48 protein-coding genes and 4 pseudogenes (2 of these 52 cut by a window edge) are annotated in these 57,119 nt (G+C 63.5%); 25 read left to right on the top strand and 27 right to left on the bottom strand.

What is annotated here, in order from left to right; translation table 11 throughout:
- Positions 1–499: the 3' portion of a histidinol-phosphatase gene (gene hisN / locus P3R82_RS28600; protein ID WP_283196206.1), read on the top strand. It extends 275 nt beyond the left edge of the window; the window shows 499 of its 774 coding nt (coding positions 276–774); its start codon lies beyond the left edge, outside the window; its stop codon occupies positions 497–499.
- Between the two features lie 268 nt (positions 500–767).
- Entirely contained in the window at positions 768–2,459 is a 1,692-nt protein-coding gene (locus tag P3R82_RS28605; protein ID WP_283196207.1) for a PAS domain-containing methyl-accepting chemotaxis protein, read from the top strand.
- 183 nt (positions 2,460–2,642) lie between these two features.
- Here P3R82_RS28605 and P3R82_RS28610 read toward each other — a convergent pair whose 3' ends face one another.
- Both P3R82_RS28610 and P3R82_RS28615 read right to left on the bottom strand, forming a co-directional pair.
- A complete protein-coding gene (locus P3R82_RS28610; RefSeq protein ID WP_283196208.1) occupies positions 2,643–3,572 on the bottom strand; it encodes a cell wall hydrolase in 930 nt (309 codons plus the stop codon).
- Between the two features lie 227 nt (positions 3,573–3,799).
- Entirely contained in the window at positions 3,800–4,774 is a 975-nt protein-coding gene (locus tag P3R82_RS28615) for an alpha/beta hydrolase (protein WP_283196209.1), read from the bottom strand.
- Positions 4,775–5,244: 470 nt separating this feature from the next.
- Between P3R82_RS28615 and P3R82_RS28620 the strand changes: the two genes are divergently transcribed.
- Positions 5,245–5,712: an Hsp20 family protein gene (locus P3R82_RS28620; RefSeq protein WP_283196210.1), complete on the top strand. Its 468-nt coding sequence runs from the start codon at positions 5,245–5,247 to the stop codon at positions 5,710–5,712.
- A gap of 87 nt (positions 5,713–5,799) precedes the next feature.
- Here the strand turns inward: P3R82_RS28620 and P3R82_RS28625 are convergent, their stop codons facing one another.
- Positions 5,800–6,804: a bile acid:sodium symporter family protein gene (locus P3R82_RS28625; RefSeq protein WP_183900373.1), complete on the bottom strand. Its 1,005-nt coding sequence runs from the start codon at positions 6,802–6,804 to the stop codon at positions 5,800–5,802.
- 112 nt (positions 6,805–6,916) lie between these two features.
- Here P3R82_RS28625 and P3R82_RS28630 point away from each other — a divergent pair, with 112 nt between their 5' ends.
- A complete protein-coding gene (locus tag P3R82_RS28630; RefSeq protein ID WP_283196211.1) occupies positions 6,917–7,771 on the top strand; it encodes a LysR family transcriptional regulator in 855 nt (284 codons plus the stop codon).
- A 168-nt stretch (positions 7,772–7,939) separates the two neighbouring features.
- On the top strand, positions 7,940–8,068 hold the full coding sequence (locus P3R82_RS28635) for a hypothetical protein (protein ID WP_281393579.1): 129 nt from the start codon (positions 7,940–7,942) through the stop codon (positions 8,066–8,068).
- Positions 8,069–8,191: 123 nt separating this feature from the next.
- On the opposite strand, the gene P3R82_RS28640 is transcribed toward P3R82_RS28635, so the two are convergent.
- The gene (locus tag P3R82_RS28640) at positions 8,192–9,241 is read right to left on the bottom strand and encodes a low specificity L-threonine aldolase (protein WP_283196212.1); all 1,050 of its coding nucleotides are present in this window, start codon (positions 9,239–9,241) and stop codon (positions 8,192–8,194) included.
- Between the two features lie 559 nt (positions 9,242–9,800).
- Here P3R82_RS28640 and gltB point away from each other — a divergent pair.
- From gltB to P3R82_RS28670, 6 genes and pseudogenes are all read left to right on the top strand, one after another.
- Positions 9,801–14,526 (top strand): annotated as a pseudogene (gene gltB, locus P3R82_RS28645) (glutamate synthase large subunit).
- Between the two features lie 57 nt (positions 14,527–14,583).
- Positions 14,584–14,724 carry an AbrB/MazE/SpoVT family DNA-binding domain-containing protein gene (locus P3R82_RS28650; RefSeq protein ID WP_283196213.1) on the top strand — a complete coding sequence of 47 codons (141 nt, stop codon included), beginning with the start codon at positions 14,584–14,586 and terminating at the stop codon, positions 14,722–14,724.
- Positions 14,711–14,857, top strand: coding sequence for a hypothetical protein (locus tag P3R82_RS28655; protein WP_283196214.1), 147 nt, complete (start codon positions 14,711–14,713; stop codon positions 14,855–14,857). The genes P3R82_RS28650 and P3R82_RS28655 overlap by 14 nt, the downstream gene beginning before the upstream one ends.
- Positions 14,858–14,865: 8 nt before the next feature.
- Positions 14,866–15,252, top strand: a complete 387-nt coding sequence (locus P3R82_RS28660; RefSeq protein WP_037182868.1) for a type II toxin-antitoxin system VapC family toxin — start codon at positions 14,866–14,868, stop codon at positions 15,250–15,252.
- A gap of 39 nt (positions 15,253–15,291) precedes the next feature.
- Positions 15,292–16,746 (top strand): glutamate synthase subunit beta, encoded by a 1,455-nt coding sequence (locus tag P3R82_RS28665; RefSeq protein WP_283196442.1) that lies wholly within the window; start codon positions 15,292–15,294, stop codon positions 16,744–16,746.
- 180 nt (positions 16,747–16,926) lie between these two features.
- Positions 16,927–17,559 (top strand): LysE family translocator, encoded by a 633-nt coding sequence (locus P3R82_RS28670; RefSeq protein WP_183900517.1) that lies wholly within the window; start codon positions 16,927–16,929, stop codon positions 17,557–17,559.
- Positions 17,560–17,622: 63 nt separating this feature from the next.
- On the opposite strand, the gene P3R82_RS28675 is transcribed toward P3R82_RS28670, so the two are convergent.
- Positions 17,623–18,375, bottom strand: a complete 753-nt coding sequence (locus tag P3R82_RS28675) for an SDR family oxidoreductase (protein WP_283196215.1) — start codon at positions 18,373–18,375, stop codon at positions 17,623–17,625.
- A gap of 98 nt (positions 18,376–18,473) precedes the next feature.
- On the opposite strand from P3R82_RS28675, the pseudogene P3R82_RS28680 reads away from it, so the two are divergent.
- Positions 18,474–19,398: pseudogene (locus P3R82_RS28680) on the top strand (AraC family transcriptional regulator).
- A gap of 30 nt (positions 19,399–19,428) precedes the next feature.
- Here the strand turns inward: P3R82_RS28680 and P3R82_RS28685 are convergent.
- Positions 19,429–20,616: a DUF459 domain-containing protein gene (locus P3R82_RS28685; RefSeq protein WP_283196443.1), complete on the bottom strand. Its 1,188-nt coding sequence runs from the start codon at positions 20,614–20,616 to the stop codon at positions 19,429–19,431.
- A gap of 146 nt (positions 20,617–20,762) precedes the next feature.
- The gene (locus tag P3R82_RS28690; protein ID WP_183900382.1) at positions 20,763–21,986 is read right to left on the bottom strand and encodes a lytic murein transglycosylase; all 1,224 of its coding nucleotides are present in this window, start codon (positions 21,984–21,986) and stop codon (positions 20,763–20,765) included.
- A 201-nt stretch (positions 21,987–22,187) separates the two neighbouring features.
- Between P3R82_RS28690 and galU the strand changes: the two genes are divergently transcribed.
- Entirely contained in the window at positions 22,188–23,075 is an 888-nt protein-coding gene (gene galU / locus P3R82_RS28695; protein ID WP_183900383.1) for a UTP--glucose-1-phosphate uridylyltransferase GalU, read from the top strand.
- A gap of 48 nt (positions 23,076–23,123) precedes the next feature.
- On the opposite strand, the gene P3R82_RS28700 is transcribed toward galU, so the two are convergent.
- The gene (locus P3R82_RS28700; protein ID WP_283196216.1) at positions 23,124–24,677 is read right to left on the bottom strand and encodes an outer membrane beta-barrel protein; all 1,554 of its coding nucleotides are present in this window, start codon (positions 24,675–24,677) and stop codon (positions 23,124–23,126) included.
- A 140-nt stretch (positions 24,678–24,817) separates the two neighbouring features.
- On the opposite strand from P3R82_RS28700, the gene P3R82_RS28705 reads away from it, so the two are divergent.
- Positions 24,818–25,813 (top strand): KpsF/GutQ family sugar-phosphate isomerase, encoded by a 996-nt coding sequence (locus P3R82_RS28705; RefSeq protein ID WP_283196217.1) that lies wholly within the window; start codon positions 24,818–24,820, stop codon positions 25,811–25,813.
- A 47-nt stretch (positions 25,814–25,860) separates the two neighbouring features.
- On the opposite strand, the gene P3R82_RS28710 is transcribed toward P3R82_RS28705, so the two are convergent.
- Both P3R82_RS28710 and P3R82_RS28715 read right to left on the bottom strand, forming a co-directional pair.
- The gene (locus tag P3R82_RS28710; protein ID WP_283196218.1) at positions 25,861–26,316 is read right to left on the bottom strand and encodes an NfeD family protein; all 456 of its coding nucleotides are present in this window, start codon (positions 26,314–26,316) and stop codon (positions 25,861–25,863) included.
- A 3-nt stretch (positions 26,317–26,319) separates the two neighbouring features.
- Positions 26,320–27,333, bottom strand: coding sequence for an SPFH domain-containing protein (locus P3R82_RS28715; RefSeq protein ID WP_183900387.1), 1,014 nt, complete (start codon positions 27,331–27,333; stop codon positions 26,320–26,322).
- 196 nt (positions 27,334–27,529) lie between these two features.
- Here P3R82_RS28715 and queC point away from each other — a divergent pair, with 196 nt between their 5' ends.
- The 3 genes from queC to queE are packed head-to-tail and all read left to right on the top strand — an operon-like array spanning position 27,530 to position 29,326.
- Positions 27,530–28,237 carry a 7-cyano-7-deazaguanine synthase QueC gene (queC, locus tag P3R82_RS28720; RefSeq protein WP_283196219.1) on the top strand — a complete coding sequence of 236 codons (708 nt, stop codon included), beginning with the start codon at positions 27,530–27,532 and terminating at the stop codon, positions 28,235–28,237.
- 4 nt (positions 28,238–28,241) lie between these two features.
- Positions 28,242–28,598, top strand: coding sequence for a 6-carboxytetrahydropterin synthase QueD (queD, locus tag P3R82_RS28725; protein WP_283196220.1), 357 nt, complete (start codon positions 28,242–28,244; stop codon positions 28,596–28,598).
- A complete protein-coding gene (gene queE, locus P3R82_RS28730; protein WP_283196221.1) occupies positions 28,595–29,326 on the top strand; it encodes a 7-carboxy-7-deazaguanine synthase QueE in 732 nt (243 codons plus the stop codon). Before queD ends, queE begins: the two co-directional genes overlap by 4 nt.
- Before the next feature lie 256 nt (positions 29,327–29,582).
- Here the strand turns inward: queE and hemH are convergent, their stop codons facing one another.
- The 6 genes from hemH to P3R82_RS28760 all read right to left on the bottom strand — a co-directional run bounded on the left by hemH (position 29,583) and on the right by P3R82_RS28760 (position 36,277).
- Positions 29,583–30,620 (bottom strand): ferrochelatase, encoded by a 1,038-nt coding sequence (gene hemH / locus P3R82_RS28735; protein WP_283196222.1) that lies wholly within the window; start codon positions 30,618–30,620, stop codon positions 29,583–29,585.
- 148 nt (positions 30,621–30,768) lie between these two features.
- Positions 30,769–32,682: a 5'-nucleotidase C-terminal domain-containing protein gene (locus P3R82_RS28740; protein ID WP_283196223.1), complete on the bottom strand. Its 1,914-nt coding sequence runs from the start codon at positions 32,680–32,682 to the stop codon at positions 30,769–30,771.
- 212 nt (positions 32,683–32,894) lie between these two features.
- Complete coding sequence (gene omp10 / locus P3R82_RS28745; protein WP_283196224.1) at positions 32,895–33,263, bottom strand: outer membrane lipoprotein Omp10; 369 nt, start codon at positions 33,261–33,263, stop codon at positions 32,895–32,897.
- A 171-nt stretch (positions 33,264–33,434) separates the two neighbouring features.
- The gene (locus P3R82_RS28750; RefSeq protein WP_283196225.1) at positions 33,435–34,886 is read right to left on the bottom strand and encodes a homospermidine synthase; all 1,452 of its coding nucleotides are present in this window, start codon (positions 34,884–34,886) and stop codon (positions 33,435–33,437) included.
- Between the two features lie 137 nt (positions 34,887–35,023).
- Positions 35,024–35,896, bottom strand: coding sequence for a DUF3445 domain-containing protein (locus tag P3R82_RS28755; RefSeq protein WP_283196226.1), 873 nt, complete (start codon positions 35,894–35,896; stop codon positions 35,024–35,026).
- 9 nt (positions 35,897–35,905) lie between these two features.
- The gene (locus P3R82_RS28760) at positions 35,906–36,277 is read right to left on the bottom strand and encodes a DUF4440 domain-containing protein (RefSeq protein ID WP_283196227.1); all 372 of its coding nucleotides are present in this window, start codon (positions 36,275–36,277) and stop codon (positions 35,906–35,908) included.
- A 166-nt stretch (positions 36,278–36,443) separates the two neighbouring features.
- Here P3R82_RS28760 and P3R82_RS28765 point away from each other — a divergent pair, with 166 nt between their 5' ends.
- Positions 36,444–37,349, top strand: a complete 906-nt coding sequence (locus tag P3R82_RS28765) for a sensor domain-containing diguanylate cyclase (protein WP_283196228.1) — start codon at positions 36,444–36,446, stop codon at positions 37,347–37,349.
- On the opposite strand, the gene P3R82_RS28770 is transcribed toward P3R82_RS28765, so the two are convergent.
- From P3R82_RS28770 to P3R82_RS28780, 3 genes are all read right to left on the bottom strand, one after another.
- Positions 37,346–37,972 carry an aminotransferase class IV family protein gene (locus tag P3R82_RS28770; protein ID WP_283196229.1) on the bottom strand — a complete coding sequence of 209 codons (627 nt, stop codon included), beginning with the start codon at positions 37,970–37,972 and terminating at the stop codon, positions 37,346–37,348. The two genes, P3R82_RS28765 and P3R82_RS28770, sit on opposite strands and share 4 nt — an antisense overlap.
- A 2-nt stretch (positions 37,973–37,974) precedes the next feature.
- Complete coding sequence (locus P3R82_RS28775) at positions 37,975–39,147, bottom strand: aminodeoxychorismate synthase component I (protein ID WP_283196230.1); 1,173 nt, start codon at positions 39,145–39,147, stop codon at positions 37,975–37,977.
- Between the two features lie 263 nt (positions 39,148–39,410).
- The gene (locus tag P3R82_RS28780; RefSeq protein WP_283196231.1) at positions 39,411–41,264 is read right to left on the bottom strand and encodes a M3 family oligoendopeptidase; all 1,854 of its coding nucleotides are present in this window, start codon (positions 41,262–41,264) and stop codon (positions 39,411–39,413) included.
- 209 nt (positions 41,265–41,473) lie between these two features.
- On the opposite strand from P3R82_RS28780, the gene P3R82_RS28785 reads away from it, so the two are divergent.
- The 3 genes and pseudogenes from P3R82_RS28785 to P3R82_RS28795 all read left to right on the top strand — a co-directional run bounded on the left by P3R82_RS28785 (position 41,474) and on the right by P3R82_RS28795 (position 46,008).
- Positions 41,474–43,027, top strand: a complete 1,554-nt coding sequence (locus P3R82_RS28785) for a sigma-54 dependent transcriptional regulator (RefSeq protein WP_183900402.1) — start codon at positions 41,474–41,476, stop codon at positions 43,025–43,027.
- Positions 43,028–43,207: 180 nt separating this feature from the next.
- Positions 43,208–45,114 (top strand): annotated as a pseudogene (locus P3R82_RS28790) (DUF882 domain-containing protein).
- 126 nt (positions 45,115–45,240) lie between these two features.
- Positions 45,241–46,008 carry a pyrroline-5-carboxylate reductase gene (locus tag P3R82_RS28795; RefSeq protein WP_283196232.1) on the top strand — a complete coding sequence of 256 codons (768 nt, stop codon included), beginning with the start codon at positions 45,241–45,243 and terminating at the stop codon, positions 46,006–46,008.
- Between the two features lie 14 nt (positions 46,009–46,022).
- Here P3R82_RS28795 and P3R82_RS28800 read toward each other — a convergent pair whose 3' ends face one another.
- Together P3R82_RS28800 and P3R82_RS28805 are read right to left on the bottom strand one after the other, a co-directional pair.
- Positions 46,023–46,217 (bottom strand): hypothetical protein, encoded by a 195-nt coding sequence (locus tag P3R82_RS28800; RefSeq protein WP_183900405.1) that lies wholly within the window; start codon positions 46,215–46,217, stop codon positions 46,023–46,025.
- Between the two features lie 102 nt (positions 46,218–46,319).
- Positions 46,320–47,432: an NAD(P)/FAD-dependent oxidoreductase gene (locus P3R82_RS28805; protein ID WP_283196233.1), complete on the bottom strand. Its 1,113-nt coding sequence runs from the start codon at positions 47,430–47,432 to the stop codon at positions 46,320–46,322.
- Positions 47,433–47,683: 251 nt separating this feature from the next.
- Here P3R82_RS28805 and P3R82_RS28810 point away from each other — a divergent pair, with 251 nt between their 5' ends.
- Positions 47,684–49,120, top strand: a complete 1,437-nt coding sequence (locus P3R82_RS28810; protein WP_283196234.1) for an NAD-dependent succinate-semialdehyde dehydrogenase — start codon at positions 47,684–47,686, stop codon at positions 49,118–49,120.
- 97 nt (positions 49,121–49,217) lie between these two features.
- Here P3R82_RS28810 and P3R82_RS28815 read toward each other — a convergent pair whose 3' ends face one another.
- The 3 genes from P3R82_RS28815 to P3R82_RS28825 all read right to left on the bottom strand — a co-directional run bounded on the left by P3R82_RS28815 (position 49,218) and on the right by P3R82_RS28825 (position 50,681).
- On the bottom strand, positions 49,218–49,481 hold the full coding sequence (locus tag P3R82_RS28815; RefSeq protein WP_018899724.1) for a DUF2312 domain-containing protein: 264 nt from the start codon (positions 49,479–49,481) through the stop codon (positions 49,218–49,220).
- Positions 49,482–49,571: 90 nt separating this feature from the next.
- Positions 49,572–49,877, bottom strand: coding sequence for a DUF1244 domain-containing protein (locus P3R82_RS28820; RefSeq protein WP_283196235.1), 306 nt, complete (start codon positions 49,875–49,877; stop codon positions 49,572–49,574).
- A gap of 15 nt (positions 49,878–49,892) precedes the next feature.
- Complete coding sequence (locus tag P3R82_RS28825; protein ID WP_283196236.1) at positions 49,893–50,681, bottom strand: N-formylglutamate amidohydrolase; 789 nt, start codon at positions 50,679–50,681, stop codon at positions 49,893–49,895.
- A gap of 233 nt (positions 50,682–50,914) precedes the next feature.
- Here P3R82_RS28825 and P3R82_RS28830 point away from each other — a divergent pair, with 233 nt between their 5' ends.
- Together P3R82_RS28830 and pyk are read left to right on the top strand one after the other, a co-directional pair.
- Complete coding sequence (locus tag P3R82_RS28830) at positions 50,915–51,400, top strand: DUF1036 domain-containing protein (protein WP_183900410.1); 486 nt, start codon at positions 50,915–50,917, stop codon at positions 51,398–51,400.
- Positions 51,400–52,839 (top strand): pyruvate kinase, encoded by a 1,440-nt coding sequence (pyk, locus tag P3R82_RS28835; RefSeq protein WP_283196237.1) that lies wholly within the window; start codon positions 51,400–51,402, stop codon positions 52,837–52,839. Before P3R82_RS28830 ends, pyk begins: the two co-directional genes overlap by 1 nt.
- Before the next feature lie 134 nt (positions 52,840–52,973).
- Here the strand turns inward: pyk and P3R82_RS28840 are convergent, their stop codons facing one another.
- Positions 52,974–53,948: a threonine/serine dehydratase gene (locus tag P3R82_RS28840; RefSeq protein WP_283196238.1), complete on the bottom strand. Its 975-nt coding sequence runs from the start codon at positions 53,946–53,948 to the stop codon at positions 52,974–52,976.
- A gap of 70 nt (positions 53,949–54,018) precedes the next feature.
- A complete protein-coding gene (locus P3R82_RS28845) occupies positions 54,019–55,128 on the bottom strand; it encodes a helix-turn-helix domain-containing protein (RefSeq protein ID WP_283196239.1) in 1,110 nt (369 codons plus the stop codon).
- 262 nt (positions 55,129–55,390) lie between these two features.
- Here P3R82_RS28845 and P3R82_RS28850 point away from each other — a divergent pair, with 262 nt between their 5' ends.
- Entirely contained in the window at positions 55,391–56,098 is a 708-nt protein-coding gene (locus P3R82_RS28850; protein ID WP_283196240.1) for a hypothetical protein, read from the top strand.
- 26 nt (positions 56,099–56,124) lie between these two features.
- On the opposite strand, the pseudogene ggt reads toward P3R82_RS28850, so the two are convergent.
- Positions 56,125–57,119 (bottom strand): annotated as a pseudogene (ggt, locus tag P3R82_RS28855) (gamma-glutamyltransferase); it runs 750 nt beyond the window's last position.

Below are 57,119 nucleotides of genomic sequence, written 5' to 3' on the forward strand. Positions count from 1 at the left end.
CTCGGGAGTTCCCGTCTGGGGGACGCTGATCGGCCTCTACAGGAATGGCCAGGCGGTCATGGGGATGATCGAGCAGCCGTTTACCGGCGAGCGCTATTTCGCCGACGAGAGCGGCTCCTACTATACCGGTCCAGAGGGCGAGCGGCGGCTCAAGGTGCGCGATTGCGCCGGGCTTTCCGATGCGATCCTGTTCACGACCTCGCCGCATCTGTTTGCCGGTACCGAGATGGACCGGTATCGCGAGATCGAAGGCCAGGTGCGGCTCTTCCGCTACGGCACCGACTGCTACGCCTATGCGCTTCTGGCCGCCGGGCACATCGATCTCGTCATCGAGAACAGCCTCAAGCCCTACGACGTCGGCGGCATCATTCCAGTCATCGAGAAGGCTGGCGGCATCATCACCACCTGGGACGGCGGGCGGCCGGAGAATGGCGGCTCGATCATCGCCGCAGGTAGCCAGGCGGTCTATGACGCGGCGGTGGCGATCCTGCGGCGTTAAACCGGTGGTTGCTTTCATTCCGGCAAAATGAAGCCCAGTTTTGTCAGATTCGCACAGTGTTCAGCATCAAAAGTTGCTTTCACATATCCGTATCTCTCCTTGGTTGTTTTCTTCACGAAAACGTGCCTCTACTTGCGCGATAAGATGCGCGCACTGGGCGAACATTAATCAAACAGAAAGAGTTCGCTGCAAATCTTGCTGATGAAGTGAATATTTCTACGGAATTTTGCCTTCCGGTGATCCGTATTTCAGTTTTGAGGCAAATATAATGCAGCTTTTTTCTTTCGGGTCCGCCGCCGGCGCCAAGGCCGTTCTTGATGCGGTCAGCCGCTCGCAGGCGGTGATCGAGTTCGACATGGCTGGCAATATCCTGTCCGCCAACGAGAACTTCTGTCAGGCGATGGGATATCGTCTCGACGAGATCGTCGGACGGCCGCACAGCATGTTCGTGGAACCGGAAGAAGCGAAGAGCGCGGACTATGCCGCTTTCTGGAAGCAGCTGAACAAGGGCGAATTCGACCGCCGGCAATACAAGCGGATTGGCAAGGGCGGGCGTGAAGTGTGGATCGAAGCCTCCTACAATCCCGTCTTCAAGGGCGGCGCGCCCTACAAGGTCGTGAAGTTCGCGACCGTGATCACCGACACGAAGCTGAAGAGCGCCGAAGACGCGGGCAAGCTCGACGCGCTGTCACGCGCGCAGGCGACGATTGAGTTCACGCCCGACGGTCATATCCTGACGGCCAACGAGAATTTCCTGACGACGCTCGGTTATACGCTGGAGGAAATTCGCGGACGGCATCACTCGATGTTCTGCGACCCCGCCTATGCAGACAGCGGCGAGTACAAGGAATTCTGGCGCAAACTCGCGGCCGGGCAGTTCGCCGCCGACGAGTTCGCGCGCATCGGCAATGGCGGCCGGAAGGTGTTCATCCAGGCCTCCTATAATCCGATTTTTGACATGAACGGCAAGGTGTTCAAGGTCGTCAAGTTCGCAAGCGACGTCAGCGAGCGGGTCAGGGCCGTCAACGAGCTCGCCGTCGGCCTGCAGGCGATGGCCGAGGGCGATCTGGACCAGACGATCGAAAAGCCGTTCATCGCCTCGCTGGAAACGCTGCGCACCGACTACAACTCCTCGATCGGCCGGCTGCGGGCGGCGATGCAGGCGATCGCCAGGAACGCGACGCAGATCGCATCGGGAACGCGCGAGATCAGTGCCGCGTCCGACGACCTTGCCCGCCGCTCCGAATCGCAGGCCTCTTCCGTCGAGGAGACCGCCGCGGCCGTCACCGAGATTTCCACGACCGTGTCGGATTCGGCGCGCCGCGCGGCCGATGCCGGACGGCTGGTCGACGACACGACGAAGAGCGCGCAGGATTCCGCCGATGTCGTGCGGCAGACCGTCGAGGCGATGGCGCGGATCGAGCGCTCGTCGACACAGATCGCCGGCATCGTCAGCGTCATCGACGATATCGCCTTCCAGACCAACCTCTTGGCGCTGAACGCCGGCGTCGAGGCCGCGCGCGCCGGTGAAGCCGGCAAGGGTTTCGCGGTCGTGGCACAGGAGGTGCGCCAGCTGGCGCAGCGCTCCGCCGATGCGGCAAAGGAGATCAAGGCGCTGATCCGCGATTCGGAAGCGTCGGTTCGCGACGGGGTCACGCTCGTCGACAAGACGGGTTCCGCGCTCGAGGCGATCGCGGCGCGGGTGCTGCAGGTGCACGACAACGTCTCCGGCATCGTGGTGGCGGCGCGCGAGCAATCGCAGGCGCTTGGCCAGATCAACGAGGCGGTGATGTCGATGGATCAGGACACGCAGCGCAACGCGGCGATGGTCGAGCAGACCGCGACGGCGAGCCGCAAGCTGGCGACGGAGGCGAGCGCGCTGTTCGACCTCATCGGCCAGTTCAAGGTTGGCGACGAGCGACGCGAACGCGTGACGGCGCCGTTGTCGAGAGTGGCCTGACAATCGTCCGACAACTGTCCGGCGGGCGCCGGACAGTTGCGAGATCGCGTGTCGGTGATGACACGCCATCGCTCCGAGGACTGGCAGGGCGAACAGCCTGACAAGATGAAGACATGAAAAAAGGGTTCCGCCGACAGGCTGGAACCCTTTTTCGTTCGATGGCACTGCTTGCGGCGGCGGCGATCAGCCGCCGATGCCGCCACGCATGCGGGCCATATCAAAGGCCGCCGGGCGCGGCGTGGGGACGGCGACCGCCGTCGGGATGGTGTAGGCAACGGCCTCGAAGGCGGCCGGCTCGGGCACCGACGGCACGTAAGCCTGCTGAACCGGAACCTGCAGCACCTGCTTCTGCTGGATCTGAGGCTGCTTAGACTGGGTCTGTTGCAGCTGGGGCTGCTGCATCCGCACCTGATCGGCGGTCGTCTGCATCGGCGCTGCCTGCGGCACGGGCACGTTATCAGGCGCTTCGTAGGCGGTATCGACAACGCCGTCCGCCATCGGGATCGGCGCGCGGGCCGGCGAGGCGGCGGGCGTGAGCAGTTCGAACTGCGCCGCCATCTGATTGTGTTCCGGCACGAAATTCATCGCGACTTCATAGGCGGGCAGCGGTGCAGGGGTCTGCAGCTCGCCGTCGGCGCCGCGCTTCTCGTAGAACGAATTGCCGCCGGCAACCGTCACGTAATACATGTTGTCGTAGGGGAACTTCAGGCCGCTTGTGTGGAAGAACATGGCCTTCTTGACGGCGGGGTTGCGTTCACCCTTCAAAAGCGCGTCGGCGGCCTCGTTCAGATCGGGCTCCGCCTGGGGCTTGACCTCGCGGGTCATGACGCCGGGAGCGAACTGTCTGGCCTGCGAAACGACGCCGCAAATGGACTTGGGGTAGGCCGGCGATGTCAGCCGGTTCAGCACGACGCTGCCGACCGCCATATAGCCGTCGCGATCCGACTGCCGCGATTCGAAATACATTGCCCGCTTGAGACAGGTGCGGTCTTCCGTCGTGTAATTGTAGGTGACCTTGCCGGGTGTGCTGGTCTGCAGCGGCTTTGTGGTCTGGATGCTGCCGGTCGTCTTCGGCGTGCTCGTGCACCCCGTGGTCGCCAAGCCCACAATCATGATCCCGAAAAGAGATCGTCCCAATACGTAATGCGCCCTCAACGCCAGGTGCCCCCTATGTGATTAGTTCAGCCCTTATCGAAAAAGTGAGTAACTATTATCTTACAATCGTAAAAATTCAAACACCGCGTTACATTTTTGTCTCAAAATGTGATCGGGCTCGGGTCGAGCCATGCGATATTGGGCGCGCGAGGCGAGGGAACGGCCCGACCGGGGACGCATCGCGTTCAGGTGCCGAAGCCCTCGAACTCCTCGGAAACCTCGGCATCGGCGCCCGGAATGAAGGCGTGGAAGGCGGCGAGCGCCGCCTGCCGGTAGACATCGCGTTCCTGCAACACTTCGTGACGGGCGCCGTTGATCGGCACCAGCTGGCCGGCCCGGAAATAGCGCGAAAGGCGCTCCTGGGCGATGTAGGGCACGATCGTATCGCGCGTCGGCGCGATGACCACCGTGGGAATGGTGATCGAAAACAGATGGTTCGGCGCGGTGACGCGTTCTATGGTCTTGAAGGATTCCAAAAGCCAGCGGGCCGTGGGCGGTCCGAGCGTCAGGTCGGGCTGGGCCTCGCCGATCGCGACATTGCGTTCGAAGCGCACCTCGTCCGATGTCAGCGGATTGTCGCGGAACGGCTTTTCCTTGAGCCTGCGCGCCAGCGGGTACGAGCCGAGGCCGAGCACGCAGGCCATGGTGGCGAGCCGCCGGATGGTGCCGGCCGAGGCGGGCTGGCCGGCGAGGCCGATAAAGGGCGCCGTCAGCACCATGCGCTCGATGCGGGTCGTGAGATAGGGGGCAGCCGACAGCGCGATCAGCGCGCCGGTCGAATGCGCCAGTATATAGAAGGGCAGGCGGGTATCGGGCAGCACGACCTTCTCGAGGAAGGTGTCGAGGTCGTGCTCGTAATCGATGAAGCGGCGGACATGGCCGTAATGCCGCTTCTTCAGCATGCGGTCGGAATTGCCCTGGCCACGCAGATCGAAGGTGGCGACCCAGAGGCCCTTGTCGGTGAGGTCGCGGATCGTCTCGTAATATTTCTCGATGAATTCGTTGCGCCCGTGGAGCAGCACGACGGTGCCCTTGGCGACGGAGGCCGAGGAGCGGAAGACGGCGTAGCGCAGCTTCAGGCCGTCATGCGTCTCGAAGAAGCCTTCGGTACGGTTTTCCGGAACCGGATTGCCGGGTGTCGAATAGAGAACCTGGTCCATGGCCGTGCGCGCGCGTCCTTCGAAAGGATTCGGGATTGAAGTAAAGCGGATAGGCGATCGGCCTGTCAAATCAAAGAAAAAAGCGTCGCCCCGAGACTGTGCCGCCATCATGCAAAAAAAGTGGCCGGCATGCGGGACCTGAGGGGAGCGCAATGCCGGCCGGAGATCGGGCTGGAGACGAAGGGACGATACACTCCAGCCATCGAGCCAGTGTAACCCGATGACGCAATCTGTAGGCCCACACGTCTGAACGGATGCCGAACCGGGTGTTCATGCGCGGTTCACGGTGGCTGGCCGCGGATTTCCGGTGGTTGTGGGCGGCTCTTCGAAAGGGTCTTGAAGTCCGAAAAAGCCATCCCCATCTCATGGTAGCGGACGCCAGAACGGGTCCGCGGAACCGTCCCGAAGCTGCCGATCAAGGGGTTTCAGGGGCAACTTATCGCAACCAGTCGCTTCCTCAGGAGGACATCATGCGTCACGTAGACTTCTCTCCCCTCTATCGTTCCACCGTCGGTTTCGACCGTCTCTTCACCATGCTCGACAGCCTGGGCCAGCCCGACCAGGGCCAGACTTATCCGCCCTACAATATCGAGCGCACCGGTGAAAACACCTACCGCATCACCATGGCCGTCGCCGGTTTCGACGAAACCGAAATTTCGATCGAAGCGCAGGCCCATGCTCTCACCGTCAAGGGCGAGAAGAGCGAGGACAATGCGGAAGGCTCCGAATTCCTCTATCGCGGCATCGCCAAGCGCACTTTCGAGCGTCGCTTCCAGCTTGCCGACCATGTCGAGGTGACAGCCGCTTCTCTGAAGAACGGCCTGCTTCACATCGACCTTCTGCGCAGCATTCCCGAAGCGATGAAGCCGCGCAAGATCGCGATCGCCGCCGAGCCGGTGAGCGCGCCGAAGGCGATCGAGGCTCAGGTCACCAACTAACCAATCCCTCCCAGGATATGGCAAAGAGGCGGCGCTCCGGACGGGGCGCCGCTTTTTCGTTGTCCGGCGTTCGATCACGCCGACCGGTCACGCCGGGTTGGCGGCTTGCTCGATCTCGGCGGCGGTGGCGCGGCGGTGGTGGGCGGCGGCGTATTTCTGGGCGATGACGGCGCAGACCATCAGCTGGATCTGGTGGAAGAGCATCAGCGGCAGGACGATGGCGCCGATCGGCTGGCCGGCGAAGATGACGTTGGCCATGGGAACGCCGCTCGCCAGGCTCTTCTTCGAGCCGCAGAAGGTGATGGTGATCTGGTCGGCCTCGTTGAAGCCGAGCAGGCGGCTGCCGAAGGTGGTGGCGCAGAGAACGATGGCCAGCAGAACGATGTCGGCGACGATGACGACGGCGATGTCCGTCAGCGAGAAGGTCCGCCACAGGCCCTCGACCACGGCGGTCGAGAAGGCGAGGTAGACGACCATCAGGATCGAGCCGCGGTCGACGGGCATCAGGAGCTTCTTCTTGGCGCGGATCCAGTCGCCGATCCAGGGCTGCAGCGCCTGGCCGAGGATGAAGGGGAGCAGCAGCTGCGTGAAGATCTGCAACAGGGCGTTCCAGGAGAAGCCGCCGTGGCCGCCAACCGAGAAAAGCAGGCCGACGAGAAGCGGCGTCAGGAACATGCCGAAGATATTGGAGGCCGAGGCCGAGCAGATCGCGGCGGGCACATTGCCGCCGGCCATCGAGGTGAAGGCGATCGACGACTGCACCGTCGACGGCAGAACGCAGAGAAAGAGAATGCCAAGATAGAGCGGGCGCGGCAGGATCGAATCCGGCACGAGGCCGAGCGTCATGCCGAGCAGCGGGAAGATGGCGAAGGTGGTGAGCAGGATCACCAGATGCAGCCGCCAGTGCAGCAGGCCGGCGATGACGACATCGCGCGCCAGGCGCGCGCCATGCAGGAAGAAGAGGAGCGCGATGGCAAGCGTCGTCGCCGTGCCGAAATAGCCCGCGAAGGCGCCGCTGGCCGGAAGGATCGAGGCCAGGATGACGGTGCAGACCAGAAGGATGGTGAAGGTATCGGGCAGGAAACGGCGCATGGGCTGAACTCGGCTTATCCGGCGGGTCGACCGGCTTGGGATGGATCAATCCTGTTTCTTCCATTATGATATGCGATGCAAGAAATAACAGTTATCGCGAAATGAGATAAGCATGCTTGATCTTACGCAATTGCGCAGCTTCGTCGCCGTCGAGCAGATGGGGAGCTTCACGCTGGCGGCCGAGCGGCTTGGGCTCGGGCAATCCACGGTCAGCCAGCACATCCAGCGGCTGGAGACGTCGATCGGGCGGCGGCTGCTGGCCCGTGACACGCATAAGGTGGTGCTGACGACGGATGGGGAGGCCTTGCTGTCGCATGCGCGCGCCATGCTCTCGATCGAGGGGCAGGTGCAATCGCTGTTCGGCGGGCCAAGCCTGCGCGGCAAGCTGCGGCTCGGAGTGTCGGAGGATTTCGTCACCAGCCAGCTGCCCGGCGTGCTCGAGGATTTCGTGCGCTCGCACCCCTCGGTCGATCTGGAGCTGACGGTGGCGCTGTCGGGCACGCTTTACGAGATGCAGGACAATGGCGAGATCGATCTGGTGCTGGCCAAGCGGCGGCTCGGCGACGCGCGCGGGCGGCTGGTCTATCGCGAGCCGCTGGTCTGGCTGGCGCGCGATCCCGATCATATCATGAGCGCCGCGCCACTGCCGCTGATCGCCTTTCCGCCGCCGAGCGTGACGCGGGCGATTTCGCTGGAGGCGCTGGGGCGGCACCGGATTCCCTGGCGGATCGTCTGCACCTGCGGCAGCCTCAGCGGGCTGACGGCGGCGGCGCGCGCCGGCATGGGCGTACTCGTGCAGCCGCGCAGCATGGCGCCGTCGGGGCTGAAGGTGATCGCGAAGGGCAAGCTTCCCGTGCTCGAGGATGTAGAGTTCGTGCTGGTGCCGCGCAAGGGTGCGGACCAGGCGCTGGTTTCGGCGCTGTCGGACGATATTCTCGCCAAGGTCAGGAGCCTGCGGTCGGGGTGACGTTGCTCTGGCCCGGATGCCCGGTCTTGCGGGCGCGCGTCGTGGTTAATCCGTTGTCTCGAATTTTAAGTATCCTTCAACCCTGTCGCTTAGGTTTCTGGTTACCTTGGACCCCTTAGTCTGGTCGTCGCTCAAGGTCGACGTTCGGGGCTACAGGGAGAACGGACGATGGTATATGGAGCGCTCTTCGTCTCCGGGCTGGTTGCCTGCGTGATGCTCATCGTCGTGGCTGGTCACGACTCCAAGACGGCGGATACCGGGGCGCCGCCCTCCGCCGTGATGCTGCGTCAGAACTAGCCGCTTCGGAGAAACAATACGACAATGTCGACAATGGTGATCCGCCGCTTATGGCCGCGGATCACCATTGGAACGCGCCACCGCAGCCACGGTGACGATCTTCGTCGCCGTTCCCATGTCCGTCTAGGATGCGAGGCAGCTCAGGAAGCCGTCTACGTCCTTTTCCTCTGTCGCGAAGCTGGTGACGAGGCGGATCAGGATCTCGTCAGGGCCGACGAGATCAGGCGTGGCCGACGGGATCGGCCATTCGTAGAATTTCGCGCCCTTGTCCTCGGCGGTCTTTCCGGCGCTCTTCCTTATAATGGCGAAAACTTCGTTTGAAGTCGTCGACCACGCAAGGCGGGCCGAGTTGCTGGCGCCGATGCCTGCGCGCAGCCGGTCGGCCATGCCGTTGGCGTGGCGGGCAAGCTCCATCCACAGGCCGTTATCGAGATAAGCGTCGAACTGGGCGGCGATGAAGCGCGACTTCGAGAAGAGCTGGGCGGCGCGCTTGCGGATGAAGGGCATTTCCTTCGCCTTGTCGGGATTGAAGACGACGATCGCCTCGGCGCACCAGCAGCCGTTCTTGGTGCCGCCGAAGGAGAGGATGTCGACGCCGCGCTTCCAGGTCATCTCGGCCGGGCTCGCATCGAGCGCCACCAGCGCATTGGCGAAGCGAGCGCCATCCATGTGGAGCGGCAGCTTGCGCTCTTTGCAGATGGCGGAAATGGCGTCGATCTCGTCGAGCGCGTAGACGGTGCCGATCTCGGTTGCCTGGGTGATCGTGACCGCCGTCGCGCGGCCGTGATGCACGGCGTTCTCGGGGTAGCCGGCGATCGCCTTCGAAAGCTTCGCGGGATCGATCTTGCCCAATTCGCCATCGACAGGCGACAGGCGCGCCTGGCTGAAGAAATCGGGCGCGCCGCATTCATCGGCGATCACATGGGCTTCGGAATGGCAGAAGGTGATGCCGCCGGGGCGCTGGACGCTGGCGAGCGACAGCGAATTCGCCGCCGTGCCGGTCGCCACGAAGAAGACGGAGACTTCGCGCTCGAAGATCTCTGAGAAGCGCGCCTCGACGCGGCGGTCGAGATCGCTGGTGCCGTAAGCGGCGGCGAAACCGGCGGATTCCCGCAGCAGGCGCTCGGCAATGGAACGGTGGGCACCAGCCCAGTTGTCGGAAGCAAAAATCATGGAAAATGCCTGGGAAAAAATGGAGGTGGGGGCGGGTTCGGGTGGGAGCTTAATCCAAAGCTTCACGGGATCAAGCGATTGGGGCGCAACCCATCACAAAAATTGAATTCCGCAATCAAGAAACAATATAATAGGGGATCGCGTAATTTTATGTCGCAACCTTGATCGATTTGGTAATCTTCCTGCGCCAATTGACGTTTTTTTAATTTATGGCCCTTGCGAAGCCGTCCTGTTTCTGGCATAGAACCGATGAATTAGGACAGGGTTGCTGTCCTATTTTGGCCGTCAAGGCCGAAGAGGCGCCAAGAGACCTTACACTGGTGGGGTTTCACGCTATAGTTCACCGAGCGCGGACGATGTTTCCCGCACGGACCTATGGCAGGCGCGGAGCGCAACGGCCGCTTTGTCGGGAAAGGCTCTGCCTTCCCGGATAATCCGGCCGCCGGCGACCGGATCTTCGATAATGCAACAGCGCTGTCATGCGCCGAACCTAAGATCAGGGGCGGTGCGCGACGAAGAGCCGCCCGCACAGTCGCGGGCTCTGACAGGAGGCAAAACGATGACGAAGAACACGCCATCCACTGACATCGACCAGTTCGCGGCCGCAGACATGCGCGCGGTGGCCGATACGCGTAAGTTCGCCGCCGGTCTCCCGGGTAAGCAGGGCCTGTACGACCCGCGCAACGAACATGATGCCTGCGGCGTCGGTTTCGTCGCGCATATGAAGGGTCAGAAGTCGCACCAGATCGTCAAGGACGGTCTCTTCATTCTCGAGAACCTGACGCACCGCGGCGCTGTCGGCGCCGACCCGCTGATGGGCGACGGCGCGGGTATTCTCGTGCAGATTCCCGATCGCTTCTTCCGCGAGGAAATGGCCAAGCAGGGCATCACCCTGCCGAAGGCTGGCGAATATGGCGTCGGCCACATCTTCATGCCGCGCGACGAACAGCAGATCGCGCACTTCAAGAAGGTGATGCAGGACGTCATCTCCGAGGAGGGGCAGGTTCTCATCGGCTTCCGCGACGTGCCCGTCGACAACTCGTCGCTGTCGAAGGCGCCCGATATCGCCGCCACCGAACCGCATCACTGTCAGATCTTCATCGGCGCCGGCGCCGGTGCCGCGACCACCGATGAATTCGAGCGCCGGCTGTTCACGCTGCGCAAGGTCATCTCCAACCGCATCTACGACGAGTTCGAAGGCGAGGAGAGCCATTTCTATCCGGTGTCGCTGTCGTCCTCGACGATCGTCTACAAGGGCATGTTCCTGGCCTATCAGGTCGGCGCCTATTACAAGGATCTGTCGGACCCGCGTTTTGAGTCCGCGGTGGCGCTCGTGCACCAGCGCTTCTCCACCAACACCTTCCCGTCCTGGAAGCTGGCGCACCCCTACCGCATGGTCGCCCACAACGGCGAAATCAACACGCTGCGCTCCAACGTCAACTGGATGGCGGCGCGCCAGGCTTCGGTGTCGTCTCCGCTCTTCGGCGAGGATATCTCCAAGCTCTGGCCGATCTCCTACGAGGGGCAGTCGGACACGGCCTGCTTCGACAACGCGCTCGAGTTCCTCGTGCGCGGCGGCTACTCCATGGCGCATGCCGTGATGATGCTGATCCCGGAAGCCTGGGCCGGCAACCAGTCGATGTCGAAGGAACGCAAGGCGTTCTACGAGTACCACGCAGCGCTGATGGAGCCGTGGGACGGCCCGGCCGCCGTTGCCTTCACCGATGGCAAGCAGATCGGCGCGACGCTCGACCGCAACGGCCTGCGCCCGGCCCGCTATCTCGTCACGTCGGACGACCGCGTCATCCTCGCGTCCGAAGCCGGGACGCTGCCGGTCGCTGAAGAAGACATCGTCAAGAAGTGGCGCCTGCAGCCGGGCAAGATGCTCCTGATCGACATGGAGAAGGGCAAGATCGTCTCCGACGAGGAGCTGAAGACCGAGCTTGCGACCAAGCATCCCTACGGCAAGTGGCTCGATCGCACGCAGCTGATCCTCGAGGAACTGAAGCCGGTGGAGCCGCGCGCGCTGCGTCGCGACGTGTCGCTGCTCAACCGTCAGCAGGCCTTCGGCTACACCACCGAAGACACCCGAGATCCTGATGTCGCCGATGGCGACGACGGGCCAGGAAGCCGTGGGCTCGATGGGCACCGATACGCCGATCTCGGCCATGTCGGAAAAGTCCAAGCTGCTTTACACCTATTTCAAGCAGAACTTTGCGCAGGTCACCAACCCGCCGATTGACCCGATCCGCGAAGAGCTGGTCATGAGCCTGGTGTCCTTCATCGGCCCGCGTCCCAACATCCTCGACCACGAGGGCGCGGCCAACGCCAAGCGGCTGGAAGTGCGTCAGCCGATCCTTACCAATGGCGATCTCGAAAAGATCCGCTCGATCGGCCACACGGAAGACCGTTTCGACACCAAGACGCTCGACTTCACCTATGACGTGGAGCGCGGCGCCGAAGGCATGCCCGACATGCTGGACCGTCTCTGCGAGCGCGCGGAAGCAGCCGTCAAGGGCGGCTACAACATCATCGTGCTTTCCGACCGCCAGATCGGGCCGGATCGCATCGCCATCCCGGCGCTGCTGGCGACCGCCGCTGTGCACCACCACCTGATCCGCAAGGGTCTCAGAACCTCGGTCGGCCTCGTCGTCGAAACCGGCGAGCCGCGCGAAGTGCACCACTTCTGCCTGCTCGCGGGCTATGGCGCCGAAGCGATCAACCCCTATCTCGCCTTCGATACGCTGCTCGACATGCATGCCAAGGGCGAGTTCCCGAAGGAAGTGGACGCGTCCGAAGTCGTCTACCGCTACATCAAGGCGGTCGGCAAGGGCATCCTCAAGGTCATGTCGAAGATGGGCATCTCGACCTATCAGTCCTATTGCGGCGGCCAGATCTTCGATGCGATCGGCCTGCAGCAGGAGCTGGTCGACAAGTATTTCTTCGGCACCGCGACGATGATCGAAGGCGTCGATCTGAAGGCGATCTCGGAAGAGACCGTTGCCCGCCACACGTCGGCCTTTGGCAAGGACCCGCTGCTGGCGACCACGCTCGATATCGGCGGCGAATATGCCTACCGCATGCGCGGCGAAAGCCATGCCTGGACACCGGATGCGGTGGCCACGCTGCAGCATGCCGTTCGCGGCAATGCCGAGGACCGCTACCGCGAGTTTGCCGAGATGGTGAACACATCGGCGCTGCGCATGAACACGATCCGTGGCCTGTTCAACATCAAGAGCGCCGAGCAGCTCGGCCGCAAGCCGGTTTCCGTCGACGAGGTCGAGCCGGCCGCCGAGATCGTCAAGCGTTTCTCGACGGGCGCCATGTCGTTCGGCTCCATCAGCCGCGAGGCGCATACGACGCTGGCGATCGCGATGAACAAGATCGGCGGCAAGTCCAACACCGGCGAAGGCGGGGAAGAGAGCGACCGCTACATGCCGTTGCCCGACGGTTCGTCCAACCCGGAACGCTCGGCGATCAAGCAGATCGCATCGGGACGCTTCGGTGTGACCACCGAATATCTCGTCAACGCCGACATGCTGCAGATCAAGGTGGCGCAGGGCGCAAAGCCCGGCGAAGGCGGCCAGCTACCCGGCCACAAGGTCGACGCGACGGTTGCAAAGACCCGCCACTCGACGCCGGGTGTCGGCCTGATCTCGCCGCCGCCGCACCACGACATCTATTCGATCGAGGATCTGGCGCAGCTGATCTACGACCTGAAGAACGTCAACCCGACGTCCGATGTCTCGGTCAAGCTTGTCTCGGAAGTCGGCGTCGGCACGGTTGCCGCCGGCGTCGCCAAGGCGCGCGCCGACCATATCACGGTCTCCGGCTTCGACGGCGGCACCGGCGCATCGCCGCTCACCTCGCTGAAGCATGCGGGTTCTCCGTGGGAAATCGGCCTTGCCGAGACACAGCAGACGCTGGTGCTGAACGGCCTTCGTTCGCGCATCGCGCTGCAGGTGGATGGTGGCCTGAAGACCGGCCGCGACGTCATCATCGGTGCGCTTCTCGGCGCCGACGAGTTCGGCTTCGCGACCGCGCCGCTGATCGCCGCCGGCTGCATCATGATGCGCAAGTGCCATCTGAACACCTGCCCTGTCGGCGTCGCCACGCAGGACCCGGTTCTGCGCAAGCGCTTCAAGGGCACGCCGGAGCACGTCGTCAACTACTTCTTCTTCGTCGCCAACGAAGTGCGCGAAATCCTGGCCTCGCTCGGCTTCACCAAGCTCGATGAGATCATCGGCGCTTCGGAGCTGCTGGAGAAGGACGAGATGCTGGCGCACTGGAAGTCCAAGGGTCTCGACTTCAGCCGCATCTTCCACAAGGTCGAGGCGCCGAAGGAAGCTACCTACTGGACGACGCGCCAGATGCACCCGATCGACGACATTCTCGACCGCAAGCTGATCGCGGAAGCCGAGCCGGCGCTCGCGTCGAAGACGCCTGTGTCGTTCGAAGTCGGCATCAAGAACGTCGACCGTTCGGCGGGCGCGATGCTGTCGGGCGAAGTCGCCAAGCGCTACAACCATCGCGGCCTGAAGGAAGACACGATCAACGTGACGCTTCGCGGCACGGCCGGACAGTCGTTCGGCGCGTTCCTGGCGCGCGGCGTGACCTTCAAGCTGATCGGCGACGGCAACGACTATGTCGGCAAGGGCCTCTCGGGCGGCAAGATCATCGTGCGTCCGCCGGAGAACTCGAAGATCGTCGCCGAGGACTCGATCATCGTCGGCAACACCGTGCTCTACGGCGCGACCGAGGGCGAGTGCTACTTCCGAGGTGTGGCGGGCGAGCGTTTCGCGGTGCGCAACTCCGGCGCCATCGCCATCGTCGAAGGCGTGGGTGACCACGGCTGCGAGTACATGACGGGTGGCGTGGTGGTCGTGCTCGGCGAGACGGGCCGCAACTTCGCGGCCGGTATGTCGGGTGGCGTCGCCTATGTTCTCGACGAGAGCGGCGATTTCGCCAAGCGCTGCAACATGGCGATGGTCGAGCTCGAGCCGGTTCCGGAAGAGGACGACCTGATGGAGAAGCTGCATCACCATGGCGGCGATCTCGCGCACAAGGGCCGCGTCGACGTTTCCGGCGACATGACCCGCCACGACGAGGAACGCCTCTACCAGCTGATCTCCAACCACCTGCACTACACGGAGTCGACCCGCGCCAAGCAGATCCTGGACAACTGGGCGGAGTACCGTCCGAAGTTCCGCAAGGTCATGCCGGTCGAATACCGCCGCGCGCTCGAGGAAATGGAGCGCAGCCGGATGGGGATCGCCGCGGAGTGATTTCATATATCTCAACGGTGTGATATGCTGTTGGCATATGCGGCGATGGAGGTCAGCATGAACGAGCATGTGAAGGACATCCCAGAGAATGGCGAGATTGAAGTCGCCATTTTCAAAAACGGCCGAAGCCGTGCGGTGCGCATACCTAAAGAGATCGAATTCGATGGTGCGAAAGCCATTTTTGGTGAAGCAGCCTGATGGCTCGATCATGATGCGAACCGCCGTCACGGCAGGATTGATCGATTACCTGCAACGAGCGGAGCCATGGGAAGGCGCCGATTTCGCTGCCGATAACGACGATCTTGCCGAATTGCCGGAAGTCGATCTGTGACGAGGTTCATGCTCGATACCAACATTGTCTCGGCGATCGTGCGTGATCCCCGAGGCAAGGCATTGGAGCGGTTGATCGAGGTTGGTGAAGAGAACGTCTGCATCAGCATCATCACCCACGGTGAGATCTGGTACGGGGTCAGGAAGAACGGGTCCGAGGAACTGGCTAAGAAGGTTTCCAACGTCACGCGCCGTCTTTATGTGGCTTCGCTGACTTTGCCGACGGATCAACGTTATGCCGACATTCGGCTGGCGCTGAGGCAGGGGAAAAATATCGGTCCGAACGACCTCTGGATTGCCGCCCATGCACTGGCTCTTGATGCTGTGCTGGTCACGAACAACGAAAGCGAATTCTCCCGCGTGCCGGGATTAAAGGTTGAAAACTGGCTGCGCTGAACGAAAGAGGCGGTCATGAGTGTAAGGGAAGACAGCAGCATGGGTAAGGTAACAGGGTTTCTGGAAATCGACCGGCAGGTGGCGAAGTATCAGCCGGCGTCGGATCGTATCCGGCATTTCCGCGAATTCACGATCCCGATGTCGGACCCGGAAGTGCAGAAACAGGCCGCGCGCTGCATGGACTGTGGCATTCCCTATTGCCATGGCCCGACCGGTTGTCCCGTGCACAACCAGATCCCCGACTGGAACGATCTGGTCTACAACAACAACTGGGAAGCGGCGATCCAGAACCTGCATTCGACCAACAACTTCCCTGAATTCACCGGCCGCGTCTGCCCCGCGCCTTGCGAGGAAGCCTGCACGCTGAACCTCGAGGATGCGCCGGTCGCCATCAAGACCGTCGAGCAGGCGATCGCCGACAAGGCCTATGAGCTCGGCTTCATCCGGCCGCAGCCGGCCGCCGTCCGCACCGGCAAGAAGGTGGCGATCATCGGTTCCGGCCCCGCCGGCATGGCGGCGGCGCAGCAGCTCGGCCGCGCTGGTCACGAGGTGCATGTCTTTGAGCGTGAATCCAAGCCCGGCGGCCTGCTGCGCTACGGCATTCCCGACTTCAAGATGGAGAAGAACTTCATCGATCGCCGCGTCGAGCAGATTTCGGGCGAAGGCGTGACCTTCCATTGCGGCGTCAATGTCGGCGTCGATCTGAAGGTCGAGCAGCTGATCGCCGATCACGACGCGGTGCTCTACTGCGGCGGTTCGGAAACGCCGCGTGAGGCGGGCATTCCGGGCTTCGACCTCGCCGGCGTTCACGATGCGATGCCGTATCTCGTGCAGCAGAACAAGCGCGTCGGCCGCGAAAACATCGACAGCGTCGGCTGGGCATCGGACCCGATCCTGGCAGGCGCCAAGCATGTCGTCGTCGTCGGCGGTGGTGATACCGCATCGGACTGCGTCGGCACGGCGTTCCGCCAGGGGGCCGTGAAGGTCACCCAGCTCGACATCCGCCCGCAGCCGCCGGAGAAGGAAGACAAGCTCGCGGTGTGGCCGTTCTGGGCGACCAAGATGCGCACCTCCTCCAGCCAGGCTGAAGGCGCCGTGCGCGAATTCCAGGTGGCGACGCTCGAATTCATCGGTGAAGACGGCGTCCTGACCGGCGTCAAGTGCTGCGAAGTCGACGAGCGCCGCAAGCCGATCGCCGGCACGGAGTTCATCATCAAGGCCGATCTCGCCTTCATCGCCATCGGCTTCAGCGGCCCGTTCACCACGAGCGTGCTCAAGGAACTCGAGGGCAAGTTGACGCTGAACACCGACCGCCGCGGCTCGACCAACGTCGTCGCCAACGATCGCGACTACAAGACCTCGATCGACAAGTTCTGGACGGCGGGCGACGTGCGCCGCGGCCAGTCGCTGGTCGTCTGGGCGATCCGCGAGGGACGCCAGGCGGCGCGCGCCATCGACGAGGCGCTGATGGGCTCGACGGTTCTGCCGCGCTGAGCGGACGGGACGTTTGGATTGATTTCGGCTCGGGGCTGCGCTTGCGCGGCCCCGAGCTTTTTTATCGGGTTGCGCGGGCGATGGCATGAAATGCTTGCGGCATGGTCAAGCGCGCTACGGCGATCGATGCTGTGGGCGCCATCGCGTCGCGGGGGCCACGCCGGCAAGGGACAACGCCATATGCCATCCACCGAACTGCTGATCACCTTCTTCGTCACAACCGCCTTGTTTGCCTATATTCCGGGGCCGGCCATGCTCTACGCCGCTGCCCAGACGCTGGCGCGCGGACGGCGCGCGGGGTTCATGGCGACGCTCGGGATCCATATCGGCTGCTATGTGCATGTGATCGCGGCGGCGGCGGGCCTGTCGATCATCTTTCACGCCGTGCCCGTGCTCTACATGGCGGTCAAGCTCGCCGGCGCGGCCTATCTGGTTTATCTCGGCATATCGCTGTTTCGCGCGAAGCCTCAGGGCGAGCCGACGCTTGCCGCCCTCGATCCCAGGTCCGGTCGGCGCGCCTTTGTCGAGAGCATCTCGATCGAGGTGCTGAACCCGAAGACGGCGATCTTCTTCCTGGCCTTCCTGCCGCAATTTATCGATCCTGCCGCGAGCTTTCCGGTTTGGCTGCAATTCGTGCTGCTCGGGACGATCGTCAATCTCATCTTCTCGTCGGCCGATATCGTCTGCGTCATGCTGGCGGGCGCCGTCGTCTCCAGGCTGAAGCGCTCCGGATCGGCGCAGCGGCTGGTGCAGCGTGCGGGCGGCGGAATACTGATCGGTCTCGGCGCGCATCTGGCGCTGCAGCGGAGCTAGCCGACGCGATCGATGTTGGCTCGGGGCCGCCTGACGCGGCCCCGCGTTTCTTGCGCAACTATTCTAGAAGCCCGCCTCGGACATCCAGAGTTCGGCATCGGCGCCGGCTGGAATGCGCAGCGGCGCGGAGGGATCGGTTGCGGCGTGCCAGATGGCCTCGGCGACGTCGGAGGCATGGGTCACGGGCCCGGTGTCGTCCTGCACGCTGTTGATGAACTGCTGGAGCATCGGCGCATAGTCCGCATCGTCAAGGCCACGGAAATGCGGACGCGCGTTCTGACCGAAGCGCGTGGCTGGCGAGCGGCCCGGCAGGACGATATGCACCCGCACGCCAAAGGGTTCCATCTCGACCGCGAGCGATTCCGTCAGCGCGTTCACCGCGGCCTTGCTCGCTCGATAGACGCCGATCACAGGCAGCGTCTTGACCGTCACCGTGGACGTGACGTTGATCACGACGCCTGCCCGGCGCCGGCGCATCTGCGGCACGACAGCCTGGACCATCGCCAAGGTGCCGATCGTGTTCGTTTCGAAAAGAGAGCGCACGGTCTCCGGTGCCGTCAGCTCGATGGGTGAGGGTGCTCCGAAGCCGGCATTGTTGACCAGGACGTCTATCCGACCCGCCGCGGCCACGGCCTGCGCTATGCTTGCGGGGTTGGTGACGTCGAGCGCCAGAACGCGCAGGCGTTCGGACAGGGGCAGCAGGTCCGGATCGGGCTTGCGCATCGTGGCGATCACGTCCCAGCCGCGTTCAAGAAAGAGTTTCGCGGTCTCCAGGCCAAAACCGGACGAGCAACCGGTGATCAGTATCGTGGGCATCTGCGTCTCCAATTGAAAAGGAATGATCGCAGGGTAGTGACCGCGTTCAAGACTTGATATAGGCTGAAGTCTTTATTTCTTTAGAGATAGTCCTGATCGTGGCCGTTGATCCTCTTGCCGAAATCGTCACCCTGCTACAGCCCGCCGCACGCTTCTCGAAGCTGGTGGAATGCGCCGGCGCCTGGCGAGATCCATCGAGAGGCCACCGGTGAGCCTTTCTATTGCGCCATTCTCGAGGGGCGCTGTCGCGTGGCATTCGGGGAGCAGCCGCCGTTCATACTCGAGGCCGGCGACTTCGTGCTGGTGCCGGCCATGCGCGATCTGGTCAACGAGAGCATCGACGCACCAGGCGAATTGTCATCAGCCGTTCCAATCCAGATGGGCGATGGACGCTTCCGCGCCGGTCGTGTCGACGGGCCGCCGGATTTGCGCATGCGGATCGGGCATTGCAGTTTCGGTTCGCCGGATGCGGCGCTCCTGGTTTCGCTTCTGCCCGACGTGGTCATCGTTCGCAACCAGCCACGTCTTGCCACGCTGATACAATTGGTCGACGAGGAGACGCGCGAGCGGCGGCCGGGGCGCGAGCTGGTCATCGAACGGCTGCTGGAGGTGTTGCTGATCGAGGCGCTCAGATCCGGCACACAGCCGACAGGCGCGGCGGGGCTCAGCCGGGGTCTGGCGGATGAACGGCTGGCGACGGCGCTTCACGCGTTGCATGAAAAGCCGGCGCGTGCATGGACCGTGGCGGATCTCGCGGCCGAAGCGTCACTCTCCCGATCGGCGTTCTTCGCCCGTTTCAGTCGTGTCGTCGGCCTGCCGCCGATGGAATATCTGCTGGCCTGGCGCATGGCGCTGGCAAAGCAGCTGTTGCGCGGCCGGGATCTCGGGATGGAAGAGGTGGCGGAGCGCGTAGGGTATGGCTCGGCAAGCGCGTTCAGCGTCGCCTTCTCGCGATATGCGGGCGTGCCGCCTGCCCGCTATGCCCGTGGGAGCCCGCCGCTGGGCGCGGATGTTTCGAGTTGAGACAGAGGCCGTGCGTGCGCAGGCCCGCTTCTACTTGACCGAGACCTCGGCGGCCGATTTGGCTACGGGGCGGCTGTAGTCGTCGACGCGGCCGACCGGCGGCTTGGCCATCTCGCCGTCCTGCACAAGCTTGTCGCGCGGCGACTTCGTGGTGCTCACGGGGAGTGCGGCGCCGCCGAGCAGTGCCGTGCCGCCGTCGAGGTTGGGGTCGGAGAGGGCGATCGGGTCGGTGTGATCGGCCGGGTTCGCCGACAGGTCGAGCGCCGGCGCGCTGCTGTTGTCGAGGCGCACGAGATCGGGGCTTGCCTGGGTGCCGAGGATGCGGCGGGCCGGCTTTTCGACATAGAAGGCGATCTTGCGGCGGCCGGCTTCGGTCATGTTGATGCCGTCGGCGGCGCGCAGGCGCACCTGCTGGCCGTTGATATCGGAGCCGGTGACGATGAAGTCACCGCTCTCGCTGACGAAACCATCCCAGATATCGACGAATTCGCCGCCGATCGATTCCACCTGCTTGCGGTAGACCTGGTTCATCTGCACCGCGTCCGCCATCATCGCGGGCGAATCGAAGGCGGGCAGGCCGACCCAGAGCAGCGGGATCTTTCTCGACGTCACCGCCTTGCCGAAGGCCAGCACGCGGCGCTGGTATTCCTCGTACCAGGCATCGGTGCGGAACTTCTCCTTGCCGGCATCGGTCACCATCTGCTGGCGGTCGTTGGCGCCGAGCATGACGACGACCATGGCGGGCTTGGCCTCGTCCAGGAATTTCGTCAGCTGCGTCGGCCAGTCGTAGTAGTCGTCGCGCACCAGGCCGGAGGCGACATTGCTGTGCGTCTCGATGAGGATGCCGGGCGGATCCTTGAAAGCGGCGTCCATGCCGGAGCCGAGGCCGCCGGCCAGAAAGTCGCCGACGACCATGATCTTCTGGGCGTTGTCGAGCTTCTGGACGACCTTCTCTTCCGGCGCGATCACCGGCGCGGGGCGCGGAGCGGAGACGGCGGCCTTCGGCGGCGCCTTCTTCTTGCGTGGCGGGACGGCGCGCTGCGGCGCATACTGGCCGGGCGCCTGCGGGGCCTCGTCGATATAGCGGCGGCCCAGGAATAGATCGAGAAGTGAGCGGCGCTGATAATAGCGCTGTTCCTGCGCCTCGGCCGAAACGGCCGGCAGAACGGCGGTCGAAAAGACCAGCACCGCAGCGCTGAGCGCACCCCAGCGCAGCATTCCGCTAACGCCGCCGGCGGTCATTGTCCTGTCTACTCGTTTACACATGTCGGCCGCCTCGCATCGACGCTTATTTTCTCATGGAGCGGGACGGGCGTCCACACCCCAAAGCGCGGTGCGCGTGTTTTTGATCGCGACGCGAGGTGCTACTTGCGCAGCGCGTTCAGAAGCGGCAGCGAGGGTTCGCCATCCGCCTGCATGCCCATCCGGCCCTGTACGGCCGATATCGCGGCCTTGGAGCCGCTGCCGAAATTGCCGTCGACCTCGCCGTCGTAATAGCCGAGCGCCTTCAGCCGGGTCTGCAGCTCGAACTTCTCCTTGACGTCGAGCGTGCCATCGGGACGCGGCCAGCGCTGCTTCATGCCGCCATAGCCGGCGATCTCGTCGGCGAGCAGGCCGACGGCGATGGCATAGCTGTCGGAGGAATTGTACTTCTTGATGGTGAAGAAGTTGCTGGTCATCAGGAAGCCCGGGCCGTCGTTGCCGGCGGGCATCTTCAAGACCGCCTTGCCGCCGCCGTCCCTGAAGCCCATGCCACTCGGGCGCTTCAGGCCGAGTGCCGCCCATTGCGACAGCGTCATGGTCTTGCCGACGTACTTTGCCGCGCTCGCCGGCACCTGGACCTCGTAGCCCCAGGTCTTGCCGGTGTCCCAGCCGTTCTTCTTCAGGAGATTGGCGGAGGTCGCCAGCGCGTCTGGAATCGAGTTCCAGATATCGCGGTGGCCGTTGCCGTCGGCGTCGATGGCGTAAAGCAGGTAGCTGGTGGGGATGAACTGCGTGTGGCCCATGGCGCCGGCCCAGGAGCCGGTCATGCCGTCGGGCGAGATGTCGCCGTTCTGCAGGATCTTCAGCGCGGCGATCAGCTGCTTCTCCGCGAACCTGGAGCGCTTCTGGTCGGCATAGCCGAGGGTGGCCAGCGCGCGGGGCACGTAATGCAGCCTGTCGTCCTTCTCGAGAACGGCGCCGTAATTCGATTCCATCGACCAGATCGCCAGCAGAATCGTCTTGTCGACGCCGAAGTTGCGCTCGATCCAATTCAACGTAGAGGCGTGCTTGGCCATCATCTTGCGGCCGATCTGGACGGTATAGGGATTTACGCGAGAATCCACGTAATCCCAGATTTTCGTCGTGAATTCAGGCTGATAGGCAGCCTTTTCCAGCACCGACGGGTCGGGTGCGGTGACGCCGGCGAAAGCTTTACGATAAGTTGCCTTGCTGATGCCATTTTGAGCGGCAGTTTGATAAAAGTCCGCGATCCACTTCTGGAACCGCTGGTCGGCCATGGCGTTTACAGGCGCCAGACTAGCGGATGCGGTCATCATGAATGCGAATGCAAGACCACGAAGGGAGATTTTGTGATTTTGAGTCATCGGCGGTCATCCGTCCTTTCGTTTCAGGCACAGCAGAGCGCGAAGTTTCCGCTCGGACCTGAGACTACCCGAACGGAGTCAACAAATTCTTTACCATGACGCACGAACCCAGTCACTATTTGCAAAACCGTAGCAAATCTCATCTAATCCGATCAAAATCGCGTTATATTTCAAGCGTTAGAATCATCGCAGGAGGCCTGTGTGGCAGAGCATAAAAAAGTTCGCAAAGCTGTATTCCCGGTCGCCGGTCTCGGCACGCGCTTCCTTCCGGCCACCAAGGCCGTTCCGAAGGAAATGCTGACCGTGGTCGACAAGCCGATCATTCAGTATGTGGTGGACGAAGCGCTGGAAGCCGGGATCGAACATTTCGTGTTCGTGACGGGCCGTAACAAGCACATCATCGAAGACTATTTCGACATCCATTTCGAACTTGAGCAGACGCTGCGCGAGCGTAGCAAGAACGCCGAGATCACGCTGCTCGCGGGCCAGCTTCCCAAGGCCGGTACCGTCAGCTTCACCCGCCAGCAGGAGCCGCTCGGTCTCGGTCACGCCGTATGGTGCGCCCGCGAGATCATCGGCAACGAACCCTTCGCGCTGCTTCTTCCCGACATGATCATGAAGAGCGAAGGCAAGGGCTGCATGAAGGGCATGATCGACCTTTACGGCCAGAGCGGCGGCAACATCATCGCCGTCGAGGAATGCGCGCCGGACCAGGCCCACAAGTATGGCATCGTCGGCGTCGGCGACGCGATCGGTGACGGCTTCCGCATCACCGGCATGGTCGAAAAGCCCGCCAAGGGCACGGCGCCGTCGAACTTCTTCATCAACGGCCGCTATATCCTGCAGCCCGAGGTGTTCAAGATCCTGGAAACCCAGGAACGCGGCGCGGGCAACGAGATCCAGCTCACCGACGGCATGCTGAAGCTGCTCAAGGACCAGGATTTCGCCGGCTACCACTTCAAGGGCACGACCTATGACTGCGGCGCCAAGGATGGCTTCATCCTCGCCAACGTCGCCTTCGCGCTCGAGCGCGCGGATATCCGCCCGACCGTGATCGACGGCTTCAAGGACCTGCTCAAGGGTCTCTGATACCAGGCGAAAAAAGGGGAGGCCGCGGCGCGGTCTTCCCGATCGCTATCAGCGTTTAAGCTTCAGACCGACGCCGGCTCGCCATTGCTGCGAGTCGGCGCCCGTCTTTCTGGAGGTCAGTTCGTAGCCGATGGTGCTCGTCAGATCGAGATACCGGTTGATGTTCCAGGTCAGGCCGGCGCTGGTCGTATAGACCGTTTCGTCGCTGATCGTGCTGTCCGACGGATAGTCACGCAAGGTTATGCCGCCCAGGAAGGTTCCGACGAGATTGTCGCGCAGCTGATGCGTGACCGCCGTCGTCATGGCGCGGGAGACATAGCCCGACACGCCCGGCGTGGTGGATGGCTGCAGGCTCGTCTGCAGGCCGAAATCGACATCCGTGCCGCGCAGCGGCGACCAGCGGACACTGGCATCGAGCACGGTTGCGTCGATATCGGACAGCCTGTCGTCGTCGAACGTGGCGATCTCGTAGCCGATGCCAACTTCACCGCGCAGCTTTTCGCCGAGGTCGACCTCGACGCCGGCCTTTGCCCCATAGGAATCGCCGGACCGCTGATAGCCCGATGCATCGGTCGTCTGGTCGTAGACCGTCTTGCCGACATTGCCTTCGATGAAGGGGATGAGGGCGGGGGACAGCTCGTAGCCGATGCGGCCGCGCAGGGTGCCCGCGGTCTGGTCGCGGTCGCTGAGCGACACGAGCGTGCCGTCCGAAAGCGTTGCGTCGGAATAGATCGTCCGCGTCAGGTCGATGCCGGTGGTGCCGCGCAGGATGCCGAAGTCGCGCTGTATCGACGCGCCGAGACTGAGTTCCTGCACATCCGACTGCTGGTCGGCATCCTGAATGGCGTTCGGGTCGTTGGTGTCCTCGCGATAGAAGCGGTAGCCGCCCGTCAGTCGGGCGGTGGTTTCCTGCGGCAGATCTAGCCTCAGTTCGCCGTTGATCCGGAAGTCCGGCTGCTCCGCGCCCTCGCCGCTGACGTTCTTCTGCCACGCGCCCTCGCTTGATATCAGCAGCTGGTGCAGCGCCCAGTCCGATGTCAGCGTGGTCTTCATGTCGGTTTCGAGGAAGGCGCGGGTTTCCTTGGTGTCGCCGTCCTTCTGCGTCTCGGTATTGATGCTCTGGGTGACGGTCGGGCGCAGCACGAAGGTGCCGATGCGGATGCCCGGCGTTTCCTCGGTCGAGAGATCGACATCGGGCTTGCGCTGCCGTCGTTCGTCGAACGGGGCCTCGCGGGTGTTCAGCCGCATCATGTCTTCGTCAAGGATCGAGCCGGTGGTCTCGTCGCTCGTCTGGTCGCCCGACAGGGTTTGCCGCGCGGCGGTGCTGGCGCCGCTGGCTGTTGCCGCGCCGGCATTGGCGGGGTCGTCGGGGGATGTCGCAGCACCCGGTATGGCCGTGCCGTCATCCGGCTGGTCGCCCGTTGCATCGGGCGTCGCGATATAGGCCGACTGGCCGAGCGGATAGGGCGATGCGGAAGCGCGGGCCGACTGGGCGAGCGCCGAAGCCGGGGCGGTGAGCGCAAGACCGGCCAGAACCACCGACACGGCAACGCCCGCCGCGCGGAGCGGCGTCAGACTGCTCGTATATCTCCAATGGCCCATGTACTAGCGCTCGGCATGCTTCGAAGTGGTTACCCGAACGTAAAGCCTCGTGGTTAACCATTCGTTGCCAATCGGCCGCCGCCTGTGCGCAATCCGCCGCCATGGTGGACAGGATGCGCGAAAGCGGCTAACGGAGGGCGATGATCAAGCGAGCGGTAAATCTCATCGACAACGGCGTGATCGATTCGGCCAGGCGCACGCTTGGGACGGAAAGACAGGCGCTGGCCACCCTCGAACAGGCTTTCGACGGCGATCTCGCCGCGCCATTCCTGCAGGCCGTCGAGACGATCGGCGCGATATCGGGACGAGTGATCGTCACCGGCGTCGGCAAGAGCGGCCATATCGGCGTCAAGATCGCCGCGACGCTGGCATCGACGGGAACGCCCGCCTTCTTCATGCACGCCGCCGAGGCCAATCATGGCGATCTCGGCATGGTTGGACGCGGAGATGCGGTGCTGGCGCTGTCGAAGGGCGGCGAGAGCGTCGAGCTGCGCAACATCATCGCCTATACACGTCGCTTCTCCATACCCTTGATCTCCATGACCTGCTCGCCCGACTCGTCGCTCGGCAAGGCGTCCGATGTCGTGCTGTTGATGCCGAATGTCGAGGAAGCCTGCCCGCACGGACTAGCGCCGACCACGTCGACGATGATGCAGCTGGCGCTCGGTGATGCGCTGGCGATCGCTCTGCTCGAGGCGCGCGGCTTCACGGCGCGCGATTTCCATGTGTTCCATCCCGGCGGCAAGCTGGGCGCTGCCTTGAGCCACGTCGCCGACGTCATGCATACCGGCGAGCGCGTGCCGCTGGTTGCAAAGGGCACGCCGCTGCCGGAGGCGATCTCGACGCTATCGCGCAAGCATTTCGGCTGCGTCGGCATTCTCGACGAGGACGGCCGGCTCTGCGGTATCGTCACCGAGGGCGACATGGCGCGCAACCTGTCGCGCAACCTGTCGGAGCTCGTGGTCGACGACATCATGACGCGGGCGCCGAAGACGGTGAAGCCCAACGTGCTGGCGACCGCGGCGCTGGCATTGCTCAACAAGCACAGCATCGGCGCTCTCATCGTCGTCGACGACGACAACAGGCCGGTCGGGCTCATTCATTTCCACGATCTTTTGCGGATCGGCGTGGCCTGAGCCTCGCCTGATCCATCCCGCTCGATGCGGCCTTGAGAGCTGAGTTCTCAGGCTTCCTCGACCGTCAGGTCGCGGCCGTTGCTTGATATGACCTTGACGCGTGCGCCGACCGGCAGGTCCGGGCCGCTCACCTTCCATTGCGTGTCGTCGAGCTTGATGCGGCCACGACCCTCGGTGATCGGCTCGGCCAGCGTCGCGGTGCGGCCGACAAGGCTGGCGCCGCGCTGGTTGAGGAAGGGTTCGTCCGTGTTGCCGTGATCGCGCGTCAGCTTGCGGCCGATGAAGGTGGCGGCGACGGCGAAGGCGGCGAACAGGATCGCCTGCAACTGCCAGACCCAGACGGCGCTATCCCAGAAGAGCAGCGAGAGCGCGCCGACGGCGACCGCCGCCAGACCGATCCAGACGAGGAAGAAGCCGGGCACCAGCATCTCGGCGGCGAGCAGCACGAGGCCGACGACCCACCAGCTCCAGGGCCCAAGTTCCGATGTGATGGCCGACAGCATCGATCAGCGCTCCGGATTCTGGTTGAAGGGGTTGACCTGCGGCGTGGTGCGCGGGGCTTGGACCTGGCGCGGCGCGGGGGCTGCCGGCGGGTTGTCGCCGCCGCCGAAGACCTCCTTGGCGATGGCGCCGATGCCGCTCAGCGATCCCAGGATGGCCGACGCCTCGATCGGCATCAGCACGACCTTGGAATTGTTGCCGGAGCCGATCGCGGTCAGCGCCTCGGTGTATTTCTGCGCCACGAAGTAGTTGATCGCCTGCACGTCGCCGGCGGCGATCGCTTCGGAGACCATCTTGGTGGCCTTGGCTTCGGCCTCGGCCAGGCGCTCGCGCGCCTCGGCGTTGCGGAAGGCGGCTTCGCGCTGCCCTTCGGCCTGCAGGATGGCGGACTGCTTGGAGCCCTCGGCGCGCAGGATCTGCGCGTTCCTCGATCCTTCGGCCTCCAGCACCTGGGCGCGCTTCTCGCGCTCGGCCTTCATCTGGCGGGCCATGGCGTCGACGAGGTCGCGCGGCGGCTGGATGTCCTTGATCTCGACGCGGGTGACCTTGATGCCCCACGGCTGGACGGCGTCGTCGACGACGCGCAGCAGGCGGTCGTTGATGGCGTCGCGGTTGGAGAGCAGCTCGTCGAGGTCCATCGAGCCCATGACCGAGCGGATGTTGGTCATGGTCAGGTTGAGGATGGCGTTTTCCAGGTTTGCGACCTGATAGGCCGCCTGGGCGGCATTGAGGATCTGGTAGAAGGCGACGGCATCGGCCGAGACGGAGGCGTTGTCGCGGGTGATGACTTCCTGCGTGGGGACGTCGAGCACCTGTTCCATGACGTTCATGCGCGCGCCGACGCGCTCGATGAAGGGGGTGATGATGTTGAGACCCGGCCCCAGCGTGCGGGTGTAGCGACCGAAGCGCTCGACCGTGTACTGATAACCCTGCGGAACCGTCTTGATGCCGGCGAAGAGCACCAGGATGACGAAGACCACCAGTGCGATGACCACGATGTCGAAGCCGCCCAAAACCATGAAATATCTCCCCAAAACCCGAATCGAATAGCCGCACCTTAACCGAGACGATTTCAAAAGCCACGCTCTCAGGTAGTCGTGCTGCTCTACCCATTAAATATGGGGGTTCGATTGGTTCTTCACAATGCGGTCTCTTTGGCCTAGAACCCGCCCATCCGGTCGCAGCCCACCCGGTCAAAACAAGGGATCAAACATCATGAAGACCATCGTCATCTGCTCCGGCGGATTGGACTCCGTTTCGCTTGCGCACAGGATCGCCGCGGAACAAACCCTCATCGGCCTGCTCTCCTTCGACTACGGCCAGCGTCACCGCAAGGAACTCGATTATGCCGCCGCCTGTGCCGTCAGGCTCGGGGTGCCGCATCAGATCATCGATATCAGGCCGATCGGCAGCCATCTCACCGGCTCGGCGCTGACCGACGATATCGACGTGCCTGATGGCCACTATGCCGAGGAAACGATGAAGGCGACCGTGGTTCCGAACCGCAATGCCATCATGCTCGCCATCGCCTTCGGGCTTGCCGCCGCGCAGAAGGCGGATGCCGTGGCTGTTGCCGTGCATGGCGGCGACCACTTTATCTATCCCGATTGCCGCCCCGGCTTCATCGACGCGTTTCAGACCATGCAGGATGCGGCGCTCGACGGCTATGCCAGCGTCAGGCTGCAGGCGCCCTACGTCAACGCCACCAAGGCCGATATCGTGACCGATGGCGCGAAGCACGGTACGCCGTTCAAAGAGACGTGGTCCTGCTACAAGGGCGGGGCGCGCCATTGCGGGCGCTGCGGCACCTGCGTCGAGCGGCGCGAGGCGTTTCATCTGGCCGGCGTCGCGGACCCGACGGAGTACGAGGACGCCGATTTCTGGAAGTCGGCGACATCGGGCTTCGCGGCCACGGAGGTGTAGCCCCGTGTTCCGCATCACCAAGGAATTCCACTTTTCCGCCTCGCATCAGCTCTCGCATCTGCCCGCCGATCACCAGTGCGCGCGGCTGCATGGGCATAACTATATCGTCGTCGTCGAACTGGCGGCTTCAGAGCTCAACGAGGATGGCTTCGTGCGCGATTATCACGAGCTTGCCCCGCTGAAGCGCTATATCGACGAGCGTTTCGACCACCGGCATCTGAACGACGTGCTCGGTCATAACAGGGTGACGTCCGAATATCTCGCCAGGCACTTCTTTGACTGGTGCAAGGCGATCCTGCCGGAGACCTCGGCCGTGCGGGTCAGCGAGACGCCGAAGACCTGGGCGGAGTATCGGCCATGAGCGCCGACCGTCGGATCCGCGTCAGCGAGATCTTCGGGCCGACGATCCAGGGGGAGGGCGTGCTGATCGGGTTGCCCACGGTGTTCGTGCGCACCGGCGGCTGCGATTACCGCTGTTCGTGGTGCGATACGCTGCATGCCGTCGACAGCGAATATCGCGATCAATGGACGCCGATGACGGTGGAGGAGATCTGGGCGGAGGTCGTGTCACTCTCGGGTGGGCGGCCGCTCACCGTGTCGCTTTCCGGCGGCAATCCGGCCATCCAGCCGCTCGGCCCGCTGATCGAACGCGGACACGCCGAAGGCTATCGCTTCGCGCTGGAAACGCAGGGCAGCGTCGCGAAAGACTGGTTTGCCGATCTCGATACGCTGGTGCTGAGCCCGAAGCCGCCGTCGAGCGGCATGGAGACGGACTGGGCGCTGTTCGAGGATTGTCTGGCAAGAGCCGCCGGCGGGCCGGATGTCGCGCTGAAGATCGTGGTGTTCGACGAGCGGGATTATCGCTACGCGCGGGAGGTTGCGGGGCGGTATCCGGATTTGCCGGTCTATCTGCAGCCCGGCAACCACACGCCGCCGCCTGCCGATGACGATGATGCCAGGATCGATGTCGATGGGATCATGGAGCGGATGTTGTGGTTGGTCGGGAAGGTGACCAAGGACCGGTGGTTCGAGGCGCGGGTGTTGCCGCAGCTGCATGTGCTGTTGTGGGGGAATCGGCGGGGGGTGTGAGTGGGGTGTGGGGAGTGCATTTAGGCTCGGTTTTGCCGTGGGTTACCCCCCTGCCCTGCCGGGCATCTCCCCCACAGGTGGGGAGATTGGCTGGGGGCAGCCGCTCGCTCCACCCTAATTGTTTGGCGTAAACCTCACCACGAGTCGATCTCCCCCCTTGTGGGGGAGATGCCCGGCAGGGCAGAGGGGGGTAACACTGGCCGCAGCGGCTAGTAGACGCTCACGGTAAACGCCTATAGTCTCCTGGCCACTACCCTCAAACCCAACCCAGCAATTCGCGCCGCACCACCTTCTCCAGCACCGCCATGCCATCATCACTGTCGTTCAGACACGGGATATGGGCGAATTTCTCGCCGCCGTTCTTGTGGAACGAATGCGCCGCCTGTTCGGCGATTTCCTCGAGCGTCTCGAGACAGTCGGAGACGAAGCCGGGGTTGAGCACGGCGATCTTTTTCACGCCGTCCCTGGCGAGCTGCTCGATCGTCTTGTCGGTGTAGGGCTGCAGCCATTCCTCCGGTCCGAAGCGGGACTGGAAGGTGATCATGAACTGGTCCTTCGACAGGCCGAGCTTTTCGCGCAGCAGGCGGGCGGTCTTCTGGCACTGGCAGTAATAGGGGTCGCCCTTCTGGAAGTAGGACATGGGGATGCCGTGGAAGGAGGCGATGATCTTTTCCGGTTGCCAGTCGAGCGTCGACAGATGCCTGGTGATCGAGTTGGCCAGCGCTTCGATATAGGTGTCGTCGTCGTGATAGTCTGGCACGGTGCGCAGCGCCGGCTGCCAGCGCATCTTCAGCAGATGCTGGAACGCCTTGTCGTTGACGGTCGCGGTGGTGGCGGCCGCATATTGCGGATAGAGCGGGAAGAGCACGATCCTGTCGCAGCCGTCGTCCTTCAGCGCCTGGATGCGCGAGGCGATCGAGGGCGTGCCGTAGCGCATGGCCCAGTCGACCTTGACGTTTTCCAGGTCCTTGAGGCGCTCGGCCATCAATTCGGACTGGCTGCGGGTATAGGTGCGCAGATAGCTTTCGTCCTTGTCCCGGTTCCAGATCAGCTCATAGGCCTTGCCGACCTTGCCGGGGCGGGTGTTCAAGACGATGCCGAAGAGGATCGGATACCACTTCCAGCGCGACCACTCGATGACGCGCCTGTCGGTCAGGAATTCCCTGAGATAGCGGCGCATCGAGGTGTAGTCGGTAGCATCGGGCGTGCCGAGATTGACGAGCAGGACGCCCACCTTGCCATGTTTCACCGGCGGGTGTTCCGCCGGAACGTGCGTGGTCTCAACGGTCGTCATTCATACCCCAATCCAGCTGCTCGACCGCTCATACGCGGACGAGATCGAATGGTTCACCCTATAGGAACAAAAGCCGGCCCGGGAAACCCCGGACCGGCTCACATCATTGGGACAAATCGTCGTAGCATGTCGCGTTCTCGCGCAAGGCTTACTTGGACGGGATCTGCAGCTCCCTGCCAACCGTCAGGCGGCGCGGCGTCGGCTTGTCGTTGGCGTCTGAAATCTTCTTCCAGAGCGTGCCGTCGCCATAGAACTGCTTGGCGAGATCCCACAGCGTGTCGCCCGCTGCGATGACGTGGGTGGTCGGTGTGTTGGGGGCGAGGGCCGCCGGGGCTTCCGTCGAAGGTGCCGTTGCCGCCGGAGCGGCGGGAGCGGGCGTTGCCTCCGAGGTGGCCGGCGCCGCGGGGGCCGGTGCGGCCATACCCGATGCGGTCGGCGCGGGCGCTGGCGCAGAGGAGGCGACTTCGGTCACGCGGCCATCCGTATAGGGCTTGTAGGGCGAGCGGGCGGCGAGGAACTCGGCGGTGACGTCGGCAAGATCGGGGCCGAAGTCATAGGCGTTCTTGCCCGCTGTGGCGAAGATCGAGTAGCCGTCGCCGCCAGAGCGCATGTAATTGTTGGTGACCACGCCATAGGTCTTGGCGTCGTCGAGGGGAACGAAGGCGTCGCCGTCCTTGACGTCGACCGAGACGACGCGGCTGCCCGACGGCCTCGACTTGTCGAAGCTGTATTTCATGCCCGACACCTGCGGGAAGCGGCCGGCGCCCTCCTCGATCTTGCCGAGGCCGTTTTCCAGCGCCTTGCGGATATCTGCGCCTGAAAGCTGGAAGGTCGCGAGCGTGTTCTGGAAGGGCAGGACGGTGATGACCTCGCCCTGGGTGACCTCGCCGGCATCGATCGAGGCGCGCAGGCCGCCGCCGTTCTGGATGGCGATCTGCATGCCCTGGCTCTTGCCGCGTTCGAGCATGGCGTCGGCGACGAGGTTGCCCATCGAGCATTCCTTGACGCGGCAGACCGTGCGGTCACCCTCGATCGGGCCTTCGGAGGAGCCGATGACCTTCTTGCGCAGCTCCTCGATCGGCTTGGCGAGCTCGGCGATTCGGGTCGTGAGCGTCGGATCGGGCGTGAACGAGCTGTCGATCAGGATCGGATCGCCCTTGGCGCCCTTGACGACGCCGTTGTCGTCGAAATCGACGACGAGGTCGCCGAGATACTTGCTGTAGGAGGCGGCCTGAACGACCGGCACCTTGTAGCCGCCGGGGTTGTCGACCATCGTCGGATAGGGGCCTTCGGCCTTCGCGTCGGTGTTGGACAGCAGGCTGTGGGAGTGGCCGCCGACCACGACGTCGACATCGGGGATCTTGGCGATCTCCGAGACCTCCCTGCCGTAGCCGATATGCGTGAGCGCGATGACCTTGTTGACGCCCTGCTTCTTCAGATCCGCCACGGCGGCGGTGATCGTCTGCACGTCGTCGGCGATCATGATCTTGGGGCCGGGCGAGGCCAGGTCCTCTGTGTCGTTGGTCACGGCGCCAACGATGCCGATCTTCTGGCCGCCGATCTCAAGGACGACGGAGGGCTTGACGCGGTCGCCGATCTTGGCGCCGTCGGCCGCCAGCACGTTGGCGGAAACGACGGGGAATTTCGCCTTGTCGAGGAATGCGGCCAGGCCATCCTCACCGTCGTCGAACTCGTGGTTGCCGACGGCCATGACGTCGAACTTCATGTCGTTCAGGACTTCGGCTTCCACGGCCCCCTTGTAGGTGGTGTAGAAGAGCGAGCCCTGAAAATTATCGCCGGCGCTGAGCAGGAGAACATTCTGGCCCGACAGTGCCGCGCGGCGCTGGTCGATGGCGGTCTTCAGGCGGGCGGCGCCGCCGAAGCATTCCTTCTTGCTCTCTTCCTCGGCCGAGCAGGTGGAATCGAACTTGTTGATCGCCTCGATGCGCGAATGGAAATCGTTGATGTGCAGAATATTAAGCTGGTAATCGGCAAAGGCGGCGCTGCTCGACAGCGCCAATACGGACGCGGTCAGCAGACCGAATTGAAACGATTTCGTCATCCTGTTCTCCTGATTTTATCGGCGGCGCTCGAACCTGATCCGGTTTGCCGGATGACAGTCCCCCAAGCCCCGCCGTCCCTACGCGGTCGATGGTTCCATCAACCATTAGTGGCCGCAAGAGAAAAACCTGTGACAGCGAAGGTGCATTCCAAGAGCGGTAAACAAAAAAAGCTCCCGCGAGGGGAGCTTTCCTGATGTTCGTATGAAGCGGCCTACATGCGGCGCGACAGGCTGAACTGCGAGCCGCTGTCGGAGGTGCAGTTGAGCTGGCTCTGGGTGACCAGCGCGCAGTTGACCTTGGACTGCGTCTTGCGCACCAGCGAGGTCATGTTGATCTCGACCAGCGTCGGCGACGTGTTGATGTAGGTGCCGGAGGCCAGCATCTGGTTGGTGTCGGTCGTGCGCGTCGTGAACGTGCCGGCCTGGAAGGTGGAGATGATGCCGTTCGGATCCGACCAGGAGCCTTCCACGCCTGTCTGCGCCGGGGCGGCGGCAACGGGCATCGGACGCGGGGACTGCGGAACGCAGGCCGAAAGGGCCGCCGAAGCACTCGCGATCACGACGAGGGTTTTGAGTCTCATAAGATGCTCCCGGAAGTTCAGACCGAAAAATATAACGCTTGGTTAACGAACACATGGCGCGAGCGTTCCGGGAAGGCAAGGCTTCTTGCGCGCGTCAGGGCATTTATACAGCAGGCGTTACAAAAATGCCCGCCTTGCGGCGGGCATCTGGTGATCTCGGTCTCGTTTCTATCAGCGAACGAGGATGTTCTTGAACTGCCAAGGATCCTTGGTGTCGATGTCCTCGGGGAAGAGGCCCGGGCGGCCATCGAGCGGGGTCCAGTCAGTGTAGTGACCTTCGACCGGGCCGAGGTAGGGCAGCTGCACTTCGAGGCAGCGCTTGTAGTCGATCTCGTCGGCTTCGACGATTCCGGCCTTCGGGTTTTCAAGCGCATAGACCATGCCGGCCAGAACCGCCGAGGTGACCTGCAGGCCGGTGGCGTTCTGGTAAGGCGCGATGCGGCGGGTTTCTTCGAGCGACAGGCGCGAGCCGAACCAGTAGGCGTTCTTCTCGTGGCCGTAGAGCAGCACGCCGAGTTCGTCGACGCCATCAACGAGTTCATGCTCGTCGAGAACGTGGTGAACCGGCTGCGCGGTGCCGCCGTTGCCGAACATCTCGTGCAGCGACAGAACGGCGTCGTTGGCCGGATGGTAGGCGTAGTGGCAGGTCGGGCGGAAGGTCACTTCGCCGTCCTTGTCGCGCACCGTGAAGTAATCGGCGATCGAGATGGACTCGTTGTGGGTGACGAGGAAGCCGTACTGCGGGCCAGGCGTCGGGCACCAGGTGCGAACGCGGGTGTTGGCGCCCGGCTGCTCGAGGTAGATGGCGGCCTGGCAGCCCTTCTTGTGCTTCTTGGCGTTTTTCGGCATCCAGTTTTCGTGGGTGCCCCAGCCGAGTTCGGCCGGCTGCAGACCTTCTGAAATGAAGCCTTCCACGGACCAGGTGTTCCAGAAGACGTTGAGCGGCTTCGGGTTCTTGGTGAGCTGCGTGTCGCGCTCAGCGATGTGGACGCCCTTGACGCCGAGCTTCTTCATCAGCTTGGCCCAGCCTTCGCGGTCATGCTGATCCGGCTCTTCGAACTTCAGGCCGGTGTCGTTTGCGAGGTTGACCAGCGCCTGCTTCACGAACCAGGAAACCATGCCCGGGTTTGCGCCGCAGGTGGAAACGGCGGTGGCGCCGCCCGGGTTCTTGGCCTTTTCCTTGCGAACGGTTTCGCGCAGCGCATAGTTGGTGCGGTCGGCGTTCTTCATGGACTTGTCGAAGTAGAAGCCGAGCCACGGCTCGACGACGGTGTCGATGTAGAGAACGTCGAGCTTGCGGCAGAGCTTCATCAGGTCGAGCGAGCCGGTGTCGACCGAGAGGTTGACGCAGAAGCCCTGGCCTTCGCCTTCTGTCAGAAGCGGCTTCAGGAGTTCCTTGTAGTTGTCCTTCGTCACATATTCCTTGATGTGACGGACGCCGTGCTGCTTGAGGATCTCCATGTCGGAGGGCTCTTCACGCGGGTCGATGACGACCATCCGGCTCTTGTCGAACTTGAAGTGGCGCTCGATCAGGGGCAGCGTGCCGCGGCCAATGGAGCCAAAGCCGATCATGACGATCGGGCCGGTAATTTCGGCATATACCGGGTGGTTCTGTTCCGTCATTCTTTTCTCCTGTGGAAGGCGACGAAGGCGAGACGCCTCTAAGAATTCGCTTGAAATCGTTCAAATACCGATAGGTGACCGGCTCTAATCACAAAATCACGTCACAATAAAGAGCGTTCCGGCCGGGAATGTAAATATCAGGTGAAGCGGTCATTGCTTGCAAACGCGTGCAATTTCGCCGCCAGTTCGCGCTTCTGCAGGCTCAGTCCCTTGTAGGCGGCCTGGTACTCGTCGAGGCTTTCGAGCTGGGCTGCGAAGCTTAGCGCCAGGCTTTGTGCCTGCGGGTGGTGAGCAATAGCGGAGATCGGGTCGACGTAGACGCGGATCGTAAAGAGGATATCGCCCGAGCGTGGGAGCTTGCGCAGCGTCTGGCGCTCGACGCGGGCGAAGCGCTCGGCCAGCGTGAACGGCTCGGCCTGCGGCGGGCGGCGGTGCTTGGAGAGCGGCAGGAAGAGGGCGCTCGAGGTGTTGACCGACCAGTTCAGCCGCTCGACCGGTTGAGAAACCTGCAGATTGTCGAAGATGCGGTGGATCAGGGTGGCGTTGCGCGTACCCTCGTCGAAGCCCGGCACATCCGCATGGATCGCATGCATCGGCCGGCCGAATTTCTCCCTGAGCGACCATGAGGACGGGAAGGCGACGAAACCGGCAACGAGATGCCAGCCGTCCTCTTTGCGGCGCATGATGACGAGATCGTCCTGGATCATCAGGCCGGCGCGGAGCAGCGGCGGGCGGTCGGCGTCGGTGTCCGGGACGCTGGGAAGGAGCTGCGGATGGTGTTCGCTCAGATGCTGACGCAGCAGGTCGAGTGCTTCCTGCTGTGCGTCCTCGGTGCCGGCTTCGGCCACGAAGACCTCGTCGCGACTGCTCTCGATCAGCGCACGCTTTTCGCCGACATAGCGGGCCCAATCGGCGTCGGGCTCGATCCAGCGGTCGAGGTCGAGCGGCATCAGGCCGATTGTGAAGGGCCTGGCCGAGCCGTCATAGGGTGTGTAGGTCGGTGGCGTCATGGATAAACTCTAACGCTCCGGCGTACCCTGATGGAAGACCATGCGCCACGCGCCGTTGGCGCCGCGGCGCCAGATGGAGCTGCGGAGTGCCCGGACGGGTGGCTCGCCCTGCACGATGCGCTCCGAGCGATAGGTGGCGAGAACCACGTCCGGTGCCAGTGTTTGAATTTCGAAGTCGGTCAGCTGACGCGTCGTGCCATCGCTGGGCTCTTCCAACAGGGCGGCGATGATCTCCTCATGGGTATAGAGGCGACCGGAGTTGCCGATCTCGCGGAAATCCGGCGAAAGCAGGGTCTCGAGCAGGCTGCGCGTGTTGCGGACCGTCTGGTCGAACAACCTCTCCTCGAGCAGACGGACATGGTCGCGCAGTTCGCTGTTCATCGCCTTACCTCTTCAAAATCTTTAGCCCGGCGACGGTCACCGTGAACCAAGGCGTCGCATTCCGAGACACCTGAATAGGGCAATTGCGCCGAAACCATCCATCATCTTTTCAGATTTTTGCGTCAAACTGCGAATCATCGTTATCTCTACGCCCCGGAACCATCGGATGAACCAGATATCGGAGCGGCTTGCGGAATTGCATGAGGACAGTTTTGTCCTGATCGCCCTTTACGATCAGGATGACCGCCTGCGCTACGCAAACCCGGCCTTTCGCACGACCTTCGCACTGGAGCCGGAGGAATACCCCCTGTGGGCCGACCTGATGCGCCGCAACGCGCGCAACGGCAAGGGCACGATCATCCGCGCCGCCGACTTCGAGACCTGGCTGGTCTCGGCGCAATCGCGGCGCGGCAAGCTGCCGTTTCGGGCCTTCGAGACGGATGTGGTCGACGGCCGCTGGCTGTGGATGACGGAGACCGTGCAGAAGGATGGCTGGATGCTGTGCATCGCCAGCGACATCACCCATCTGAAGGCCAGCGAACGCGACGTCAGGCAGGATCGCGACTTCGCGCTCAAGGCCTCGCAGACCGACGAACTCACCAGCGTCTCCAACCGCCGGTTCATGATGGCGGCGCTCGACAATCTCGCCAACGGCAAGGCCGTCTCGCGCTCCGCGGGCGGTTGCATCTGCATCATCGACCTCGATTTCTTCAAGCGCATCAACGATGTCTACGGGCACCAGACGGGCGACGACGTGCTCATCGATTTCGCGCGCCGGGTGCATCCCCTCGTGCGCCGGCGCGACAGTTTCGGGCGGATCGGCGGCGAGGAGTTCATGCTGATCCTGCCCGATACGACCTTGGCGCAGGGTGAGCTGATCATCGAGCGGATCCTGACCACGGTGCGTGGCGCCAGGCCGATCCTGAACGCGCCGGGTTTTTCCTACACCTGCTCGGCGGGACTCGCGGAACTGCACCCCGGCGACACGGCGCGCGAGCTTTACGCGCGCGCCGACGAGGCGCTCTATCATGCCAAGCAGGGCGGGCGGGATCGATTGCGGATCGTGGCTTAAAGCACGATCTTTGCCGGTATCAACCCGCGCAGCGAATTGCCGACATAGAGTTTTCCCGTTTTCAGATCATCGCGCGTGATGCGGCCGACGCGGGCCTTGCGCTGGCAGATGAGCTCGGTGCGCAATACGCCCGCCAGCAGGCCGCAGGAGATCGGCGGCGTGCGCAGGACGCCGGAGCCGTCGTCGAGGAAGATCGAGGTGATGGTGCCCTCGCAGGCCTCGCCGCGCTCGTTCAGCATCAGCACCTCGTCGGCTTCATCGGTGGCGTATTCGGCGCGCGCGGCCTCGTAGACTGCGCGGCGCGTGGTCTTGATGCGGAGCAGCTTGTCGGCGGAGGCGAGCCGCTGGTCGGCGATGCGGATGGTCCAGGTGGTGTCGGGCGCAAGCGGCGTGAACGGTGCCGCGGTGACCGAGATATTCGCGTTTTCGTCGAAGGTCAGCCGGACGCGCTGGGTCGAGGTGGCGCCGGCGACGGCTTGCTGCAATCGTTCGAGCGCGCCCACCGGCTGCGGGAAGCCGATGCGGCGGGCGGAGCGGGTGAGGCGGGCGAGATGAAGACGCAGGCGGATGAAGCCTGTGTCCGGCTCGTAGCGCAGGGTTTCGATCAGCGAGAAATCGGCCACGGTCAGACGCTCCCCGTTCCTGCGATCGGCTGGTCGCCGATGGCGAAGCGGGCCTTCAGGAGGCACTCCTCGTATTCGGCGTCCGCGGTGGAATCGATGACGATGCCGCCTCCGACATTGAAGACGGCGCGGCCGTCGTCGAAAAGCGTGAGCGTGCGGATGGCGACGGAAAAGCGCATGGCGCTCGATGGCGCGATCATGCCGATGGCACCGCAATAGACGTCGCGCGGGCCGTCTTCCAGCTCGTGCAGGATCGTCATGGCGCTGATCTTCGGCGCGCCTGTTATCGATCCGCAGGGGAAGAGGGCGGCGAGGATGTCGCGGATTTCGAGGTTGGGCAGGAGCTTTGCCTGCACATGGCTCACCATCTGGTGCACCGTCGGATAAGTCTCGATGTCGAAGAGTTTTGGGACGTCGAGCGTGCCGACTTGCGTGATGCGCGAGATATCGTTGCGCAGGAGGTCGACGATCATGCGGTTTTCGGCTTGCGTCTTGATATCGGCGAGCATGGCTTGCTTGATCGCCTCGTCCTCGGCGGGTGTGCTGCCGCGCCTTGCCGTGCCCTTCATCGGATGCGTCTCGATCCAGCCTTGCTCGTCGGTGCGGAAGAAGAGCTCGGGCGAGCGCGACAGGATGACCGGGCCGCCGAGATCGACCAGCGCGCCGTATTTCACCGGCTGGCGCGATATCAGCGACCAGAAGGCCGCGCGCGGGTCGCCGGACCAGCGGGCCTCAATCGGCATGGTGAGATTGGCCTGGTAGCAATCGCCGCGCATGAGGTGGTGGTGGAGGCGGTCGAAGCGGTTCTTGTAGGTGGAAAAATCCCATGCGGCTTTCGGCGCCGTCAGGAACTCTTCGTTTTCGAGGCGTTGTGCGGGCTGGGCGAGGGGGTGGCCGTCCGGCTGCGGGTGGTCGAAGACGCCGAAGCAGAGAAGTGGGGTTTCACCGTTCTCGCTCGCGAAACCGGCGAGCTTGTCCTCGAAGAGGTGGCCGGCCTCATAAGAGATGTAGCCGGCGAGCCACTTGCCGGATGCCTTGGCCTTCTCCATGCGGGCGAGGCCGGCAAAGACCTCGGCGCGGGTGTGGGCGACGATGATCTCGGTCGGGTCTGCGAAGAGCATGACCTGGCCGGATGTGTCGTCGCGGAAGAGGATGTGGGGGGCGCGCCCGTTCATGCTGGGTCCTGTTTCTGAAGCGGGGCGGTGCGACGACCTCCCTTCTCCCCGACGGGGAGAAGGTGCCGGCAGGCGGATGAGGGGGCCACGGGCGCAATTGCCTATCGCATTCGCTCAACGCGTCGCTCGCGCTCCGCCCCCTCATCGCCTCGCTACGCTCCGGCACTTCTCCCCGCCGGGGAGAAGAGACCTGTGGCGGCGTAACGCCCCATCTCTTGTTTCCGTGTGGCGTGAGAAGCGCGCTACTGGCGCTTCCTCCCACCTCAGCCCTTATCTAGCGCTTCCAGCTCGTCGATCAGCCCCTCGATCATCGACAAACCCTTGCTCCAGAACGACGGATCGGTGGCGTCGAGGCCGAAGGGCTTGAGGAGTTCGGAGTGGTGCTTGGTGCCGCCCGCCTTCAGGAGCTCGAAATACTTGTCCTGGAAGCCCTGATCCGCCTTCTGGTAGACGGCGTAGAGCGAGTTTACCAGGCAGTCGCCGAAGGCGTAGGCATAGACATAGAAGGGCGAGTGGATGAAGTGGGGGATGTAGGTCCAGTAGGTCTCGTAGCCCTCGGAGATCCTGATCGCCGGGCCGAGGCTTTCGGCCTGCACCGACAGCCATAGCTCGCCGATCTGCTCGGCCGTGAGCTCGCCTTCCTTGCGGGCGGTGTGAACCTTGCGCTCGAATTCGTAGAAGGCGATCTGGCGCACGACCGTGTTGATCATGTCCTCGACCTTCTGGGCAAGCATCGCCTTGCGTTCGCGCTTGTCCTTGGTCTTGTCGAGAAGGGCGCGGAAGGTCAGCATTTCGCCGAAGACGGAGGCGGTCTCGGCAAGCGTCAGCGGCGTCTGGCACATCAGCGCGCCCTGGCTGCCGGCAAGCACCTGGTGCACGCCGTGGCCGAGCTCGTGGGCGAGCGTCATCACGTCGCGCGGCTTGCCGAGATAGTTGACGAGCACGTAGGGGTGGGCGGAGGGAACGGTCGGGTGCGCGAAGGCGCCCGGCGCCTTGCCGGGGCGAACGGGGGCATCGATCCACTCCTCGTCGAAGAAACGCTTGGCGATCGCGGCCATCTCGGGGGCGAAGTTGCCGTAGGCGGATAGCACCGTGTCCTTGGCCTCCGTCCAGGAAATGACGGCGTTGGAGGTTTCCGGCAGCGGCGCGTTGCGGTCCCAGAACTCCATCTGATCCATTCCGAGCCATTTGGCCTTCATCGCGTAGTAGCGGTGCGAGAGGCGCGGATAGGCGTCGCGGACGGCGGCGGCCAGCGCATCGACCACATCGCGCTCGACGCGGTTGGCGAGGTGTCTCGAATCGGCGATGTCGTCAAAGCCGCGCCAGCGGTCGGAAATGTCCTTGTCCTTGGCGAGCGTGTTGGTGATCAGCGTGAAGATGCGCAGATTGTCCTTGAAGGTCTTGGCGAGCGCCATGGCACCCTTGCGGCGCACCTCGGGGTCGCGGTCCTGCAGCATGTTCAGCGTCACCTCGATCGACAGCATCTCGCCATCCACCTCGAAGCGCAGTTCGGCCATGGTCTCGTCGAACAGGCGGTTGAAGGCGGCGGCCGAGGTCATCGACTTCTCGAGAAAGAGCTGTTCCAGTCTGTCGTCGAGCTGATAGGGCTTGTCCTTGCGCAGGTCGACCAGCCAGGGGCGGTAGTGGCCGGCATCGGGGTCGTTCTTCATGCAGGCGTCGATCACGGCGTCGTCGATGCGGTTCAATTCGAGCGCGAAGAACAGCAGGTGGCCGGAGAAATCGGTGATCTTCGCCTGCACGTCGCCGTAGAGCTTGCCGTTTGCGGGGCTCGACGTGTCGGAGAAATAGGTGAGGCCGGCGAATGAGCCGAGGCGGCCGACGATGTCGTCGAGCGCTTCATATTCCTTCAGCGCCTGGCCGATGCCGTCGGCACCCTTTTTCGTCGCGGCGTCCGAGAGCTTGCCCTTCCATTTGGCTTCGAAGGCAAGAGAATCCTTTTCGGCTTTCGCCATGTCGGCCTTGAAGGCGTCGGAGGTGGCGGAGGGATAGAGGTCCTCAAGCTTCCAGGTCGGGAGGTCGCCAAGTTCGATCGCCTTCGCGGAACCGGCATTGCTTACCGAAAAGTTGCATTCGGCGCCGAAGAGCGGGTTTTTCATGAGCGGGATCCTCTTCCTATTTTACGACAGGTCTGACTGTCTAAGCGCCCAAAGCCTTGGCATCAAGGGGCTTTTCGTCGCGCGGGAGCGTCGTTTCGAGGCGAATCCACCTTCGTCACAAACGTTAAAATGCGATTATTTCTCAAAACTGGATGTTCAAGCCTTTCTGCGACATTGCCATCCAAGGTTTCGCATGAAGTGAGGCAGCAATGACCGGTTACAACGAGCACAAGGGTGCAGCGCAGATACTTGTCGTCGAGGACGATCCTGTACAGCGCAGACTGCTTAAGAACGCCATCGAGCGTCACGGACACGTCGTCCACCAGGCAGAGAATGGCCGGATCGGTCTTGAGATGGTGAAGAGGGGCAGTGGCCTCTACAACGTCATCGTTCTCGACCTGATGATGCCCGAGATGACAGGTCTCGAGTTTCTCGAGGCGATCCATGCGTTCGGCACGCAAATTCCCGTGATCGTGCAGACCGGGCAGGGGGGAATCGAGACGGTGGTGCAGGCGATGCGCGCCGGCGCCTTCGATTTCGTCGTCAAGCCGGTGTCGCCGGAGCGGATTTCCAATTCGATCGCCAATGCGCTGAAGCTCGATCAGCGCGAGGTCAAGGCGCGTGCCGGGCGGCGTTCGCGCTCGGGTGCCGTCGGCTTCGACGATATCGTGTCTGCAAGCCCGGCGATGATCCGGGTGCTGGATCTTGCCCAGCGCGCCGCGCAGTCCAACATTCCGGTCGTGCTCGAAGGTGAATCCGGCGTCGGCAAGGAACTGGTGGCCCGCGCCATCCAGTCCGGCAGCGACCGCTCCGGCAAGCCATTCGTCACCGTCAACTGCGGCGCCATTCCGCACAATCTGGTCGAGAGCATCCTGTTCGGCCATGAGAAGGGTGCGTTTACGGGCGCCACAGAGCGGCATGTCGGCAAGTTCATGGAAGCCGATGGCGGCACCATCTTCCTCGACGAGATCGGCGACCTGCCGCTCGACGTGCAGGTGAAGCTGTTGCGCGCCGTGCAGCAGGGCGAGATCGAGACCGTCGGCGCGCGCACCGCGCACAAGGTCAATGTCCGGCTGATCTCGGCGACCAACAAGGATCTGATCGAAGAGGTCAAGAACGGCCATTTCCGCGAGGATCTCTACTACCGCCTCAACGTGTTCCCCATCACCATCCCGGCGCTGCGCAAGCGCAAGGAGGACATTCCGCATCTGGTGCGGGTGTTCACGGAACGCTTCTCGAGCGAGCAGAAGAACGGCAACCGCATGACGGTCAATGCCGGCGCGCTGGCGCTGCTCACCGCCTACGACTGGCCGGGCAACATCCGACAGCTGGAGAACGCGATCTTCCGCGCCGTGGTTCTTGCCGACGGTCCGGAGCTGACGGAGGCCGATTTCCCGCAGATCGCGGCGCAGCTGCCGGAATACGACGTGGTCGATCATCTGGCGCTGGTCGCCGACAACAGCAGCAATGTTCGCCTCGGCGAGATCGCCGCCGCCGAATTCGGCGTCTCGCAGACGGTGGCCGACAATGTCGCGGCGCGGATCAACGACGCACCCGACAACGCGATCTCGAGCACCAATCCGGCCGGCGACGTGCGCAAGCTTGCCGACGTCGAGGAAGAGCTGATCCGATTCGCGCTGAAGTTCTATCGCGGTCAGATGAGCCAGGTTGCGCGCAAACTGGGCATCGGTCGCTCGACGCTTTACAGAAAGTTGAAGGACTACGGAATTGACCCGGACAACCCGCAAAAGGACGCTGCATAGGGTGTATCAGTTAAGATTCCGGCAATCATCTTTTGTTACCAATCATAAACCACTTGTTAGTGGCCTGTTCACTATGTAAAGAAAAGGTTGATCATGTGTGGCATTTTTGCCATCGTGTGACCGCATTTAACAGTCAAGGGTCAGATTGAGGGACCATCGGCTGTCTGACGGGGATTGAGTTTGCCGGATCTGAATTGGAATACGAAGCCTTCGCGCCTGACATGGCGCACTAGGTGCGCAGACCTTTGCGGAAAGGTGACAAGGACGGCTATGGCCGCCCTTCTCGCAGTTGCAGTTTCGTCGCCCGTCATTGTGAGTTCTCCCTCGCAGGCGGCCGGCGAGACGCGTAGTCTCAAGCTTTATTTCATCAATACGGGTGAAAAGGCTGTCATCACCTACAAGCGCAACGGCCGCTTCGACCCCAAGGGTCTCGAGCAGTTGAACCGCTTCCTTCGCGACTGGCGCAAGAACCAGCCGACGAAGATGGACCCGCGCCTTTTCGATCTGATCTGGGAAGTCTACCGCCAGAGCGGTTCCCGGGAATATATCAGCGTCGTCTGCGGCTTCCGCTCGCCGGCAACCAACGCGATGCTCAAGGGCCGTTCGCGCAATTCCGGCGTTGCGGAAAAGAGCCAGCATATGCTCGGCAAGGCCATGGACTTCTTCATTCCCGACGTCAAGCTCGCGACCTTGCGCGGCATCGGCATGAAGATGCAGGTCGGCGGCGTTGGTTTCTATCCGAAATCTGGTTCGCCTTTCGTGCACATGGATGTCGGTGGTGTTCGCGCCTGGCCGCGCATGACCCGCGACGAGCTTGTGCGCCTGTTCCCGAACGGCAATACCATGCACATCCCGGCCGACGGCAAGCCGCTGCCGGGGTATGAGCAGGCCGTCGCCGATTACAAGCGCCGCGTGAGCGACAGTTCCGTGCAGATGGCAAGCTCCGGCGCCTATGCAGGTTCGTCCAGCGAAGAGCGAAAGAGGCCGAAGACACTGTTTGCTGCCCTGTTTGGCGGTGGCGAGGATGAGGCGGAAGATAGCGCGGAAGACAGCGCGCCCGTCGCCGTTGCCAAGGCAACGCCGCCGAAGGCCGCCGACATGCCGAACGCGGCTGACCCGAGCCAGGGTGCTCCCGCCGAGGCGGCTGCTCAGCAGCAGACCGAGGTCGCAAGCGTGAACGCGCCGATCCCGCAGGTGCGGCCGGCGTTCGCAAATCAGCCTGGCGGCAGCGAAGTGGCCAACGCCCTCGTCGCTCCGCAATCCGGCAACGCCGCGCAGGATGCACTTGCCGCTGTGACCGTTCAGGGTCAGCAGAGCTTCGCCGATCTAAGCGGCTATAGCATTCCCGTGCCTTCGCTCCTCGGCGCGCGTCGTTCTCCTGGAGACGCGGAAGTCGCTTCAGCCGATCCGGCTGCCGCGATGACGGGGAATCTCGCGGGCGTGCCGACACCGGCCGAGCGTCCGGCGCTCGCAGAGAAGCTTCTGGCGCGGCGAATGCCGGTCCGGAAGCTGGCGATGACGAGGCGGATCAGCAGGATACGCTTTCACCTGCTGTCGCCGATGCTCTCAACCAGCAGCACAATGCCAATAGTGGCCAGCTTGCGGCCAACCAGCCGCCGGTGTCGAGTGTCGAACAGGCTATAAACGCGGCCATGCCGCAAAAGGTTCCGGCTGAAAAGCCGCCGGTCCAACTGGCCGCCCTTGCTCCGCCGACCAAGTCGGCAAGCTTCGGCGATGTCTTCGATACGCCGAAGCCGGCGATCGAGCCCGGCGCCACTCAGGGCCTTTCCACCAAGGGTGGTCGCCCGACCAAGAACCAGGCCGCCGAGGCCGATGCCAGCCGTGCGACCGTTACCACCGAGCCGAAGCTGACGCAGAAGATCATCTCGCAATGGGCGCTGAGCAACGCGCGCATGGAAATGGTCACCAAGCCGGTCAAGGCACCGCGTTTCGTCAGCCAGACGTTGCGTGCGCAGCCGAAGGCGGTCTATGCCGAGGGCTTCACCAAGACGGCGTCGATCGACACGGGCCGCTTCAGCGGTACGGCGGTCAATTTCATGGAAGTGCGCAAGTTCGACGCGAACTGAGGCCGCTTCCAGACCAGACACCAGAACCGCCGGAGCAATCCGGCGGTTTTTTGTTGTGGGCCCCATGGTCGGCACAGGACTATGGGCGGAGGATGCACGGGAGAAAATGGCAGAGGGAGCGTTGCGATGAAGATCGGGTTCTTGGGCACGGGGGCGATCACCGAGGCCATGGTCAAGGGGATGCTCGGCTCCTCGCTCGACCTGACGCGCATCATTGTCTCGCCGCGCAATGGCGAGATCGCCGCGCGGCTTGCCAAATCGTCGCCGCTGGTCGAAATCGGCGCCGACAACCAGGCCGTGGTCGATGCCGCCGATGTCCTGTTCCTGGCCATCCGGCCGCAGATCGCCGAGGCGGTGATCAAGCCCTTGCGCTTTCGCGCCGGACAGAGCGTGGTCAGCGTCATTGCCGCCACGGACCGGGCGACGCTCGAGAGCTGGATCGATGCGCCGGTGACGATCACCCAGGCCATTCCGCTGCCATTCGTCGCCGAGCGCGCCGGGGTGACGGCGATCTTTCCCGACAACGACACGGTAGCGGCGATCTTTTCGGCACTCGGCAGCACGGTGGCATGCGAGACGCGGGCGGAATACGACCTGCTGGCGGCGGCGAGCGCGCTGATGGCCAGCTATTTCGGCATTCTCGATCGCGCCACCGGCTGGCTCGCCGATCAGGGGATGGCGAAGGAGAAGGCGCGGGCCTACCTGGCGCCGCTGTTCCTCAGCCTGGCGCAGACGGCGGTCAAACATGGCGACACACCGCTTGAGACGCTGAAAGAGGAGTTCTCCACCAAGGGCGGCCTCAACGAACAGGTGTTCGATGACTTCGACCGCAAGGGCGGCAGCGACGCGCTGATCGCAGCGCTCGATCGCGTTCTGGCGCGGATCAGGGGGTAGGCGTGGCGCGCCGTTCAGGGCTTGCCGGGGTTGTCGTTGGCGGTCGAGCGAAACTGCTCATCCTCGAGCACGCGCGCGCCGGTGTCGAGAACGCGGATCACCATCTCGTAGATGTTGAGCGCGCGTTTGCTTGAGGGCATGCCATTGTCGAGCATATCAAGCGCCTGACGCAGGCGCTCGGCCAGCTCCCTGTCGGTAATCGTTTTCACGGCATGCGCTCCGCAAGTTGCTCTTCTGACAGCGCAATCTACCCCGAATTGCGGGATGAAGCCACTATCCGAAGGTTGGAGACAGGTGTTGCGCGTAGCCTTTCAGGCGGCGATCCCGGACATGACGTGTTCGGCGATCGCCAGCGACGAAGTCAGGCCCGGGCTCTCGATTCCATAGAGATGCACCATGCCATTTATGCCGTGCACGGCGGGACCATGGATGGCGAAGTCGGCGGCGGGCTGGCCAGGGCCGGAGAGTTTTGGGCGGATGCCGCTATAGGCCGGCTGCAGGCAATTGTCGGGCAGGCCGGGCCAGTAGCGCCGGATCTCGTCGTAGAATCGCTCGCAGCGGGTCGGATCGACCTCGTAGTCGATCGCGTCGATCCATTCGACATCGGGCCCGAAGCGGATGGAGCCGCCGAGATCCATCGTCAGGTGAACGCCGAGACCGCCATCCTCGGGTACCGGGTAGATCAGCCGCGAGAAGACGTTGCGTGTCGGGGCGGAAAAGTAGTTGCCCTTGGCAAGCTGGAGCCTGGGCACCGTGGCGTGGTCGAAGCCCGAGACGAGCCGGGCCAGATCGTTGGCGCGCAGGCCGGCGGCATTGATGAAATGGCGCGAGGCCACGTCGTATTCCTCGCCGCTCGCCCGGTCGCGGGTGCGCAGGCGGAAGCGGTTGTTACTCGCGTCACCTGACACGATCTCGGTGTTGAGGGCGATGAAGGCGCCGTTGTCCTCGGCATCGCCCCGCAAAGCGAGCATCAGTGCGTGGCTGTCGATGATGCCAGTCGAGGGCGAGACGAGGGCGGCGACGCAGCGGAGCGCCGGTTCGCGCGCCATCGCTTCCTCGCCGGAGATCAGGATAAGATCATCGACGCCGCATTCGGCCGCCTTCAAGCGGATGGCTTCGAGTTTCCCGACCTGCGACGGGCTGGTCGCGACGATGAACTTGCCGCAGCGGGCATGGGGGATGCGCCTGTCCTCGGCATAGCGATAGAGCTTTCCGCGGCCCTCGATGCAGAGCCGCGCCTTCAGCGATCCCGGTGGATAGTAGATGCCGGCGTGGATGACTTCGGAATTGCGGGAGCTGGTCTCCATGCCGATCATCGGATTGGCCTCGATGACGAGCGTGTCCAGTCCGCGCCTCGCCGCTTCGCGCGCGATCGCCAGCCCGATCACGCCGGCACCGGCGACGATGCAACCGACTTCGTCCATGTGCTTCTCTCCCACGACGTCATGTTCAGTACATCAATCCGGGGCATGGTCAAAGTACCGCAATCGTGGGGTTGAAGGGTGTGGCCGGCTACCAAATTATGGGGCTCGCAGGCCACGATTTTCGGTCTATAAGGTCGCAGCCCCTAAGAACGGGCGGATGCCTGGCCTATATGGAATGGGTGTGGAGCGATGTGTTTTTCGCCGGCTCCGCTGTCCGACAATTTGATTGATGAAGACGACAAGGAATAATCATGCAGACCTATCCCGATGTGAAGCTGTTCATCGACGGCGAATGGAAGAATGCGGCCTCCGGCCGGACGCTGCCCGTCACCGACCCGGCCACGGGTGAAACCATCGGCACCATTCCGCATGCCTCCCGCGAGGATCTCGACGCGGCGCTCGCCGCCGCCGACAAGGGCTTCCGCGTCTGGCGCGACACCTCGCCCTTCGACCGCTCCAAGATGATGCGCCGCGCCGCGGACCTGTTGCGCGAGCGCAAGGAAACCATCGCCTGGATGATGACGCGCGAGCAGGGCAAGCCGCTGGCGCAGTCGCTGGTTGAAATCGCCGGTGCCGCCGACGTGATCGACTGGTTCGCCGAAGAGGCGCGCCGCACCTACGGCCAGGTCATTCCGTCGCGCGCGCCCAATGTCACGCAGCTGGCGATCAAGTCGCCGGTCGGCCCGGTGGCGGCGTTCACGCCTTGGAACTTCCCGATCAACCAGGTGGTGCGCAAGCTTTCGGCCGCGGTTGCCGCCGGCTGCTCGATCATCGTCAAGGCGCCCGAGGAAACGCCGGCATCGCCGGCCGAGCTGATCCGCGTCTTCGCCGATGCCGGCATTCCCGCTGGCGTCGTCAACCTCGTCTACGGCGTGCCTGCCGAGATCTCCGAATACCTGATCTCGCATCCCGTCATCCGCAAGATCTCGTTTACCGGCTCGACCCCCGTCGGCAAGCAGCTGGCGGCGCTGGCCGGCCTGCACATGAAGCGGGCGACGATGGAACTCGGCGGCCACGCGCCGGTCATGGTGTTCGACGACGCCAATGTCGATCAGGCCGTGTCGATCATGGCCGGCTCGAAGTTCCGCAATGCCGGCCAGGTCTGCGTCGCGCCGACGCGTTTCCTGGTTCAGGACGGCGTGATGGACCGGTTCACGGATGGCTTCGTGAAGGCCGCGCAGGCGGTCAAGGTCGGCAACGGCCTGGAAGACGGCGTCGAGATGGGCCCGCTCGCCAACGAGCGCCGCATTCCGGCGCTCGAAGAGCTGATCAACGATGCCGTGTCGAAGGGTGCCGAGCTCAAGACCGGTGGCCGCCGTATCGGCAACACCGGCAACTTCTTCGAGCCGACGGTTCTCGCCAACGTGCCGCTTTCGGCGCGCGTGATGAACGAGGAGCCCTTCGGCCCGCTCGCCATCATCAACCGCTTCTCGACGCTCGACGACGCGATCAACGAGGCGAACCGCCTGCCGTTTGGCCTAGCCTCCTTCGCCTTCACCAGCTCGAGCGCCACCGCGCAGGCGCTTGGCCGCCGCGTGGAAGCCGGCATGCTGTCGATCAACCACAACGGCCTGGCCTTGCCTGAAGTGCCGTTCGGCGGCATCAAGGATTCCGGCTACGGCACGGAAGGCGGCTCGGAAGCGATCAACGCCTATCTCGACGTGCGCTACGTCACGCAGCTCGGCTGAGTCACGCAACTCGGCTGATCGGCTGGGACAGAGAGACAAAAGAAAGCCGCCGGGGCGACCCGGCGGCTTTCTTGTTTGGTTCGATAGTAATCGAAAATCAGGCTTCCGCCGGACCTTCGATCATGCCGAGGGCTGCCAGGTATGTGTCGAGGATGGCTTCTTCCTCGAGACGCTCCTGCTCGTCCTTCTTGCGCAGCGCGATGACCTTTTTCAGGATCTTGGTGTCGAAGCCGGTACCCTTGGCTTCGCCGTAGACGTCCTTGATATCGTCCGCGATGGTCTTCTTTTCTTCTTCCAACCGTTCAATGCGCTCGATGAAAGCGCGAAGCTGGTCGCGGGCAACGCCGTGGGCATCAGACATCGTGTTCTCCTGCTAGGGGGATAAAAATTCGGATGGCGTTGACTGCCGCGAAGTGTCGCCGGGGTCAAGCCTATTCGACAGAGCGGGGGCTCATTTGTGCGGGTTGTTGCTTTCGAATGCGGCTTTTTGTTGGGCCGAGGCTTCGGTCTGGTAGCGGCTTTTCCACTCGTCGAACGGCATGCCGTAGACGATCACGCGTGCCTCGTCCTTCGTCAGTTCGACGCCGTCGGCATCGGCCGCGTCCTTGTACCAGTTGGACAGGCAGTTGCGGCAGAAGCCGGCCAGATTCATCATGTCGATGTTCTGCACGTCGGTGCGTTCGCGCAGGTGCGCGACGAGGCGGCGGAAGGCGGCGGCTTCGAATTCGGTCTGTTGTTCCTTGCTGAGCGTGGTCATGTCGCTCTCCTCTTCTCAGTATGGGCCAGTGCGCGAGGCATGCACCTCGTATTGATGCAGGGCCGGATCGGCGTTCATGGTCTTGAAGATCGGCGCCAGTCGCTCGGCCCAGGCGGCGATCCCGGCGGCGTCGCCGATCAGGTCCTGGCGCACCTCGAGCAGCGCATGCGGAATGCCGGTGACCATGCAATGCCGGTACATGGTGTCACCCTTCAGCGCGCCATCATAGGGCTCGTTGTCGCCGATCACCAGATCGGGATCGGCGCGCAGCAAGTCAAGAAGCGGGCCGACGGCGCGGTGGTCGCTGTCCCACAACACGGCGGCGTGCCACGGGCGCGGCACGTTTTTCCAGGCGGGCGTGAAGGAGTGAAGCGAGAGCACCAGTGGCGCCTTGCCGGTGGCCGAGGCGACCGCCGAAATCGTCTCGCTGACGGCATTGTGATAGGGGCGGTGAAAATTGGCGATGCGGCCGTTCCACTCTTCGTCCGATATCGGATGATTGCCCGGAATGATGGCGCCATCGGAGATCTTCATGATCAGCGTCGGGTCGTCCTCGCCGCGGTTCGGATCGATCAAGAGACGGGAGAAACCGCCGAGCACGGCGGGAGCGCCGAGCTTTTCAGACAGAGCCCGCGTCAGCCCCTCGATGCCGATGTCATAGGCGATGTGGCGGGCGAAGGCGCTTTCGGGAAGACCCAGGCTGCCATGGCGCTCCGGCAGGCGATTCATCGCATGGTCGGCGAGCAGCACCATACCGCTGTCATGATGCCCGCCTAGAATTTCGAAGGATTGGAAGTCGTTCATCGAGGACAATGCCGTTGACTGTTTTGAAGCGTGTCACTGATCGCACGGGCAGGGGAAGCGTTCAAGCGCGAGCCGCGATCATTCGCCTGGCAATAGCGCGGCAATCTCGGCACGATCATTGCGGCAGCGAGTGCCGCCGTTGGTCCATGTCAGAAATATAATCGATTAGCATTGCGTTGACTTTCGCCGGGAGGCAGCGCAAGAAGGCACGACAACGAATAACCGGGAGCCAATTGGAAGTCGTGTTGATCCAGACCGCGCCATGTTTCCTTACGCGTTCCGGGCCGCTTGCCCGTTTTGCTCTTTTTGTTCTCGCGGCGTTCTCGCCGTTCTTCATCGCCGACGTGGCGCGCGCGGATTTTCGCGTCTGCAACGGGACGCAGAATCTGGTGGGTGTGGCGATCGGATACCGCGCCACCGACGGCTGGATGACGGAAGGCTGGTGGCAGGTGCCGGCAACGACCTGCGCGACGCTGATCGAGGGAGAGCTGCAGTCCCGCTACTATTATCTCTACGCAGAGGACGCCGCCCGGGGAGGACGATGGACGGGCGACGTGCAGATGTGCGTGGCGGAAAACGAATTCAAGATCACGGGTGTCAATGATTGCTACGCCCGTGGCTACCAGAAGATGGGGTTCAAGGAATATGACACGGGTCGCCAGGGCAGCTGGATGGTCCAACTTTCCGATACCCCAGGCACCCAAGAAAGTCCGAACTGATGAAGCGTAACCGCAAAGTAAAAATCCTCGCAACTCTCGGACCCGCCTCGTCCGAGGAAGCGATGATCGAGAAGCTGCACCAGGCCGGTGCCGACGTTTTCCGCATCAACATGAGCCATGCCAGCCATGACACGATGCGTACGCTGATCCAGCGCATCCGCGCCGTCGAATCGCGTAGCGGCCGGCCGATCGGCATTCTCGCCGACCTTCAGGGTCCGAAGCTGCGCGTCGGAAAGTTCGCCGACGTCAAGGTCGACCTGAAGCCGGGCGACACGTTCACGCTCGACAACAACGACATCCCCGGCGACAAGAACCGCGTGTTCCTGCCGCATCCCGAGATTCTCGAAGCCGTGAAGCCGGGCGACCGTCTGCTGATCGACGACGGCAAGCTGGCGTTGCGCGCCGAAAAGTGCGACGGCAAGAGCATCGTCACGACCGTCATCTCCGGCACCCGGATTTCCGACCGCAAGGGCGTCAGCCTTCCCGACACCATCCTCACCGCCGGCGTGCTGACCGACAAGGACCGCGCCGACCTCGATGCGGTTCTGGCGACCGACGACGTCGATTGGGTGGCGCTGTCCTTCGTGCAGCGTCCCGAGGATCTCGTCGAAGTGCGCAAGATCGCGCGCGGCCGCGTCGGCCTGATGGCCAAGATCGAAAAGCCGCAGGCGATCGAGCGGATCGAGGAGATCATCGAGCTCTCGGACGCGCTGATGGTCGCCCGTGGCGACCTCGGCGTCGAAATGCCGCTCGAATCCGTTCCCGGTATCCAGAAGCAGCTGATCCGAGCCTGCCGCCGTTCGGGCAAGCCCGTCGTCGTCGCCACGCAGATGCTGGAATCGATGATCTCGGCGCCGGTTCCGACCCGCGCCGAAGTCTCCGACGTCGCGACCGCCGTCTTCGAAGGCGCCGACGCCGTCATGCTGTCTGCCGAATCCGCGTCCGGCGACTATCCGATCGAGGCCGTCTCGACGATGGCGTCGATCGCCAGCACGATCGAGCGCGAGCCGCACTATCCCGGCATCATCTACGCGCAGCGCGCTCAGGCGGAAGCCACCGGCGCCGACGCGATTTCGCTGGCTGCCCGCCAGATCGCCGAAACGCTGCGCCTGTCGGCCATCGTCTGCTACACCTCGTCGGGCACGACGGGCCTGCGCGCATCGCGCGAGCGTCCGCAGGTGCCGATCCTGGCGTTGTCGCCGGTTATCCAGACCGCGCGCCGCCTCGCTATCGTCTGGGGCCTGCACTGTGTGGTCACGCATGACGCGACCGACCTCGACGACATGGTCAACCGCGCCTGCCGCATCGTCGCCGACGAAGGCTTCGGCAAGCCGGGCGACCGCATCATCATCTCGGCCGGCGTGCCGCTCGGCACCCCCGGCGCCACCAACATGCTGCGCATCGCCTATATTGGCTCGGACGGCCAGAGCGGGTTTTGATCCGGATTTGGTTTGATTGAATTGAATTGAGAACCCGCTGCCTCCAGGAGGTGGCGGGTTTTTTCGTGGCTGGTGTGTGTGGTGCTGGCTTGGCGGATGGGGGAATGTTCGCGCCAACCTCGCGATCCGCTATCCTACCCCTGTAATGCCAACGCCCGGGCGAACATCTCGTCATCGACATTGCCGCCCGAGGTCACCACGATGGCGGCATCCTCCTGCAACTGCTCTCCATGAAACAGCGCGGCGGCGAGTGCCACGGCGCCGCCGGGTTCGACGACGATCTTCAGGCGGGTGAAGGCCAGCGCCATGGCGCGCAGCGCCTCCTCGTCGGTAACGACGATGCCCGGGCCGGCGAGGCGCTTGAGAATCGGGAAGGTGATGTTGCCGGGCTGCGGGGTGATGATGGCGTCGCAGATCGAGCCTGATAGCGTGGCGTTGCGCTCGATCCTGCCCGAGGCCAGCGAGCGGGTGGTGTCGTCGAAGCCTTCGGGCTCGCAGGGGCGAACGCGGAAGCCCGGCGTGCGCGCCTCGAGCGCCAGCGCGATGCCCGAGGTCAGGCCGCCGCCGCCGCAGGGAGCCAGCACCTCGGCCGAGCTTACGCCTTCCTCTTCCGCCTGTTCGGCGATCTCAAGCCCGGTCGTGCCCTGGCCGGCGATGACCTGCGGTTCGTCGAAGGGCTTGATGAGCGTCAGCCGGCGCTCCTCGGAGAGGCGCGCGCCGATGGCGTCGCGGTCTTCCTTGGCGCGGTCGTAGAGCACGACCTCGGCGCCGAGCGCGCGGGTGTTTGATATCTTCAGCTTCGGTGCGTCGTCGGGCATGATGATGACCGAGGGAACGCCGTGCAGCCTGGCGGCAAGGGCGACGCCCTGCGCGTGGTTGCCGGAGGAAAACGCGATGACGCCGCGGGCGCGCACCTCGGGCTCCAGCGCCGAGACGGCCGACCAGCCGCCGCGGAACTTGAAGGAGCCAGTGTGCTGCAGGCATTCCGCCTTGATGAACAGCCGGCGCCCGGCGATCTCGTCGAGAAACGGAGAGGAAAGAAGCGGGGTGCGGCGGGCATGTCCACGCAGGCGGGCGCGGGCGGCGACGATCATTTCAATGCTGACCATGGAAAGCTCTTTCGGATGATAATGTCATCATGAATAGGACGCCAACCCGATGTTGTGAACGGCTGCTTTGTCACGGTGACATGAAAAGCGTCTTTCGCGGCGCCGGCAAGAGTTCGGGTTCCGGCGCGGGGGCCTTGCCGGTCGGGCGGGTCTGGTGGCGCCTGCGGTAGTCGGTAGGGTTCGTGCCGGTCAAGCGCAGGAATTCGCGGTTGAAATTCGACTTGCTGATGAAGCCGCAGTCGAACATCAGCCGGGTCACGGGCTCGTCGCTCTTTTCCAGCATTTCGCGGGCGGCGCGAATTCGGAAGTCGTTGACATATTGCGAGACGCTCGCCCCGTGCACGCGGTTGACCGCGATCGATACGCGGCGGGCGGGCAGGTTCATCCTGCGGGCGATGCGGCCGAGGTTGAGCTCCGGGTCGCGGTAGAGCTGGCGTGCTTGCATGAGCTCGTTGAGCGACCGGGCGATGGCTCCGTCTTCCTCAGTCGGGCCAGATGCCGGCGCGGGCGCCGGTGGCTGTGGCTGCGGCGATGGCGCGGGCTCGGTGGACTGGGTGCTGCTGGCGATGGCGGCGGCGGTGCCAAGCGCCAGCAGCGAGATGACATTGCCGATCGCCACCACGGCACCGGCATGGGCGCCACCGGTCCTGTAGAAATCGAAGCTGATGACGATGTCAGCGGTGGCGGAGGCGAGCAGGGCCGTGGCGGTGATCAGCAGCGAGCGGTAGGAGAGGAGCGCGCCATCAAGCCGCGAGGAAACGAGGCCGTCTGGCCCGTGGCGGGCAAGCCAGAAGAGGGCCACGCCATAGGCCGCGAAGGTGGCGGTGATGAAAATGCCGACAGGGCCGCGCCAGAAGATCATCAGCACGAGGACGATCGCGGCTGGAAGCAGATGCGGCGCAAGACGCAGCCATGAGGGATTGGTGTCGCGCGCGAGATTGCTGAAGCTGATCCAGGCGAAGGCTGCGATGAGGGCGGCAAGCACCGCCTGGACGGGCATCAGGGCGATGATGTCATAGCCCCAACGCAGGCCGAGCAGCACCGATTGCAGCGCATACAGCGCGATCAGGGTGAGGAAGGGCCAACGCTCCGGTGCGAGGCCGTCGTGTTGCCTGACCATTCTGATCGCCAGGATGACGAGCAGCAATGTGACGATAAAGGGCAGCGGCACGAAGATCATGGGCGCGGATCCAGCAACAGACTAAAGCGCGTCGCGATCGTTCAGGTTCGCGCACCGCGCTTCAGGACTTTGTCTTTCAGCATGTCTTCACCCCGAAACCGGTGACCACTTTCGGGAGACATGCCGTAGCGATATGAGCACGACAATGACCTTGATCGCAATCGCGCGCGACCCGGATCGCGATCAAGGTCTCGATTTTGCGTAGCGTCGGCGACCTTGGGTTTGCCGCTCGATGGGAGCGGCGTCACGCAAGGAGATTGCCATGATGATCATCATAACCATACCACTGCTCCTGTTCACGCTGGTTTCGAGCTATGCCGACGGCTGGCGGATGGGTGAGACGATCGACGTCTCGGCGATCCGCTCGATCGTGATAACGGGTGACGCCAGTTCCATCCGCATCAGCACCAATACCGATAATCCCTATCGGGCCGAGACGCGGGGCCGGCGCGACGGCTGGTTCAGCCGCTGGTATTCGAGCTGGTTCTTCAGCGGTTGCGAGGACCAGAGCCGGATGACGGTAAACGGCCCGACGCTGTCTATCGCGGTCGCTTCCGGGCAATGGTCCGATCTCTCCGATTGCTCGTCCGAGGTCGTCGCCAACATTCCGCCGGGCGGGTCGATCCAGGTCAACCAGCAGGCGGTCATGGCGCGGTTCGAGGGCGAGTTTGAAAAGCTCCGCCTGTCGAGCAATGCGGCCGACGTGACGCTGCAGGGTCACGCCTCGAGCGTTGAGATCAATAGCGACGCTCTGCGGGCCCGTCTCGTCTACGACAAGCTCGATGCCGACGAGACGATCGACGTCAGGGCGCGTTCGGTGGACAGCTATCTCGACTTCGGCAAGGACGCGCCTGTCGATTACACCGTCACCGCGGCCGCTTCGCTGATCGACAGCGCGCGGCCGAGCGTGACCGGCGCCAAGCCCGCCGTCACCATCAGGGCGCAATACGCCCGCACGACGATCCGCTAGATGCCGGGACTAAACATCTAGGCCGATCAGTAACCGCGGGCCGAGCCTTCGGTCGCGCGGCTGTCCATGGCGCCGTAGTAGCGGGCGCCGCCGCCCTTCTCGATATCCTTCAGGCTCTTGCCGCCGACGAGGATGCCGGCGGCCTGGCCCCAGACGGGCGGGCCGCTGCCGTCGTCCATGGTGTGGCCCATCGCGATCAGGGCCCGGATCGTGTCGGGCGACAATGCATAGGGCTCGAAGTAGATCTTGTCGGGCTGCCACTGGTGGTGGATGCGCGGGGCGTTGACGGCCTGGCTGATGTCCATGCCGAAATCGACGACATTCAGGATGGCTTCCAGCGTGATGGTGATGATGCGCGAGCCGCCGGGGCTGCCGATCACCATGAAGGGCTTGCCGTCCTTCGTCACGATGGTCGGGCTCATCGACGAGAGCGGGGTCTTCCTGGGCGCGATGGCGTTGGCTTCGCCCTGGACGAGGCCGTAGAGATTGGGGACGCCCGGCTTGGAGGTGAAGTCGTCCATCTCGTTGTTCAGCAATATGCCGGTGCCCGGCGCCACGACGCCGGCGCCGAAGTTGCCGTTCAGTGTATAGGTGACCGCGACCGCGTTCCCTCCTTGTCGATGATGGAATAGTGCGTGGTTTCGGTGCTTTCCCTGGCGCCGAGCGGTTTCAGGTTGGCGGATGTACCCGACTTGTTGATGTCGATCCTGGCGCGGATATTCTTGGCATAGCTCTTGTCGAGAAGGGTCGTGACAGGGTTGTCGACGAAATCCGGGTCGCCGAGGGCGGCGTTGCGGTCGACATAGGCGTAGCGCATCGCCTCGGTCATCAGGTGCACGGTCTCGGCCGAGCCGTAGCCGAGGAAGGAGAGCGGATAGCCTTCCAGGATGTTCAGGATTTCGCAGATGATGACGCCGCCCGATGAGGGTGGGGGCGAGGAGATGATGTCATAGCCGCGATAGCTGCATTCCACCGGTTTCAGTTCGCGCACCTGATATTGCTCGAAGTCCTCCCTGGCGAG

The sequence above is a fragment of the Rhizobium sp. AN80A genome, assembly GCF_030053015.1.
GTDB classification, from domain to species: domain Bacteria; phylum Pseudomonadota; class Alphaproteobacteria; order Rhizobiales; family Rhizobiaceae; genus Rhizobium; species Rhizobium metallidurans.

Bases quoted from the DNA above. Each gene is read 5' to 3' on its own strand.
- P3R82_RS28605 (WP_283196207.1), top strand. From the start codon at position 768: ATGCAGCTTTTTTCTTTCGGGTCCGCCGCCGGCGCCAAGGCCGTTCTT.
- P3R82_RS28610 (WP_283196208.1), bottom strand. From the start codon at position 3,572: ATGATTGTGGGCTTGGCGACCACGGGGTGCACGAGCACGCCGAAGACG.
- P3R82_RS28615 (WP_283196209.1), bottom strand. From the start codon at position 4,774: ATGGACCAGGTTCTCTATTCGACACCCGGCAATCCGGTTCCGGAAAAC.
- P3R82_RS28620 (WP_283196210.1), top strand. From the start codon at position 5,245: ATGCGTCACGTAGACTTCTCTCCCCTCTATCGTTCCACCGTCGGTTTC.
- P3R82_RS28625 (WP_183900373.1), bottom strand. From the start codon at position 6,804: ATGCGCCGTTTCCTGCCCGATACCTTCACCATCCTTCTGGTCTGCACC.
- P3R82_RS28630 (WP_283196211.1), top strand. From the start codon at position 6,917: ATGCTTGATCTTACGCAATTGCGCAGCTTCGTCGCCGTCGAGCAGATG.
- P3R82_RS28635 (WP_281393579.1), top strand. From the start codon at position 7,940: ATGGTATATGGAGCGCTCTTCGTCTCCGGGCTGGTTGCCTGCGTGATG.
- P3R82_RS28640 (WP_283196212.1), bottom strand. From the start codon at position 9,241: ATGATTTTTGCTTCCGACAACTGGGCTGGTGCCCACCGTTCCATTGCC.
- P3R82_RS28650 (WP_283196213.1), top strand. From the start codon at position 14,584: ATGAACGAGCATGTGAAGGACATCCCAGAGAATGGCGAGATTGAAGTC.
- P3R82_RS28660 (WP_037182868.1), top strand. From the start codon at position 14,866: ATGCTCGATACCAACATTGTCTCGGCGATCGTGCGTGATCCCCGAGGC.
- P3R82_RS28665 (WP_283196442.1), top strand. From the start codon at position 15,292: ATGGGTAAGGTAACAGGGTTTCTGGAAATCGACCGGCAGGTGGCGAAG.
- P3R82_RS28670 (WP_183900517.1), top strand. From the start codon at position 16,927: ATGCCATCCACCGAACTGCTGATCACCTTCTTCGTCACAACCGCCTTG.
- P3R82_RS28675 (WP_283196215.1), bottom strand. From the start codon at position 18,375: ATGCCCACGATACTGATCACCGGTTGCTCGTCCGGTTTTGGCCTGGAG.
- P3R82_RS28685 (WP_283196443.1), bottom strand. From the start codon at position 20,616: ATGCTGCGCTGGGGTGCGCTCAGCGCTGCGGTGCTGGTCTTTTCGACC.
- P3R82_RS28690 (WP_183900382.1), bottom strand. From the start codon at position 21,986: ATGACTCAAAATCACAAAATCTCCCTTCGTGGTCTTGCATTCGCATTC.
- P3R82_RS28700 (WP_283196216.1), bottom strand. From the start codon at position 24,677: ATGGGCCATTGGAGATATACGAGCAGTCTGACGCCGCTCCGCGCGGCG.
- P3R82_RS28705 (WP_283196217.1), top strand. From the start codon at position 24,818: ATGATCAAGCGAGCGGTAAATCTCATCGACAACGGCGTGATCGATTCG.
- P3R82_RS28710 (WP_283196218.1), bottom strand. From the start codon at position 26,316: ATGCTGTCGGCCATCACATCGGAACTTGGGCCCTGGAGCTGGTGGGTC.
- P3R82_RS28715 (WP_183900387.1), bottom strand. From the start codon at position 27,333: ATGGTTTTGGGCGGCTTCGACATCGTGGTCATCGCACTGGTGGTCTTC.
- queC (WP_283196219.1), top strand. From the start codon at position 27,530: ATGAAGACCATCGTCATCTGCTCCGGCGGATTGGACTCCGTTTCGCTT.
- queE (WP_283196221.1), top strand. From the start codon at position 28,595: ATGAGCGCCGACCGTCGGATCCGCGTCAGCGAGATCTTCGGGCCGACG.
- hemH (WP_283196222.1), bottom strand. From the start codon at position 30,620: ATGACGACCGTTGAGACCACGCACGTTCCGGCGGAACACCCGCCGGTG.
- P3R82_RS28740 (WP_283196223.1), bottom strand. From the start codon at position 32,682: ATGACGAAATCGTTTCAATTCGGTCTGCTGACCGCGTCCGTATTGGCG.
- omp10 (WP_283196224.1), bottom strand. From the start codon at position 33,263: ATGAGACTCAAAACCCTCGTCGTGATCGCGAGTGCTTCGGCGGCCCTT.
- P3R82_RS28750 (WP_283196225.1), bottom strand. From the start codon at position 34,886: ATGACGGAACAGAACCACCCGGTATATGCCGAAATTACCGGCCCGATC.
- P3R82_RS28755 (WP_283196226.1), bottom strand. From the start codon at position 35,896: ATGACGCCACCGACCTACACACCCTATGACGGCTCGGCCAGGCCCTTC.
- P3R82_RS28760 (WP_283196227.1), bottom strand. From the start codon at position 36,277: ATGAACAGCGAACTGCGCGACCATGTCCGTCTGCTCGAGGAGAGGTTG.
- P3R82_RS28765 (WP_283196228.1), top strand. From the start codon at position 36,444: ATGAACCAGATATCGGAGCGGCTTGCGGAATTGCATGAGGACAGTTTT.
- P3R82_RS28775 (WP_283196230.1), bottom strand. From the start codon at position 39,147: ATGAACGGGCGCGCCCCCCACATCCTCTTCCGCGACGACACATCCGGC.
- P3R82_RS28780 (WP_283196231.1), bottom strand. From the start codon at position 41,264: ATGAAAAACCCGCTCTTCGGCGCCGAATGCAACTTTTCGGTAAGCAAT.
- P3R82_RS28785 (WP_183900402.1), top strand. From the start codon at position 41,474: ATGACCGGTTACAACGAGCACAAGGGTGCAGCGCAGATACTTGTCGTC.
- P3R82_RS28795 (WP_283196232.1), top strand. From the start codon at position 45,241: ATGAAGATCGGGTTCTTGGGCACGGGGGCGATCACCGAGGCCATGGTC.
- P3R82_RS28805 (WP_283196233.1), bottom strand. From the start codon at position 47,432: ATGGACGAAGTCGGTTGCATCGTCGCCGGTGCCGGCGTGATCGGGCTG.
- P3R82_RS28810 (WP_283196234.1), top strand. From the start codon at position 47,684: ATGCAGACCTATCCCGATGTGAAGCTGTTCATCGACGGCGAATGGAAG.
- P3R82_RS28815 (WP_018899724.1), bottom strand. From the start codon at position 49,481: ATGTCTGATGCCCACGGCGTTGCCCGCGACCAGCTTCGCGCTTTCATC.
- P3R82_RS28820 (WP_283196235.1), bottom strand. From the start codon at position 49,877: ATGACCACGCTCAGCAAGGAACAACAGACCGAATTCGAAGCCGCCGCC.
- P3R82_RS28825 (WP_283196236.1), bottom strand. From the start codon at position 50,681: ATGAACGACTTCCAATCCTTCGAAATTCTAGGCGGGCATCATGACAGC.
- pyk (WP_283196237.1), top strand. From the start codon at position 51,400: ATGAAGCGTAACCGCAAAGTAAAAATCCTCGCAACTCTCGGACCCGCC.
- P3R82_RS28840 (WP_283196238.1), bottom strand. From the start codon at position 53,948: ATGGTCAGCATTGAAATGATCGTCGCCGCCCGCGCCCGCCTGCGTGGA.
- P3R82_RS28845 (WP_283196239.1), bottom strand. From the start codon at position 55,128: ATGATCTTCGTGCCGCTGCCCTTTATCGTCACATTGCTGCTCGTCATC.
- P3R82_RS28850 (WP_283196240.1), top strand. From the start codon at position 55,391: ATGATGATCATCATAACCATACCACTGCTCCTGTTCACGCTGGTTTCG.